Origin of the sequence: Micromonospora sp. CNB394 (assembly GCF_000374985.1) — a bacterium.
GTDB classification, from domain to species: Bacteria; Actinomycetota; Actinomycetes; order Mycobacteriales; family Micromonosporaceae; genus Micromonospora; species Micromonospora marina.
Genome location: NZ_KB895836.1, coordinates 1 through 56,216, shown reverse-complemented (window position 1 = coordinate 56,216; position 56,216 = coordinate 1). Strand labels below are relative to the sequence as shown.

General features: G+C 73.9%; 54 protein-coding genes, 3 tRNA genes and 1 pseudogene (1 of these 58 running past the window's edge). 27 read left to right on the top strand and 31 right to left on the bottom strand.

Annotation, left to right across the window (positions count from 1 at the left end; genetic code table 11):
* The 3 genes in view from C569_RS0115520 to C569_RS0115510 are tightly spaced (at most 16 nt apart) and all read right to left on the bottom strand, a layout consistent with a single transcriptional unit that may run on beyond the window.
* Positions 1-436, bottom strand: the 5' portion of a protein-coding gene (locus tag C569_RS0115520) for an isochorismatase family protein (protein ID WP_018786689.1). 146 nt of this gene lie to the left of the window's left edge; only the first 436 of its 582 coding nucleotides appear in the window; it begins with the start codon at positions 434-436; its stop codon lies off the left edge, out of view.
* 14 nt (positions 437-450) lie between these two features.
* The gene (locus C569_RS0115515) at positions 451-1,737 is read right to left on the bottom strand and encodes a nicotinate phosphoribosyltransferase (protein ID WP_018786688.1); all 1,287 of its coding nucleotides are present in this window, start codon (positions 1,735-1,737) and stop codon (positions 451-453) included.
* Positions 1,738-1,753: 16 nt separating this feature from the next.
* Positions 1,754-4,426, bottom strand: coding sequence for a LuxR C-terminal-related transcriptional regulator (locus C569_RS0115510; RefSeq protein ID WP_026268202.1), 2,673 nt, complete (start codon positions 4,424-4,426; stop codon positions 1,754-1,756).
* Positions 4,427-4,648: 222 nt separating this feature from the next.
* Between C569_RS0115510 and C569_RS0115505 the strand changes: the two genes are divergently transcribed.
* The 11 genes from C569_RS0115505 to rdgB all read left to right on the top strand — a co-directional run bounded on the left by C569_RS0115505 (position 4,649) and on the right by rdgB (position 13,793).
* On the top strand, positions 4,649-6,163 hold the full coding sequence (locus C569_RS0115505; protein WP_018786686.1) for a hypothetical protein: 1,515 nt from the start codon (positions 4,649-4,651) through the stop codon (positions 6,161-6,163).
* A 115-nt stretch (positions 6,164-6,278) separates the two neighbouring features.
* On the top strand, positions 6,279-6,569 hold the full coding sequence (gene clpS / locus C569_RS0115500; protein ID WP_018786685.1) for an ATP-dependent Clp protease adapter ClpS: 291 nt from the start codon (positions 6,279-6,281) through the stop codon (positions 6,567-6,569).
* A 61-nt stretch (positions 6,570-6,630) separates the two neighbouring features.
* A complete protein-coding gene (locus C569_RS0115495) occupies positions 6,631-7,128 on the top strand; it encodes a DUF2017 domain-containing protein (protein WP_018786684.1) in 498 nt (165 codons plus the stop codon).
* A 55-nt stretch (positions 7,129-7,183) separates the two neighbouring features.
* Positions 7,184-7,672 carry a Mov34/MPN/PAD-1 family protein gene (locus tag C569_RS0115490; protein WP_018786683.1) on the top strand — a complete coding sequence of 163 codons (489 nt, stop codon included), beginning with the start codon at positions 7,184-7,186 and terminating at the stop codon, positions 7,670-7,672.
* A gap of 67 nt (positions 7,673-7,739) precedes the next feature.
* A complete protein-coding gene (locus tag C569_RS0115485; RefSeq protein ID WP_018786682.1) occupies positions 7,740-8,078 on the top strand; it encodes a MoaD family protein in 339 nt (112 codons plus the stop codon).
* An 11-nt stretch (positions 8,079-8,089) separates the two neighbouring features.
* Positions 8,090-9,055, top strand: a complete 966-nt coding sequence (locus C569_RS0115480) for a PLP-dependent cysteine synthase family protein (protein WP_018786681.1) — start codon at positions 8,090-8,092, stop codon at positions 9,053-9,055.
* A 225-nt stretch (positions 9,056-9,280) separates the two neighbouring features.
* Positions 9,281-10,027 (top strand): MBL fold metallo-hydrolase, encoded by a 747-nt coding sequence (locus C569_RS0115475; RefSeq protein WP_018786680.1) that lies wholly within the window; start codon positions 9,281-9,283, stop codon positions 10,025-10,027.
* A 90-nt stretch (positions 10,028-10,117) separates the two neighbouring features.
* The gene (locus tag C569_RS0115470) at positions 10,118-11,257 is read left to right on the top strand and encodes a glycosyltransferase family 1 protein (protein WP_018786679.1); all 1,140 of its coding nucleotides are present in this window, start codon (positions 10,118-10,120) and stop codon (positions 11,255-11,257) included.
* On the top strand, positions 11,254-12,396 hold the full coding sequence (locus tag C569_RS0115465; RefSeq protein ID WP_018786678.1) for a glycosyltransferase: 1,143 nt from the start codon (positions 11,254-11,256) through the stop codon (positions 12,394-12,396). The genes C569_RS0115470 and C569_RS0115465 overlap by 4 nt, the downstream gene beginning before the upstream one ends.
* A 54-nt stretch (positions 12,397-12,450) precedes the next feature.
* Positions 12,451-13,179, top strand: coding sequence for a ribonuclease PH (rph, locus tag C569_RS0115460; RefSeq protein ID WP_026268199.1), 729 nt, complete (start codon positions 12,451-12,453; stop codon positions 13,177-13,179).
* Entirely contained in the window at positions 13,176-13,793 is a 618-nt protein-coding gene (gene rdgB, locus C569_RS0115455; protein WP_018786676.1) for an RdgB/HAM1 family non-canonical purine NTP pyrophosphatase, read from the top strand. Before rph ends, rdgB begins: the two co-directional genes overlap by 4 nt.
* Before the next feature lie 63 nt (positions 13,794-13,856).
* On the opposite strand, the gene hutH is transcribed toward rdgB, so the two are convergent.
* The 6 genes from hutH to C569_RS0115425 are packed head-to-tail and all read right to left on the bottom strand — an operon-like array spanning position 13,857 to position 21,658.
* On the bottom strand, positions 13,857-15,395 hold the full coding sequence (gene hutH / locus C569_RS0115450) for a histidine ammonia-lyase (RefSeq protein ID WP_018786675.1): 1,539 nt from the start codon (positions 15,393-15,395) through the stop codon (positions 13,857-13,859).
* Positions 15,392-16,558, bottom strand: a complete 1,167-nt coding sequence (gene hutI, locus C569_RS0115445; protein WP_018786674.1) for an imidazolonepropionase — start codon at positions 16,556-16,558, stop codon at positions 15,392-15,394. The genes hutH and hutI overlap by 4 nt, the downstream gene beginning before the upstream one ends.
* Entirely contained in the window at positions 16,558-17,922 is a 1,365-nt protein-coding gene (locus tag C569_RS0115440) for a formimidoylglutamate deiminase (RefSeq protein WP_026268197.1), read from the bottom strand. The genes hutI and C569_RS0115440 overlap by 1 nt, the downstream gene beginning before the upstream one ends.
* The gene (locus C569_RS0115435) at positions 17,919-19,139 is read right to left on the bottom strand and encodes an allantoate amidohydrolase (RefSeq protein WP_026268196.1); all 1,221 of its coding nucleotides are present in this window, start codon (positions 19,137-19,139) and stop codon (positions 17,919-17,921) included. The genes C569_RS0115440 and C569_RS0115435 overlap by 4 nt, the downstream gene beginning before the upstream one ends.
* An 11-nt stretch (positions 19,140-19,150) precedes the next feature.
* The gene (hutU, locus tag C569_RS0115430) at positions 19,151-20,800 is read right to left on the bottom strand and encodes a urocanate hydratase (RefSeq protein ID WP_018786671.1); all 1,650 of its coding nucleotides are present in this window, start codon (positions 20,798-20,800) and stop codon (positions 19,151-19,153) included.
* 12 nt (positions 20,801-20,812) lie between these two features.
* Positions 20,813-21,658 (bottom strand): MurR/RpiR family transcriptional regulator, encoded by an 846-nt coding sequence (locus C569_RS0115425; protein ID WP_018786670.1) that lies wholly within the window; start codon positions 21,656-21,658, stop codon positions 20,813-20,815.
* Between the two features lie 114 nt (positions 21,659-21,772).
* Between C569_RS0115425 and C569_RS0115420 the strand changes: the two genes are divergently transcribed.
* Positions 21,773-22,990: a hypothetical protein gene (locus tag C569_RS0115420; protein WP_026268195.1), complete on the top strand. Its 1,218-nt coding sequence runs from the start codon at positions 21,773-21,775 to the stop codon at positions 22,988-22,990.
* 4 nt (positions 22,991-22,994) lie between these two features.
* Here C569_RS0115420 and C569_RS0115415 read toward each other — a convergent pair whose 3' ends face one another.
* From C569_RS0115415 to C569_RS0115385, 7 genes are read right to left on the bottom strand one after another with little or no spacing between them, the layout of a single operon-like run.
* Complete coding sequence (locus tag C569_RS0115415; protein WP_018786669.1) at positions 22,995-24,680, bottom strand: glycosyltransferase family 39 protein; 1,686 nt, start codon at positions 24,678-24,680, stop codon at positions 22,995-22,997.
* Positions 24,681-24,734: 54 nt separating this feature from the next.
* Complete coding sequence (locus C569_RS0115410) at positions 24,735-25,565, bottom strand: glycosyltransferase family 2 protein (protein WP_018786668.1); 831 nt, start codon at positions 25,563-25,565, stop codon at positions 24,735-24,737.
* On the bottom strand, positions 25,565-26,482 hold the full coding sequence (locus C569_RS0115405; protein WP_018786667.1) for a glycosyltransferase family 2 protein: 918 nt from the start codon (positions 26,480-26,482) through the stop codon (positions 25,565-25,567). Before C569_RS0115405 ends, C569_RS0115410 begins: the two co-directional genes overlap by 1 nt.
* Positions 26,479-27,813: a hypothetical protein gene (locus tag C569_RS0115400; RefSeq protein ID WP_018786666.1), complete on the bottom strand. Its 1,335-nt coding sequence runs from the start codon at positions 27,811-27,813 to the stop codon at positions 26,479-26,481. The genes C569_RS0115405 and C569_RS0115400 overlap by 4 nt, the downstream gene beginning before the upstream one ends.
* Complete coding sequence (locus C569_RS0115395; protein WP_026268193.1) at positions 27,800-28,891, bottom strand: glycosyltransferase family 4 protein; 1,092 nt, start codon at positions 28,889-28,891, stop codon at positions 27,800-27,802. Before C569_RS0115395 ends, C569_RS0115400 begins: the two co-directional genes overlap by 14 nt.
* On the bottom strand, positions 28,888-29,739 hold the full coding sequence (locus C569_RS0115390) for a glycosyltransferase (RefSeq protein ID WP_018786664.1): 852 nt from the start codon (positions 29,737-29,739) through the stop codon (positions 28,888-28,890). Before C569_RS0115390 ends, C569_RS0115395 begins: the two co-directional genes overlap by 4 nt.
* A gap of 2 nt (positions 29,740-29,741) precedes the next feature.
* On the bottom strand, positions 29,742-30,938 hold the full coding sequence (locus C569_RS0115385) for a hypothetical protein (protein ID WP_231394800.1): 1,197 nt from the start codon (positions 30,936-30,938) through the stop codon (positions 29,742-29,744).
* A 174-nt stretch (positions 30,939-31,112) separates the two neighbouring features.
* Here C569_RS0115385 and C569_RS0115380 point away from each other — a divergent pair, with 174 nt between their 5' ends.
* Complete coding sequence (locus tag C569_RS0115380) at positions 31,113-31,913, top strand: YveK family protein (protein ID WP_018786662.1); 801 nt, start codon at positions 31,113-31,115, stop codon at positions 31,911-31,913.
* Here the strand turns inward: C569_RS0115380 and rfbC are convergent.
* Positions 31,859-32,467, bottom strand: a complete 609-nt coding sequence (rfbC, locus tag C569_RS0115375; protein WP_018786661.1) for a dTDP-4-dehydrorhamnose 3,5-epimerase — start codon at positions 32,465-32,467, stop codon at positions 31,859-31,861. The genes C569_RS0115380 and rfbC overlap by 55 nt on opposite strands.
* A complete protein-coding gene (gene rfbA, locus C569_RS0115370) occupies positions 32,464-33,351 on the bottom strand; it encodes a glucose-1-phosphate thymidylyltransferase RfbA (RefSeq protein WP_018786660.1) in 888 nt (295 codons plus the stop codon). Before rfbA ends, rfbC begins: the two co-directional genes overlap by 4 nt.
* 86 nt (positions 33,352-33,437) lie before the next feature.
* Between rfbA and rfbB the strand changes: the two genes are divergently transcribed.
* Both rfbB and rfbD read left to right on the top strand, forming a co-directional pair.
* Positions 33,438-34,439, top strand: a complete 1,002-nt coding sequence (gene rfbB / locus C569_RS0115365; protein WP_026268192.1) for a dTDP-glucose 4,6-dehydratase — start codon at positions 33,438-33,440, stop codon at positions 34,437-34,439.
* Entirely contained in the window at positions 34,436-35,314 is an 879-nt protein-coding gene (gene rfbD / locus C569_RS0115360) for a dTDP-4-dehydrorhamnose reductase (protein WP_018786658.1), read from the top strand. The genes rfbB and rfbD overlap by 4 nt, the downstream gene beginning before the upstream one ends.
* Here the strand turns inward: rfbD and C569_RS0115355 are convergent.
* Together C569_RS0115355 and C569_RS0115350 are read right to left on the bottom strand one after the other, a co-directional pair.
* Positions 35,283-36,737, bottom strand: coding sequence for a sugar transferase (locus C569_RS0115355; RefSeq protein WP_018786657.1), 1,455 nt, complete (start codon positions 36,735-36,737; stop codon positions 35,283-35,285). The genes rfbD and C569_RS0115355 overlap by 32 nt on opposite strands.
* 109 nt (positions 36,738-36,846) lie before the next feature.
* Positions 36,847-37,911: an LCP family protein gene (locus tag C569_RS0115350; RefSeq protein ID WP_036345940.1), complete on the bottom strand. Its 1,065-nt coding sequence runs from the start codon at positions 37,909-37,911 to the stop codon at positions 36,847-36,849.
* Positions 37,912-37,940: 29 nt separating this feature from the next.
* On the opposite strand from C569_RS0115350, the gene C569_RS30350 reads away from it, so the two are divergent.
* Together C569_RS30350 and C569_RS0115340 are read left to right on the top strand one after the other, a co-directional pair.
* The gene (locus C569_RS30350; RefSeq protein ID WP_018786655.1) at positions 37,941-38,252 is read left to right on the top strand and encodes a hypothetical protein; all 312 of its coding nucleotides are present in this window, start codon (positions 37,941-37,943) and stop codon (positions 38,250-38,252) included.
* Positions 38,253-38,306: 54 nt separating this feature from the next.
* Complete coding sequence (locus C569_RS0115340) at positions 38,307-39,386, top strand: expansin EXLX1 family cellulose-binding protein (protein WP_018786654.1); 1,080 nt, start codon at positions 38,307-38,309, stop codon at positions 39,384-39,386.
* Positions 39,387-39,513: 127 nt separating this feature from the next.
* On the opposite strand, the gene C569_RS0115335 is transcribed toward C569_RS0115340, so the two are convergent.
* The 3 genes from C569_RS0115335 to bcp form a co-directional block, all read right to left on the bottom strand.
* A complete protein-coding gene (locus C569_RS0115335) occupies positions 39,514-40,041 on the bottom strand; it encodes a GNAT family N-acetyltransferase (protein WP_018786653.1) in 528 nt (175 codons plus the stop codon).
* Positions 40,042-40,105: 64 nt separating this feature from the next.
* A tRNA-Leu gene (locus C569_RS0115330) sits at positions 40,106-40,191 on the bottom strand.
* 65 nt (positions 40,192-40,256) lie between these two features.
* The gene (bcp, locus tag C569_RS0115325; protein WP_026268189.1) at positions 40,257-40,727 is read right to left on the bottom strand and encodes a thioredoxin-dependent thiol peroxidase; all 471 of its coding nucleotides are present in this window, start codon (positions 40,725-40,727) and stop codon (positions 40,257-40,259) included.
* A 122-nt stretch (positions 40,728-40,849) separates the two neighbouring features.
* Here bcp and C569_RS0115320 point away from each other — a divergent pair, with 122 nt between their 5' ends.
* Genes C569_RS0115320 through C569_RS0115305 form a run of 4 tightly spaced genes read left to right on the top strand, consistent with a single transcriptional unit; the run spans position 40,850 to position 43,540 of the window.
* On the top strand, positions 40,850-41,569 hold the full coding sequence (locus tag C569_RS0115320) for an energy-coupling factor ABC transporter permease (protein ID WP_018786651.1): 720 nt from the start codon (positions 40,850-40,852) through the stop codon (positions 41,567-41,569).
* A complete protein-coding gene (locus C569_RS0115315; RefSeq protein ID WP_018786650.1) occupies positions 41,566-41,994 on the top strand; it encodes a PDGLE domain-containing protein in 429 nt (142 codons plus the stop codon). The genes C569_RS0115320 and C569_RS0115315 overlap by 4 nt, the downstream gene beginning before the upstream one ends.
* A gap of 2 nt (positions 41,995-41,996) precedes the next feature.
* Entirely contained in the window at positions 41,997-42,767 is a 771-nt protein-coding gene (gene cbiQ / locus C569_RS0115310; RefSeq protein ID WP_018786649.1) for a cobalt ECF transporter T component CbiQ, read from the top strand.
* Complete coding sequence (locus C569_RS0115305; RefSeq protein WP_018786648.1) at positions 42,764-43,540, top strand: energy-coupling factor ABC transporter ATP-binding protein; 777 nt, start codon at positions 42,764-42,766, stop codon at positions 43,538-43,540. Before cbiQ ends, C569_RS0115305 begins: the two co-directional genes overlap by 4 nt.
* 117 nt (positions 43,541-43,657) lie before the next feature.
* Here the strand turns inward: C569_RS0115305 and C569_RS0115300 are convergent, their stop codons facing one another.
* Genes C569_RS0115300 through C569_RS0115285 form a run of 4 tightly spaced genes read right to left on the bottom strand, consistent with a single transcriptional unit; the run spans position 43,658 to position 46,582 of the window.
* On the bottom strand, positions 43,658-44,746 hold the full coding sequence (locus tag C569_RS0115300) for a hypothetical protein (protein WP_018786647.1): 1,089 nt from the start codon (positions 44,744-44,746) through the stop codon (positions 43,658-43,660).
* Positions 44,743-45,459, bottom strand: coding sequence for a thioredoxin domain-containing protein (locus C569_RS0115295; RefSeq protein ID WP_018786646.1), 717 nt, complete (start codon positions 45,457-45,459; stop codon positions 44,743-44,745). Before C569_RS0115295 ends, C569_RS0115300 begins: the two co-directional genes overlap by 4 nt.
* Complete coding sequence (locus C569_RS0115290) at positions 45,452-45,976, bottom strand: MauE/DoxX family redox-associated membrane protein (protein ID WP_018786645.1); 525 nt, start codon at positions 45,974-45,976, stop codon at positions 45,452-45,454. The genes C569_RS0115295 and C569_RS0115290 overlap by 8 nt, the downstream gene beginning before the upstream one ends.
* A gap of 30 nt (positions 45,977-46,006) precedes the next feature.
* Entirely contained in the window at positions 46,007-46,582 is a 576-nt protein-coding gene (locus C569_RS0115285) for a sigma-70 family RNA polymerase sigma factor (protein ID WP_018786644.1), read from the bottom strand.
* 222 nt (positions 46,583-46,804) lie between these two features.
* On the opposite strand from C569_RS0115285, the gene C569_RS0115280 reads away from it, so the two are divergent.
* The 3 genes from C569_RS0115280 to C569_RS0115270 all read left to right on the top strand — a co-directional run bounded on the left by C569_RS0115280 (position 46,805) and on the right by C569_RS0115270 (position 50,207).
* On the top strand, positions 46,805-48,472 hold the full coding sequence (locus C569_RS0115280) for a copper resistance CopC/CopD family protein (protein ID WP_036345958.1): 1,668 nt from the start codon (positions 46,805-46,807) through the stop codon (positions 48,470-48,472).
* Between the two features lie 16 nt (positions 48,473-48,488).
* Positions 48,489-49,217 (top strand): YcnI family protein, encoded by a 729-nt coding sequence (locus C569_RS0115275; protein WP_018786642.1) that lies wholly within the window; start codon positions 48,489-48,491, stop codon positions 49,215-49,217.
* 141 nt (positions 49,218-49,358) lie between these two features.
* Complete coding sequence (locus C569_RS0115270; RefSeq protein ID WP_018786641.1) at positions 49,359-50,207, top strand: hypothetical protein; 849 nt, start codon at positions 49,359-49,361, stop codon at positions 50,205-50,207.
* 102 nt (positions 50,208-50,309) lie between these two features.
* Here C569_RS0115270 and C569_RS0115265 read toward each other — a convergent pair whose 3' ends face one another.
* On the bottom strand, positions 50,310-51,605 hold the full coding sequence (locus C569_RS0115265; protein WP_026268188.1) for a glycosyltransferase family 87 protein: 1,296 nt from the start codon (positions 51,603-51,605) through the stop codon (positions 50,310-50,312).
* 74 nt (positions 51,606-51,679) lie between these two features.
* Here C569_RS0115265 and orn point away from each other — a divergent pair, with 74 nt between their 5' ends.
* Both orn and C569_RS0115255 read left to right on the top strand, forming a co-directional pair.
* Positions 51,680-52,270 (top strand): oligoribonuclease, encoded by a 591-nt coding sequence (orn, locus tag C569_RS0115260; RefSeq protein WP_026268187.1) that lies wholly within the window; start codon positions 51,680-51,682, stop codon positions 52,268-52,270.
* 89 nt (positions 52,271-52,359) lie between these two features.
* Positions 52,360-52,435 (top strand) — tRNA-His (locus C569_RS0115255).
* 46 nt (positions 52,436-52,481) lie between these two features.
* Here the strand turns inward: C569_RS0115255 and C569_RS0115250 are convergent.
* Together C569_RS0115250 and C569_RS0115245 are read right to left on the bottom strand one after the other, a co-directional pair.
* The gene (locus tag C569_RS0115250; RefSeq protein ID WP_018786638.1) at positions 52,482-53,774 is read right to left on the bottom strand and encodes an Ig-like domain-containing protein; all 1,293 of its coding nucleotides are present in this window, start codon (positions 53,772-53,774) and stop codon (positions 52,482-52,484) included.
* Between the two features lie 160 nt (positions 53,775-53,934).
* Positions 53,935-55,206 (bottom strand): Ig-like domain-containing protein, encoded by a 1,272-nt coding sequence (locus C569_RS0115245; RefSeq protein ID WP_018786637.1) that lies wholly within the window; start codon positions 55,204-55,206, stop codon positions 53,935-53,937.
* A gap of 185 nt (positions 55,207-55,391) precedes the next feature.
* Between C569_RS0115245 and C569_RS0115240 the strand changes: the two genes are divergently transcribed.
* Positions 55,392-55,467 (top strand) — tRNA-Lys (locus C569_RS0115240).
* A 437-nt stretch (positions 55,468-55,904) separates the two neighbouring features.
* Here C569_RS0115240 and C569_RS33750 read toward each other — a convergent pair.
* Positions 55,905-56,216: pseudogene (locus tag C569_RS33750) on the bottom strand (IS701 family transposase); the annotation flags it as partial.

Genomic DNA, 56,216 nt, shown 5'->3' with positions numbered 1-56,216 from the left:
GGGCGGTCGCGCGCACGCAGTGGTCGGTGGCAATGCCGACGACGTCGACCCGGTCCACGTCGTGCCGACGCAGCCAGTCGGCCAGGCACTCGCCGTCGGGGCCGTGCCCCTCGAAACCGGAGTACGCGGCCGCGTGCTCGCCCTTGTGGAAGATCACCTCCACCCGGTCGGTCACCAGCTCGGGGTGGAACTCGGAACCGGAGGTGCCGACCACGCAGTGCCGGGGCCAGGAGTCGACGTAGTCGGGCGGGTCGCCGAAGTGCGCGCCCGGGTCGACGTGGTAGTCCTTCGTCGCGACCACGTGGTCCCACCGGCCCGGCTCGGCGGCGAGCAGCCGGGAGATACCGGCGGCCACGCCGGCTCCACCACCGACCGCGAGGGAACCGCCCTCGCAGAAGTCGTTCTGCACGTCCACGATGATCAGGGCGTTCGCCATCTGAACGTTCCTCCTCAACTCGCGGGTACGACGGTAACCGGTACGGCGGGATCCCCGGCGGAGAGCTTGAGCCCCTCCCACGGGATCGAGATCAGGCACTGGCGCAGGTGGTCGCGGGACTCCTCCAGCGCGGGCAGCGTCTCCGGTTCGCCCGACACCACGTACGAGTGCTGGAGCAGCCGGTCGTTGGGCTGCCGGTCCGGCACGCCCTGCGGCACGATGACCTCCTCGGTGGCGGTGCCGGTCGGCTTGTGCCGGCGGACCGCGACCTTCCGGCCGCCGATGGTGGCCTTGTGCTCGGAGCGCTTGACCACCGGCCGCCCCTCCACCTCGACCAGCTTGTAGACCAGGCCGGCGGTGGGCGCGCCGGAGCCGGTCACCACGGCGGTGCCGGCACCGTACATGTCCACCGGTTCGGCGGCGAGCGCCGCGATGGCGTACTCGTCGAGGTCGCCGGAGACGATGATCTTCGTCTCGGTGGCGCCGAGCGAGTCGAGCAGCTCGCGGGACTGCTGGGCGATCACCGCGAGGTCGCCGGAGTCGATCCGGACCGCCCGCAGCTCCGGCCCGGCCACCGCGATGGCGTTGCGGATGCCCTGGGCGATGTCGTACGTGTCGACGAGCAGCGTGGTGTCCTTGCCCAGCGTGGCGACCTGGGAGGCGAACGCGGCCCGCTCGTCGTCGTGCAGCAGCGTGAAGGCGTGCGCGGCGGTGCCCGCGGTGGGGATGCCGTACCGCTGCCCGGCGGCCAGGTTGGAGGTGAACCGGAACCCGGCCAGGTACGCGGCCCGTGCCGCGGCGACGGCGGCCTCCTCGTGCGCCCGGCGGGAGCCCATCTCGATCAGCGCCCGGCCCCGCGCCGCGGTGACCATCCGAGCCGCCGCGGCGGCGACCGCACAGTCGTGGTTGAGCACCGACAGCACCAGCGTCTCCAGCACCACGCACTCGGCGAACGTGCCCGAGACGGTGAGGATCGGGGAGCCGGGGAAGAACAGCTCGCCCTCGGCGTAGCCGTCGATGTCGCCGGTGAACCGGTAGTCGGCCAGCCACTGGGCGGCCCGTTCGTCCACCACTCCGGTACGGCGCAGGAAGTCGATCTCCGCCGGGTCGAACCGGAAGCCCCGGATCATCTCGATCAGCCGGCCGGTCCCGGCGACCACGCCGTACCGGCGGCCGGTCGGCAGTCGCCGGCTGAACACCTCGAAGACGCAGCGTCGGTCGGCCGTGCCGTCACGCAGGGCCGCGCCGACCATGGTCAGCTCGTAGTGGTCGGTCAGCAGCGCGGGGCGAAGGGTGCTCACCGCCCCAGCCTAGAGTTCAGCCCGGGTCCGCGCCGTCGTGCCCCGGCATCGACCGCAGAGCGGCCCGCAACTCGGCGCGCCCGGCGACGCCGAGTTTGCTGTAGACGCGCTGGAGGTGGTTCTCCACCGTGCGCGTGGACAGGAACAGCCGCTCGGCGATGGCGCGGCTGGTCACGCCGTCGGCGGCGAGGCGGGCGATCTCCCACTCGCGCTCGCTGAGCGTCGGGCGCAGCAGCCGCAGCGCCGGGGTGGAAATCTCGTCGCAGCGGCGCAGCAGACCCGCGAGGCGTTCCCGGATCGGCCCGGTGGCGCCCGCGCGGAGGTGTCGCGTCCGGTGCAGGGCCAGCGCTGTCGCCTCGGCCGCGTACACGATCAGCTCCCGGTCGGCGAAACCGTCGGCGACCGCGAGCAGCGCGTCCGGCGAGCCGTCGACGGCGGCCCGGCCGAACCGGGCGACGAGCGGCGGCAACACACCGTCGATCTGCTCGGAGAGTTCGGCCAGGCGTTGCGCAACGGTGCGGCGGCCACCGTCGGTGCAGGTCGGGCCGACCGGCGCGGCGGCCTGGTCGAGCCGAACCAGGTCGAGCAGGACGAGCAGTTCGTGCCCGGCCAGGCCGTCCTCGCGCAGGCGGTCGGCGAGCGCGCACAGGTGCTTGACGGCCGCCGGCAGGTCGCCCGTCGCGGCCTGGACCGCGCCCCGGGCCTGCTCCAGCCACGGATAGAGCACTGCCATCCCGGGTGCGTGCGTCCGGTCCGCCTCGGCCATCGCCTCGGCCGCGTGCGTCGCGTCGCCGCGCAGCGCGGCGGCCTGGGCGCGCTCGGCGTGCGCGAGGCCCGCGTACACCCGGCTGGTGGCGAGCACCGCGCACGCCTCCAGGCTGGTCCGCAGCGCGTCGTCGCCGCGCCCGCGCAGCCGCGCCGCGTACGCCTGGAGGATGGCCAGGTAGCCGGTGCCGAGCCGGAAGTCACCGGCCCCGGCCAGGTCGGCGAACTCGTCGGCGACTATCGCGTCGATGCCGGGCAGGTCACCGGAGAGGGCCAGCCGGGTGCCCCGGGCCAGTTCCATCGCGAGCTGGAGGTAGGGCATGTCGGCCCGCCAGCACGCCGCCTCGGCCTGTACCCGGGCGACCGCGGTGGCGCTGAGCTGGTATTGCCCCTGCGCCGCCTGGAGGTGGGCGAGCGTGCAGCGGGCCAGCTCCCGGGCGGCCATCGGGGCGGCGGGCCGGTCCAGCACCTCCTGGGCCAGCCGTACCGCGACGTCGACGTCGAGCCGGTGCAGCCGCATGATGGCCTCGAACGCGCGTACGCGTGCCCGGTCGGCGGGGTCGCTCAGCTCCCCGCCGCGCGCGGCGATGTCCTCCACCGTGGACTCGCGGTTGAGCCCCCAGTAGCTGACCATGCCCCGGACCGTCAGCCACCGGCTGCGCCGCCGGTCGTCGCGGATCTCACCGGCGACCTGGTCGAGCACGCCGAGTGCCTCGTCCGGCCGGTCGCCGAACATCAGGATGGTGGCGAGCAGTTCCGCCGCATCGGTGCCGCCACCGGCTTCCAGCGCGGCCCGGGCCAGCCGGGTGGCCAGCGGCACGTCGTACCGGCCGAACGCCTGCATCGCCGCGTCCAGCAACAGGGCCACGTCCTGCGCCGTACCCGAGTCGAGCCGCCACACCGCGACGCGCAGCAGGTCGTCCCGGCGGCGCTTGCCCACCTGCTCCAGCAGCCCGGCGAGCGTGGCCTGGAGCCGGCGGGTGCGGCTGACCGGGCAGTGCCGGCGCATCACCTCGCCGTAGAGCGGGTGCGCCAGGCGGACGTTGAGCCGCCGGTCGTCGTGGACCAGCGTGATGAGCCCGCGTTCCTCGGCCGTCTCCACGTCCGCCGGGTCGACCGCGCGTTCGAGCAGTTGCAGGCCCAGCGGCTCGCCGAAGGCGGCCAGCTCGACGACCGCCCGTACGCCGGGGGTGAGCTGGCCGATCCGGGCGTCGATCAGGTCGGTGAGGCTGGGTGCCAGCTCCAGCCGGCCGGTCCAGGTCCAGATGCCGTACCTGCGGTCCAGCTCGTCGCCGGCGGCCAGCACCAGCTCCCGCAGCAGCAGCGGGTTGCCGGCGGAGAGCTGGAACAGCCGGTCCGAGGAGCAGGCGTCGACCGGACCGCCCAGGATGGCCGCGAGCAGCCCGGTGGTCTCGCTGCGGCACAGCGGGCTCAGCTCGGCCAGGTCGGCCAGGTCGTCGGTCCAGAGTGCGCGGATCGGCAGCGGGATCTGCTCGCCGTTGCGCAGCGTCCCGAGGACGTACGCGTTCGCCGAGCGGGCGACCAGATGCACGAGCGCCGCCGACGGCGGGTCGAGCAGATGGGCGTCGTCGACGGCCAGCACGATGGGCCGCCCGGCGGCCTGCTCCTGGAGCACGTCCACGGCCCAGCGCAGGATCCCGGCGGGGGAGAGGCCCTGCGGTTGGGTGGCGGGCAGCACCTGGACCAGCCCGCCGAACGGCAACGCGGCGGTGGTGGCGCTGGCCGCGATGGACCAGATCGCGTACCGCTCGGGGGAGAGCGCGGCCACCCCCTCGCGCAGCAGCCGGCTCTTGCCGACCCCGGCGTCACCGCTGAAGAGCAACCCGCGACCCTCCGGGCTACCGACCGCCGACCACAGACGGTTGAGTTCGACAGTACGGCCGACGAACTCCCACCTACTCATCGACGCAGCATATCGAGCGTGTTCCGTGCGCGTGCGTACCGTCACGCAGTGAAGTTGAGTAATCTGTTCATTACTCGTGAGTACCGGTGTTGTCGGCTGTCGGATGGCCGACACCCGTACTCTTCCGGCAGCCCTGCAACCAGGGAGAATCCGCGACCGCCACCCTGGTCGCCCGATCGGGAGGCCCACCTGATGACGCCAGGTTCGCTCCCTTCGGTCCACGTGCCCGACCCGCGCCGGCAGGCCGGGCCCGCCGGATGCGTCCCGCTACCGGCCCGGCTCGGGATGACCGCGCCCGGGCCGGACGAGCCGATGGCGGTGGTCGTCGCCGGTCCGGCCGGCGCGAACCGGCGCGAGCTGATCGCCGGCCTGCTCGGGGTCGAGGCCGCGACGCTCGCCGTGCCGCCGGGAAGCAATCTGCTGGTCCAGCACGCCGCCACCGCCACCCGCGCCGCGTACGTCCCGGGCTACCGCCAGCCGCACGCCTACGGCGCCGACCCGCTCGCCGCCGGCCCGGCGCTGGCCCGGCCGCCGCGCCGGGTCGAGCTGAGCCTGCCCGATCCGCTGCTGCGGCACTTCGCGGTGGTCGACACGCCTGATACCGGCACGCTCGGCGTCGCCGGCGGCCGGGTGCTGCGCGACGCCGTCGGCCGGGCCGGCGCGTTGCTCTTCGTGATCTCCGCCGACCAGGCGTTCAGCGCGGCCGAGCTGCACCTGCTCGCCGAGGTGGCGCGTACCCGGGTCGAGGTGTTCTTCGCCGTCACGCCCGGCGTGACCGCCCCGGCCGCGCCGGGCGACGGAACACGGGCCCAGGACCGGGCGGCGTCCGGTACCGATCCCGGGCCCACCCGCCGGCTCGACCCGGTGTCGGTCTCCATCGAGGCGCACCGCGCGGCGCTGCTGGCCGCGGTGCCGGCGCTCACCCCGGCCCGGTGGTTCCCGGCCCGCCACGCCGAGCTGCCGCAGCTGCGCCGCGCGCTGGTCGGCTGGGCCGCCGACGAGGCGCTGCGTCGCGGCAGCGCGTGCCCGCCGGTGCCGGCCGGCGCGCACGGCCGGATACCGGTGCTCGCCGGCGTCGAGCCGGGTGAGCTGGCCGACCGGATCGACCGCCAGGCCCGCGCCTGCGCCCGCCGGATCCGCCAGCACCTCGCCCTGGAACTGGCAAACATCCACCTGCGGGTGGTGCAGGAGATCGTCTTCGGGGTCGGCTGCGCCGGCCTGCCGCAACTGCTCGACCGGGAGATGGAGGCGCTGTCGCTGCTCGCCACCGCCCAGTGCGACGAGGCCGTGCGGGGCCTGGTCGACGAGGCTGCCGCCCGGGTGTTCGGCGCGCCGCTGGCCGAGGGCGTACGCCGGCGGATCACCCACGCGGTGCGCTGGGGCCTGGCCGACCACCCGGACGCGCCCGAGCTGGACCGGGTGCTCCTGGTGACCAGCACGGCCGGGGTCGCCGGGCTGACCGGGGCGGGCGCCCTGGACGCGCTGGCCGGCCTGCCCGGCGCGCAGCGGAACGAGGTGCTCCCGCCGGTCGGCGTCGCCCTCAACGGGGGCTGCTGGCAGCACTGGCGGGCGCCCGGCAACAACGATCCGAACGCCGCCCGCTCCTGGGCCCAGCGCGCGCTGCGCGAGGTCGAACTCGAACTGTCCCGCGAGGTGTCCCGCCGCTTCGAGGTGATCCGTCTCTCGCTGGGCGCGGTGCTCGCCGATGCGCTCGACCACGGCATCCTGCTTGCCTGACCACGGGGTCGGCAGACGGCGACCCGGGCTCGCGTACGCGGCCCGGGCGGGTGACGACGACCCGCGCGCCGTTCCGGTTCATCGGTTCCCCGGATCCGGTGGCACGATGGGGGGCATGGCGGCTCCACAGGTTGCGCCGGTCGAGACGCCGGACACCGAAGAGGTGCCGGTCTCCGACCGGCCGTGGGTGACCATCGTCTGGGACGATCCGGTCAACCTGATGACGTATGTGACCTGGGTGTTCCAGAAGCTCTTCGGGTACAGCCGGGAGAAGGCGGAGCGGCTCATGCTGGACGTGCACCACAAGGGCAAGGCCGTGGTCTCCAGCGGTGCCCGGGAGCGGATGGAGCACGACGCGGCGCAACTGCACGCGTACGGCCTCTGGGCGACGGTGGACCGATCGTGAGCGCGAGGAGTGAGCCGGTGTCGCGAGCCCCGCAGTCGCGAGCAAGGGTGGCGCTGTGAGCATGTTCCGCCGCCGGGGCGACCACTACGTGGCCACGTTCGCGGTCGACGAGGTCCGGGTGCTGCGCAAGGTCGCGGGCGAGGTGGTCGGGCTGCTGACCGACGGCTTCGACCACGGCGATCCGGTGGTCGGGCGGCTCTTCCCGGACGTCTACCCGGACGACGACGCCGGCACCGCCGAGTTCCGCCGCTACACCGAGGGTGATCTGAAGACCGGCAAGATCGACCAGGCGGGTGCCGTGCTCGCCGCGCTGCCCGACGGGGACTCCGGTGGCGAGGTGCGGCTGGACGCGGAGGCGGCCGAGGCGTGGCTCCGGGCGCTGAACGACGCCCGGCTGGCGATGGGCGTACGCCTGGAGATCAAGGACGGCACCGACCTGGGCGAGGAACTCGACGACGCGGTGGCCGCGGACCCGGGTTCGTCCCGGGTGTTCCAACTGTCGGTCTACGCCTATCTCGGATATCTGCAGGAGTCCCTGCTCAACGCGCTGATCGACTGAGTGGTGACGGTTGCCACCTCGCCGCCCGGGAGGGCCAGGCGCTAGGCTTGGCGACGTGCTGAGCATCGACCGGTCGATCATCGACGCGATCGTCGCCCACGCGCGCCGGGACCACCCGGACGAGGCGTGCGGCGTGGTCGCCGGTCCCGTCGGCAGCGACACCCCGGCCCGGCACATCCCGATGGACAACGCCGCCCGTTCCATGACGTTCTACGAGTTCGACTCGATGGAGCAGCTGCGGGTGTGGCGTGAGATGGACGACCGCGACGAGGAACCGGTCGTCATCTACCACTCGCACACCGCGACGGAGGCCTACCCGTCGCGTACGGACGTCTCCTTCGCCGGCGAGCCGGGCGCGCACTACCTGCTCGTCTCGACCCGCGAGCCCGACACCGAGGAGATCCGCTCCTTCCGGATCGTCGACGGCGTGGTCACCGAGGAACCGGTGGAGATCGTGGATGCCGCCGTGGACCCGAACGCCGTCCAGTCCTACATGTTCGGGCAGAGCCCGGCGACGGTCGACTACGAGTGTTCCGGCCGCTGACCTTCAGCGCCGGCACCTTCCTTTTCCCGTCACCTGGCACGATCCCGAACGAGGAGCACGAGACACCATGGCCATCGAGGTTCGCATCCCCACCATCCTGCGCAGCTACACCGGCGGCGCGAAGGTCGTCGAGGGCAGCGGCGACACGCTCGCCGACCTGCTCACCGACCTGGACTCCCGGCACGGCGGCCTGAAGGGCCGGCTGGTCACCGAAGCGGGTGCGCTGCACCGGTTCGTCAACGTCTACGTCAACGACGAGGACGTCCGCTTCCTCGGCGCGCTCGACGCCAAGCTGAACGACGGCGACAGCGTGACCATCCTGCCGGCCGTGGCCGGTGGCGCGTTCGGCTTCGCGGCCGCCGCGGCGATCGCCTCGCACGCGGTCTCCACGCGCGCCGCCCGCTGAGGGGGCCCGCGATGGCGCGGTACGACAGCCTCCTCGACGCCTGCGGCGGCACCCCGCTGGTCGGGTTGCCCCGGCTCTCGCCGACGGTCCCGGCCGGGGCGCCGCCGGTGCGGCTCTGGGCCAAGCTGGAGGACCGGAACCCGACCGGCAGCATCAAGGACCGCGCGGCCCTGTTCATGGTCCGCGCGGCCGAGGAGGCCGGCCGGCTGCGTCCGGGTGACACGATCCTGGAGCCGACCAGCGGCAACACCGGCATCTCGCTGGCCATGGTGGCGAAGCTGCGCGGCTACCGGCTGGTCTGCGTGATGCCGGAGAACGTCTCCACCGAGCGGGTGCAACTGCTCCGGATGTACGGTGCGGAGATCATCTTCTCGCCGGCCGCGGGTGGCTCGAACCAGGCGGTCGTGACCGCGAAGCAGATCTCCGCCGAACACCCGGACTGGGTGATGCTCTACCAGTACGGCAACGAGGCGAACGCCCGGGCGCACTACGAGACGACCGGGCCGGAACTACTCCAGGACCTGCCGGGCATCACGCACTTCGTGGCCGGGCTGGGCACCACCGGCACGCTCATGGGCACCGGGCGCTATCTGCGGCAGAAGGTCGAGGGCATCCAGATCGTGGCGGCCGAGCCGCGTTACGGCGAGCTGGTCTACGGTCTGCGCAACATCGACGAGGGTTACGTGCCCGAGCTGTACGACGCCGGGGTGCTGTCCCGCCGCTTCTCCGTCGGCACCCGGGACGCGGTGCTGCGGACCCGGCAGCTCGTCGAGGTGGAGGGCGTCTTCGCCGGGTTCTCCACCGGCGCCATCCTGCACGCCGCGCTCGCGGTGGCGCACGAGGCGGTCCGGGACGGCCGGCGCGCGGACGTGGCGTTCGTGGTCTGCGACGGCGGCTGGAAATACCTGTCGACCGGCGCGTACGGCGGCACCCTCGCCGACGCGGAGGAGGCTCTGGACGGTCAGCTCTGGGCCTGACGGACCGATGGCCGGTCCGGTCGGTGGCGTGCCCGCCGGCCGGACCGCCGGTCTCGTCCGGAGCGGACGTGTATGGGTGTCACGTTGATGACAACTTCCGGCAGATGATTCTTGCCCGACCGGGGCGACGCGTAGGCTGCGCAGCGTGGCGAGCGCGTCGGTAGTGATCATCGGCGGCGCCGCCGCCGGCGCATCGACTACTCACGGTGAGATCGAGGCCACCGGATGAGACTGACCGTCCTCGGCTGCGCGGGCAGCTTCCCGGGGCCCGAATCCCCCTGCTCGGCCTATCTGATGGAAGCCGAGGGCTTCCGCCTTCTGATCGACTTCGGCGTGGGCTCGCTCTCCACGCTCCAGCGCTACGTCGGGCTGCACGCCCCCGACGCCGTCCTCCTCACCCACCTGCACTGCGACCACATGTTCGACGCCGTGTCCTACGTAGTGGTACGCCGGTACGCGCCGGACGGCCCGTATCCGCCCCTGCCGATGTACGCCCCGTCCGGCGCGCCGGACCGGCTGGCCGCCGCGTACGGGCAGGAGGAGGGCTCGGTGGAGGACGTCTACCAGTTCTACGGCCTGCAGCCGGGCACGTTCCCGATCGGTCCGTTCACAGTCACCGTCGACCGGATGAACCACCCGGTCGAGACGTACGGGGTGCGGCTGGAGCACGGCGGCCGGGTGTTCTGCTACTCCGCCGACACCGCACCCTGCGAGGCGCTGCTGCGCCTGGCCCAGGACGCCGACGTGTTCCTCTGCGAGGCGAGCTACATGGACGGCGTGGAGAACCCGCCGGACCTGCACCTGACCGGCCGGGAGGCGGGCGAGGCGGCCACCAAGGCGGGAGTGGGTCGGCTCCTGCTCACCCACCTCGTACCGGCCTGGGGCAGCGAGTCGCAGACGGTGGAGGCGGCGGCCGGGGCGTACACCGGGCCGCTGGAAGTGGTCCGGGCGGGCGCCAGCTACGACATCTGACCGGCGCCCGGGCCGCGCGTTGTCGCAGTGTTTGCCGGCCGGTCAGCGTGCCGTCGCCTGCCGCATCCGTGCCGCCCGCACCCTCGGGCCATGCGGATCGCCATCGTCACCGAGTCGTTTCCGCCGGACGTCAACGGCGTGGCGCACTCGGTCGTCCGGGCCGCCGAGCACCTGGTCGCCCGGGGTCACGAGCCCCTCGTCGTCGCGCCCGCCCCGGCCGGGGGCCGCCGCCGCCGGGTCGACCACCACGCCTATCCGGTGGTGCGCCTGCCGAGCGTGCCCCTGCCCCGCTATCAGGGCTTCCGGCTCGCCGTGCCGAGCGTCGGGCTGACCGGCGCGCTGCTCGGGCACCGGCCCGACGTGGTCCACCTGGCCAGTCCCTTCGTGCTGGGCGCGGCCGGCGCGTCGGTGGCGGCCCGCCACGGCCTGCCCGCCGTCGCGGTCTACCAGACCGATGTGGCGGCCTACGCCCGGGCGTACCGGGTGGGATGGGGCGAGGCCGCCGCGTGGCGGCGGATCCGCGAGATCCACAACTCCGCGCAGCGCACCCTCGCGCCGTCCACCCGCGCCGCGTCGGACCTGATCAATCACGGGGTACGCCGGATCTGGCTGTGGCGGCGCGGCGTGGACGCCGTCCGGTTCCACCCGGCGCGGCGCAGCGAACAGCTCCGCGCGACGCTCGCAACCGGCGGCGAACTGCTTGTCGGGTACGTCGGCCGGCTCGCCCCGGAGAAGCGGGTGGACCTGTTGGCGCCGGTCACCGACCTGCCCGGCGTGCGGGTGGTGGTGGTCGGCGACGGGCCGGCCCGGCGTCAGCTCGAACGGGCGCTGCCGGCGGCGCGGTTCCTCGGCGTGCGACGCGACGACGCACTGGCCGAGCTGTACGCCAGCCTCGACGTGTTCGTCCACACCGGACCGCACGAAACGTTCGGGCAGACGCTCCAGGAGGCCGCGGCGAGCGGCGTACCGGTGGTGGCGCCGGCCAGCGGTGGTCCGGTGGACCTGGTCGAGTCGGGGGTGACCGGGCTGCTGGTGCCGCCGGACGACGGCGCCGCGCTGGCCGCCGCCGTGGCCGAGCTGGCCGCCGACCCGTCCCGGCGGGCCCGGTACGGCGCGGCGGCCCGCGCGGCGGTGGCCCGGCGGAGCTGGGACGCGGTCGGGGACGAGCTGATCGGGCACTACCAGGCGGTGCTGGCCGGTTCGCCCGCCGCCGGACGGCTCGCGGCGTGACCGGGGCCGCCGCCCGTCCGGTACGGATCGTCCGGCTTGCCAACTTCGTGACGGCGCGGTCCGGCGGGCTGCGGACGGCGCTGCGCCAACTGGGCGCCGGGTATCTGGCCGCCGGTCACGAACCGGTGCTGGTGATCCCCGGTGCGCGCCCGTCGGACACAGTGCGGCCGTGGGGGCGGGAGATCACCCTGCCCGGACCGGAGCTGCCCGGCACCGGCGGCTATCGGGTGCTGTGGGACCGGCGGCGGTTGGCCCGGCTCCTCGGCGACCTGGCCCCGGACCGGATCGAGGTCTCCGATCGCAGCACGCTGCGCTGGACCGGCCGCTGGGCACGGGAGCACGGGGTGCGCTCGACGATGGTCTCGCACGAGAGCCTGACCGGGCTGCTCGGCCAGTGGGGGGTGCCGACCGGGCTGGCCCGGCGGACCGCCGACCGGCTGAACCGCGAGACGGTACGCCGGTTCGACCGGATCGTCTGCACCACCCGCTGGGCCGCGGAGGAGTTCGGCCGGCTGGACGGACCGCCGGTCGAGCGGGTGCCGCTCGGCGTCGACCTGGACACGTTCCACCCCCGTCGCGCCGACCCGGCGCTGCGGGAGCGGTACGCCGACGACTCGGAGGTGCTGCTGGTGCACTGCGCCCGGCTCTCCGTGGAGAAACGCCCCGACCTGGCGCTGACCACGCTGGCCCGGCTGCGCCGCGCCGGCGTACCGGCGGTCCTGGTGCTGGTCGGGGACGGGCCGCTGCGGCCGGCGTTGGCCCGGCGGGCAGCGGGCCTGCCGGTGCACTTCACCGGGTTCCTGCCGGACCGGCTGTCGGTGGCCGCGCTGCTGGCCGGCGCGGACGTGGTGCTCGCACCCGGGCCGGTGGAGACGTTCGGCCTGGCCGGCCTGGAGGCGCTCGCATCCGGCACGCCGGTGGTGGCGAACGCGGCGAGCGCCCTGCCCGAGGTGATCGGGCCGGGCGGGCTCGCCGCGTACGGCACCCCGGCGGCGTTCGCCGTCGCGGTCCGCCGGCTGCTGGACCGGCCGGAGGCAGAGCGTCGCGCGGCCGCGCGGGCCCGCGCCGAGGAGTTCGGCTGGCCGGCCGCCGTCGCGGGTTTCCTCCGCGCGCACGGGGTCGACGCGCCGGCGCGCTGACCGGCCGGTGGCACCCGCGGGCGGTGCGATCACCGCACCGCATAGGGTGCAGGCATGGCGCGACCTGACGGGCGGCAGCCCGACCAACTCCGACCGGTGACCCTGACCCGAGGCTGGAGCACCCACCCGGAGGGATCGGTGCTCGTCGAGTTCGGCGCGACCCGGGTCCTCTGCACGGCGAGCGTCACCGAGGGCGTGCCCCGCTGGCGCAAGGGTTCCGGGCTGGGCTGGGTGACCGCCGAGTATGCGATGCTGCCCCGGGCCACGAACACCCGCTCGGACCGGGAGAGCGTCCGCGGCAAGGTCGGCGGGCGCACGCACGAGATCTCCCGGCTGATCGGCCGCAGCCTGCGCGCCTGCGTCGACCTCAAGGCGCTCGGCGAGAACTCGATCGTGCTGGACTGCGACGTGCTCCAGGCCGACGGGGGCACCCGGACCGCCGCGATCACCGGCGCGTACGTCGCACTGCACGACGCGGTGACCTGGCTGGCCGAGCGCAAGGCGCTGGCCGGCAAGGTGGACAAGGTGATGCACCGCTCGGTGGCGGCGGTGAGCGTCGGCGTGATCGGCGGCGAGCCGATGCTCGACCTCTGCTACGCCGAGGACGTCACCGCCGAGGTCGACATGAACGTGGTCTGCACCGGCACCGGCGACTTCGTCGAGGTGCAGGGCACCGGTGAGGCGGGCGTCTTCGCCCGCGACCAGCTCGACGCGCTGCTCGACCTGGGCGTGGCGGGCTGTCTGGAACTGGCCGACGCGCAGCGGAAGGCGCTCTCGTCATGAACAAGGTCCTCCTTGCCACCCGGAACCGGAAGAAGCTGGTCGAACTCCAGCGGATCCTGGACGGCGCGCTCGGCGCGCACCGGATCGCCCTGCTCGGGCTCGACGACGTCGAGGAGTATCCGGAGCTGCCCGAGACCGGCCTCACGTTCGGCGAGAACGCGCTGATCAAGGCACGGGAGGGCTGCCGGCGTACCGGCCTGCCGACCATCGCCGACGACTCCGGTCTGGCGGTGGACGCACTCAACGGCATGCCTGGCGTGTTCAGCGCCCGCTGGTCCGGCCGGCACGGCGACGATCACGCCAACCTCCAGCTCGTGCTGGACCAGGTCGCCGACGTGCCGGACGAGCACCGGGGCGCCGCGTTCGTCTGCACCGTGGCGCTGGTGCTGCCGGGTGGCAAGGAGCACCTGGTCGACGGCCGCCAGTCCGGCCGGCTGCTGCGCGCGCCGCGCGGCGACGGCGGCTTCGGCTACGACCCGGTCTTCCTGGGCGACGGGCAGGAGCGGACGAACGCGGAGCTGACGCCCGAGGAGAAGGACGCGGTCAGCCACCGTGGCAAGGCGCTGCGGGAGCTGGCCAAGCTGGTCGCAAAGGTGCTCCCGCCCGCCGCCTGACCGCTCTCGACGCCGCGGCCGGACGCCCGGCCGCAGCGTCGGCCCGGTGCCCGGACCGGCCGCTCAGCCGAGCGGGCCGATCTCCCGCTCGATCGCCGCGCGCAGCTCCGGGCCGCGTACCACCTCGCGTGCGGCCTCCATCAGCGGCGCGAGGAACACGTCCGGCCCCGGCTCGCCGATGGCGCCACCGAGCGCGTGCAACGCCGCCCGCCCGGCCGGCGACGGCGTCAGCGGCGCGCGGAGCTGGAGCCCGCGTACGGCCGCCAGCAGCTCCACCGCGAGCAGGCTGGTCAGGTTGTCCAGCACGGTGCGCAGCTTCTTGGTGGCCGCCCAGCCCATCGAGACGTGGTCCTCCTGCATGCCGCTGGTCGGCAGGGAGTCGATCGAGGCGGGCGCGGCGAGCCGGCGGTTCTCCGCCACGATCCCGGCGGCGGTGTACTGGGCGATCATCAGGCCCGAGTTGACCCCGGGGTCCGGCGACAGGAACGCGGGCAGCTCCCGGGAGCGGGTGACGTCCAGCAGGCGGTCCACCCGGCGCTCGGCGATCGCGCCCACCTCGGCCGCGGCGATGGCCAGGTAGTCGGCGGCGAAGCCGAGCGGTGCGCCGTGGAAGTTGCCGGTCGACTCGACCCGCCCGTCCGGCAGCACCACCGGGTTGTCGACCACCGACAGCAGCTCCCGCCCGGCCACCACCTCGACGAAGTCGAGCGTGTCCCGGGCCGCGCCGGCCACCTGCGGGGCGCAGCGCATCGAGTACGCGTCCTGCACCGCGTGTGCCAGGTCGTCGCGGTGCGAGTCCATCACCGCCGAGCCCTGCAACAGCCGGTGGATGTTCGCCGCCGACGCGGCCTGCCCCGGGTGCGGGCGGATGGCGTGCAGCTCCGGCAGGAACGGCCGCTCCGAGCCGAGCATCGCCTCGATTGCGAGCGCCGCCGTCACGTCCGCAATGGCGAACAGGTGCCGGGCGTCGGAGACGGCCAGCAGCAGCATGCCGAGCATGCCGTCGGTGCCGTTGATCAGCGCCAGCCCTTCCTTGGCGGCGAGCGACACCGGCTTCAGCCCGGCCCGGCGCAGCACGTCGACGGCCGGAACGCGGTCACCGGCCGGGCCGAGCACCCAGCCCTCGCCGAGCAGCACCAGCGCGCAGTGCGCCAGCGGCGCCAGGTCGCCTGACGCGCCGAGCGAGCCGTGCTCGGGCACCCACGGGGTGACGTCGTGGTTGAGCAGGTCCACGAGCGCCTCGGCGACCAGCGGGCGGACCCCGGAGCGCCCGAGCGCCAGCGAGCGGACCCGCAGCAGCATCATGGCGCGTACCACCTCGCGCGGCATCGGCGCGCCGACCCCAGCGGCGTGCGAGCGGATCAGCGCGTGCTGCAGCTCGGCCCGGCGTTCCGGGGCGACGAACGTGTTCGCGAGGGCGCCGAAGCCGGTGGAGACGCCGTACACCGGGCGGCCGGCCGCCTCGATGCCGTCCACGATGGACCGGGAGGTGGCCATCGCCTCGGTGGCGGCCGGGTCGAGCACGACCTTCGCGGTGCCGCGGGCCACCGCGAGCACGTCGGCGGCTGTGACGCCGGTGGACAGGATGGTGACGGTGGTCATCGCGGTACTCCGTTGTGCAGGACCTGGCGGATCAGTGGCACTCCCGGCCGGTAGGCCAGGTGCAGGTGGGACGGGGCGTCGAGGATGATCAGGTCGGCCCGCGCCCCGGGGGTCAGCCGGCCCACGTCGGTGCGGCGCAGGGCCGCCGCCCCGCCGGCGGTCGCGGCCCACACCGCCTCCGCCGGGGTCATCCGCATCTCGCGTACGGCGAGCGCGACGCAGAACGGCATCGACGACGTGTACGAGGAGCCGGGGTTGCAGTCGGTGGCGAGCGCGACCGTCACGCCCGCGTCGAGCAGCCGCCGGGCGTCCGGGTACGGCGACCGGGTGGAGAACTCGGCGCCCGGCAGCAGTGTGGCGACCGTCTCCGAACCGGCGAGCGCGCCGACGTCGGCGTCGGTCAGGTGGGTGCAGTGGTCGACGCTCGCCGCGCCCATCTCCACGCCGAGCCGCACGCCCGGCCCGGGACCGAGCTGGTTGGCGTGCAGCCGCACACCCAGACCTGCCGCCTGCCCGCAGGCGAGGATCGCCCGCGCGTGGTCGGCGTCGAACGCGCCCCGCTCGCAGAACACGTCGATCCAGCGGGCGTACGGCGCGGCGGCGGCCAGCATCGGCCCGCACACCATGCCGACGTAGTCGTCCGGGCGGTCAGCGTACTCGGCGGGGACGACGTGCGCGCCGAGGAACGTGGTGTCCTCGGTGAACTCGGCGGCGATCCGCAGCGAGCGGGCCTCGTCGGCGACGGTGAGGCCGTACCCGCTCTTGATCTCGGCGGTGGTGGTGCCCTGCCGCAGCATCTCCGCGCGCAGCCGGCCCACCGTGGCGCGCAGGTCGTCGTCGGAGGCGGCGCGGGTGGCGCCGACGGTGGTCCGGATGCCGCCGCCGGTGTAGGGCTCGCCGGCCATCCGGGCGGCGAACTCGGCGGCCCGGTCACCGGCGAAGACCAGGTGGGCGTGGCTGTCCACGAAGCCGGGCAGCACCGCCGCGCCACCGGCGTCGACGCGTCGGTCGGCGGCCGGTGCGTCGCGGGCCGGCCCGAACCAGGCCACCTGCCCGTCCTCGATCAGCAGGGCGGCGTCGCGCCGGACGCCCAGCGGGTCGCCGTCGCGGCCGTCGTTCGTGACCAGCTCGCCGATGTGGTCGACGAGCAGGCTGCCGCGCATCACGAGTCCTCCTCGGCGGTGACCGCGGCGATCGCGTCCCGCAGCTCGGTGGGCACGTCCACGGTCAGGTGCCGGCCGCCGTCCACGACGGGCCGGCCGTCGACCACGACGCTCGTCACGTCGGCGGCGGTGGCCGCGAAGAACACGCCGACCGGCGGCACCCCGGCGGTGCGGGCGCTGTCCAGCCGTACCGTGACCAGGTCGGCCCGCTGCCCGACGGCGAGCCGGCCGGCGTCGCCCCAGCCCAGCGCGGCGTGCCCGCCGACGGTGGCGGCGCCGACCAGCTCGGCCGGCGTGAAGTGCCCCCGCCTGCGGGTGCGCAGCCGCTCGTCCATCTCCAGCGCACGGGCCTCCTCGAACAGGTCCACCACTGCGTGACTGTCGCTGCCGAGGCTCAGCGGGCTGCCCGCGTCGGCCATCCGGCGCACCGGGCCGACCCCGTCGGCCAGGTCGCGTTCGGTGGTGGGGCAGACGCAGACCCGGGTACGGCTGTCGCCGAGCAGCGCCACGTCGGCGGCCGTCGGGTGGGTGGCGTGCACGGCGGTGGTGTGCGGGCCGAGCACGCCGTGGTCGGCCAGCAGCCGCGTCGGGGTGCACCCGTGCACGGCCCGGCAGGCGTCGTTCTCGGCCGGCTGCTCGGACAGGTGCACGTGCAGCGGCAGCCCGTTGCGGTCGGCCCAGCCCGCCACCGTGGCGAGCTGCTCGGCCGGGACCGCCCGCACCGAGTGGATGGCCGCGCCGAGCCGGACGTGCTCGTCGGCCGGGCGGAACGCGTCCACCCGTTGCGCCCAGCGCAGCGCGTCACCGTCACCGAACCGCCGTTGCGGCCCGGCCAGCGGCGCGCCGTCCACGCCCCCGGCCAGGTAGGCGGTGTCCAGCAGCGTGAGCCGGACCCCGGCGTGCGCGGCGGCCTCCACGAGCGCGGCGGACATGGCGTTCGGGTCGTCGTACGGGGTGCCGCCGGGACCGTGGTGCAGGTAGTGGAACTCGCCCACGCAGGTGATCCCGGACAGCGCCATCTCCGCGTACACGGCGCGGGCCAGCGCCAGGTAGGAGTCCGGGTCGAGCCGGATCGCGACGGCGTACATCAGGCTGCGCCAGGACCAGAAGTCGCCGCGCCCGTCGTGGGTGCGCCCGCGCAGCGCCCGGTGGAACGCGTGCGAGTGGGCGTTCGCGAGGCCGGGCACCGTCAGGCCGGGCAGCCGGATCGCGTCGCCGAGCACCTCGACCCCGGCGGCCGGTGGACCGTCCACGGTCAGCGGGGTGACCGCGGTGAACCGCCCGTCGGTCGCCTCGATCAGCACGTCCCGGGTGGGCTCGGCGCGATCGGGCAGCCAGGCGTACTCGGCCAGCCAGCGGGTCAGCGGCATGCCAGCTCCTCCAGCACCCGGGCCAGGGCGGCCACCCCGGCGGCGCAGTCGGCGTCGGTGGCCGTCTCGGCGGGGGAGTGCGACACCCCGGTCGGGTTGCGCACGAACAGCATCGCGGTGGGCAGGTGCGCCGCCAGCACCCCCGCGTCGTGCCCGGCGCCGGTGGGCAGCACCGGCGCGCCGAGCAGCGCGGCCAGCCGGTCGGCCAGCCCCCTGTCGAACGCGACGAGCGGGGTCGCCGACTCCTGGGTGCAGGTCAGCGCGGTCCCGTCGCGGCCGGCCCGGTCGGCGGCCTTGGTGCGTACCGCCTCGACCAGACCGTACAGCGTCTCCGCCTCGGCCGCCCGTGCGTCCAGCCAGCCGGTGACCCGGGACGGGATCGCGTTCGTGGCGTTCGGCTCGACCGACACCCGGCCCACAGTGGCGTGCGCGTCGCGCAGCCGGGCCTCCTTGTTGGCCGCCAGCACGGTGAACGCGTAGGTGAGCATCGGGTCGCGGCGGTCGGCCATCCGGGTCGTACCCGCGTGGTTGCCCTCGCCGGTGAAGTCGAACCGCCACCGTCCGTGCGGCCAGATCGCCGACGCCACAGCGACCGGCGCGTCCAGGTCGACGAGCGCGCGGCCCTGCTCGACGTGCAGCTCCACGAAGGCCGCGAAGCGGCCGAGCAGCGCCGGATCGGCGCCCGCGGGCCGCTCGCCCAGCGCCTCGGCGAAGGTCGTCCCGGCCTGGTCGCGCAGCCCGGCCGCGCGGTCGACGTCGATCTCGCCGGTGAGCAGCCGCGATCCCAGGCAGGGTACGCCGAACCGCGCGCCCTCCTCCTCCACGAACGCGGCCACCACCACCGGCCGGTCCGCTGTGACGCCCGCGGCCCGCAGCTCGTCCACGGCGAGGAACGCGCTGACGATGCCGAGCGGACCGTCGTACGCGCCGCCGTGCGGCACCGAGTCGAAGTGGCTGCCGGTCAACACGGCGTCCCCGGCCGCCGGGTCGCCCCACCAGGCGAACAGGTTGCCGTTGCCGTCCTGCGCGACCGGCATGCCCCGCCGGTCGGCCTGTTCCCGGAACCAGGCGCGCAGCGTGCGCTCCGGGTCGGTCAGCGCGTAGCGCAGGTAGCCGCCGCTGCCGGCGTCCCGCCCGATCGGGGCGATCTCGTCCCACAGCTCCCGGAACCGGTTAGGAAGGGACCCTTTCAATGCAGAATGCGTTAACAAGGGGCCCTTCCTTACGCTTCGGTCATCGGGACGCGGACGCCGGTACGCTCGGCGACCTCACGCGCGTCGTCGTAGCCGGCGTCGACGTGCCGGATCACGCCCATCGCCGGGTCGTTTGTGAGCACCCGCTCGATCTTCTGCCCGGCGAGGTCGCTGCCGTCGGCCACGCAGACCTGGCCGGCGTGGAGGGACCGGCCGATCCCGACGCCGCCGCCGTGGTGGATGGACACCCAGGACGCGCCGCTGGCGGTGTTGACGAGCGCGTTCAGCAGCGGCCAGTCGGCGATCGCGTCGGAGCCGTCGGCCATCGCCTCGGTCTCCCGGTACGGGCTGGCCACGCTGCCGCAGTCCAGGTGGTCCCGGCCGATCACCACGGGCGCGCTCAGCTCGCCGGAGGCGACCATCTCGTTGAACCGCACCCCGGCGCGGTCGCGCTCGCCGTAGCCGAGCCAGCAGATCCGCGCCGGCAGGCCCTGGAACGCGACCCGCTCGCCGGCCAACCGGATCCACCGGGCGAGGGACTCGTTCTCCGGGAACAGGTCGAGGATCGCCCGGTCGGTGGCCGCGATGTCGCGCGGGTCGCCGGACAGCGCGGCCCAGCGGAACGGGCCCTTGCCCTCGCAGAACAGCGGCCTGATGTACGCGGGCACGAACCCGGGGAAGTCGAACGCCCGCTCGTACCCGCCGAGCTCGGCCTCGCCCCGGATCGAGTTGCCGTAGTCGAAGACCTCGGCGCCCGCGTCCAGGAAGCCGACCATCGCCGCCACGTGCTTCGCCATCGACGCCCGCGCCCGGTCGGTGAACTCGGCCGGCTCGGCCGCCGCGTAGTCCCGCGCGTCGGCGAGGTCAACGCCCTCCGGCAGGTACGACAGCGGGTCGTGCGCGCTGGTCTGGTCGGTCACGATGTCGATCTCGACGCCCCGGCGCAGCAGCTCCGGGAAGGCGGTGGCGGCGTTGCCGACCACGCCGACGCTGAGGGCCCGCCGGTCCCGCTTCGCCGCGAGCACCCGCTCGACCGCGTCGTCCAGCGAGTCGGCGATCTCGTCCAGGTAGCGGTCGTGGGCCCGCCGCTGGAGCCGGGCCCGGTCCACGTCCACGATCAGGCAGACACCACCGTTCATGGTGACCGCGAGCGGCTGCGCCCCGCCCATTCCGCCGCATCCGGCGGTGAGCGTCAACGTCCCGGCGAGCGTGCCCTCGAAGCGCTTGGCGGCGACGGCGGCGAACGTCTCGTACGTGCCCTGGAGGATGCCCTGGGTGCCGATGTAGATCCAGGAACCGGCTGTCATCTGCCCGTACATGGTCAGGCCCAGCGACTCCAGGCGGCGGAACTCCGGCCAGGTGGCCCAGTCGCCGACCAGGTTGGAGTTGGCCAGCAGCACACGCGGCGCCCATTCGTGGGTGCGCATCACCCCGACCGGGCGGCCCGACTGCACGAGCATCGTCTCGTCGTCGCGCAGCTCGGTCAGCGTGCGCACCAGTGCGTGGTACGACGGCCAGTCCCGGGCCGCCTTGCCGGTGCCCCCGTAGACCACCAGGTCCTCGGGGCGCTCGGCCACCTCGGGGTCGAGATTGTTCATCAGCATCCGCAGGGCGGCCTCCTGCGGCCACCCCTTCGCGGTGCGTGCGGTGCCGCGGGCGGCGCGGACGGGCTGGTGCATCTCGTACTCCTCTCAGCCGAGGAACAACTGGCGGCGGGCGGCGGACGACTCGAACGCCTCGAGCCGGTTCTGGGTCTCGGCCGGTGCGGCGTCGCAGATCGCCTGGAGCACCACCATGGCCAGCGTCATCGGTGCGGTGTGCAGGTCGAAGACCAGGTCGGCGCCGACGGCGGCGGGCAGCACCACCTCGGCGTGCTCGGTGGCCGGGCTCACCGGCGAGTCGGTGATGGCCACGACCGTCAGCCCGGCGTTCCGGGCCTCGCGCAGCGCCTCCAGCGTCTCGCGGGGGTAGCGGGGCAGCACGAACGCGAGCATCGCCGTCGCGCCGGACGCGACCGCCTGGTCCAGGCGGTCGACGAGCATGCTGCCGCCGTCGTCGAGCACCCGCACGTCCGGGTGCACCTTCGCGGCGAAGTAGGCGAAGTACGCGGCGAGCGGCGCGGCGGCGCGCAGTCCGAGCACCGGAAGCGGACGGCTGGCCGCCAGCAGCTTCCCCACCTCGGCGACCCGGCCGGCGTCGGCGAGCTGCGCGGCGAGCCGGTCGAGGTTGTCCCGCTCGGCGTGCACCGCCCGTTGCAGTGCGTTGCCGGCGGCCGGTCCGGCCGACCCGGTCACGGTCAGTTCCCGCAGGCGGCGGCGCAGCGCGGGGTAGCCGTCGTGCCCGAGCGCCATGGCGAACCGGGTCACCGACGGCTGGCTGACGCCCGCCAGCTCGGCCACCTCGGCGGCGGACAGGTACGCCGCCGCGCCCGCGTGCCGCACCAGGCAGTGGGCGATGCGTCGCTGGGTCGGGGTGAGCCGTACGCCGTGGAACAGGTCGAGCAGGCGGTCGGGGGCGGCCGCACCGCTTTCATTCACCCCGCGACTCTATGCATGAAATTTTTCAGAACGCAAGGGTGGCCCGACCGCAGAGAGGTCTGATGAGCGTGCTCTCTGTACTATCCGCACGGCGGGTGAGCAGAGGAGTGGGGCATGCAGCCGGAAGGTCCGTACAGGTTCACCGAGGTGCTGGGCGAGTGCCAGGTCGGCAGGGCCTGGGCCGCGCTCGACGGGCAGGACCGTGCGCTGACCGTGGCCGTCCTGGACGGCGCCGCCGCCGGTGACCAGCGCTGGCGCGAGGCGTTCACCAACGCGGCGAACGTGCTGGCCCAGACGCCCGGCGGGCACCGGTACGTGAACTCCGACTTCGCGGCCGGCCAGCCCTGGGTGGCGTACCCCTCCGACGAGGACGGTGCGGCCGAGCGGCTGTTCCGCAGCCTGGGCATGGACTACCAGCGCACCGCCACCGGCGATCTCCTGCCGCCGCCCCCGCCGGTGTCCGCACCGCCGCAGCAGGTCTCGTCGCCGCAGTTGCCGTGGAGCGCGCAGCCGTGGGCGATGACGCCGCAGCAGCCGGTCTCCGGCGCACCCGTCTCGTCCGGCGCGCCCCTGTCACCCGGCATGCCGGTGTCGCCGGGCATGCCGAGATCGCCGGGCATGCCGGTGCCGGCGATCCCGGCGCAGGCCACCGCCCCGGACCCGCTCGTCCCGACCGGCGGCCCCCGGATCGCCCCGGTCGCCCGCCCGCCCAAGAGCCGTACCGGCCTGTGGATCGGTGGCGTGGTCATGGCGGCGGTGCTGGCCGGTGGCGCCGGGCTGCTGGCCGGGCGGTCGCTCGCCGACGGCGGCGAACCGTCCACTCCGGCGGCCAGCGCCTCCCCGGCGCTCTACGAGGCCACCCAGCAGTCGCTGAACAAGGCGAAGTTCGACGCCGCGCTGATGCCGATCGCCGAGCCGTGGCTCGACGCGCTGGGCGGTTGCGCGATCAACACCGAGAAGAGCGGCCCCGGACTCGCCGCGGGCGAGAAGCAGCACGTCTTCTGCCGCTACCTGGGTGTGTCGCTGCACTTCGCCGAGTACGAGTCGGCCGAGAAGAAGGAGGCGGCGCGCGCCTTCCGGCAGCAGATGGGCATCATCGGTCGCGCGCTCGCGCCGGGCATGCGCGAGGCCGGCCCGGCCACCGGCGGTGTCAGCGGGGCGCAGGGCAGCTACGTCGAGTACGCCGGCAACGGCCAGGACGGCCGCCCGGTCTGCGGCATCTGGTGGGGCCGCGACGACAACACCAGCGCGATCTACATGGAGACGCCCTGCGGCGCCGGACTCGGCGGCAACTGGGACGCGCTGCGCGACCTCTGGCAGCGGCACAGCTAGGCGGCTAACGGACAGCCGCGCCGTTCGGCGGCGGCACGAGGCAGACGTCGTTGCCCTTGGTGACGCCCGCGGCCAGGTCGAAGCGGACCACCCGCGCTCCGCTGAACTGCCGCTCGGCGACCGCCACGCCGCTGCCGCCGAGCCGGACGATGACATCCCGGTTCGCCCCGTCGGCCCAGTCGGTGGCCTGGAACAACCAGACCCGGGACCGTCCGGGCAGCAGCGTCGACACGCTCTGCTTCGGGCAGCCGCCGGGACCGGCCGCGACCACGTAGGCGTCCGCCGGTGGGCCGTACCACGCCTGGGCGTTCCACGACACGGTGGTGGCCAGCACCAGGTCACCCGGGCGGCGCCTGTCGTCCAGGTGGCGCAGCGCGTCCCGGTAGTCGACCGCGTTCGCGCCGCCGCCCTGGGCGAAGGCCCGCGCCGGATGCACTGTGGCCACCACTGCGGTGGCCAGCTGCGGAACGGCGAGCGCGAGCAGCAGCACCACCGCGACCACCCACCGGATCCGGGCGGGCAGGCCGGCCCGCAGCGGTGGGGGCGTGACGGCGAGCGCGGCGAGCAGCAGGCACGCGGGCACCGCGTAGAGCGCCAGCCGCCCGTTGAACGGGTAGACCGACACCGCCGCGCCGGCCAGCCCGGCCGCCAGGGGCGTGAGCAGGACCAGCACCGCCGCGGCGGAGAGCCGCCGTAGCCCGGCGGCCGTGCCCAGCACCAGCAGCGGTACGACGACCCAGGCCGACCAGGCCACGAACGGCACCGTGGCGAGACTCCGGTACGTCGCGGCGAGCCATTCCACTGTGGCTGCCAGGTCGGTGAGCGAACGCGCCGGATAGATCGACTTCGCCCGCCAGTACGCGGCGAGCTGCGGATCGGCCAGTCCCGGCGCCAGAAAGAGCACGTACACCACGAGCGCGACCGCGCCCCAGGCGGGCGCCGGGGCGAGGAACCGGCCCAGGTCCCGCCACCCGCCCGCCCACCGCCGGTCCGGGCGGGACAGCAGGTACCCGCCGAGCAGCACGCCGAGCGCGCCGGTGACCGGAATGGACAGGGTGCTCACGAACGCCGTGACCGCCGCGGCCGACCAGAACACCGCCGACCCGGCCCAGGTCGGGCCGGTGCGCACCAGCAGCAGCGCCAGCCCGACCACGAGCGTGACGCCGAACGCCTCGGCGCTGTACTGCTTCAGTTCGTTCGAGTAGCCGATCAGGAACGGTGCGACGGCGACCAGCAGCAGCGCCGCCAGCGCGGCGAGCGGCGGCAGGAGCGCCCGGCCGAGCCACGCCACGAGCGGCAGCAGCGCCAGCCCGAACAGCAGCGGCACCAGCCGCAGCGCCCGCTCACCGTCGCCGAACTGCTCCAACGCGAACCGTTCCAGCCACAGCCAGCCGGGCGGCGCCGACTGGCTGAACGCCAGCGGCTGCAACAGGTCCAGGTAGCCGCGCTCCCGGATGTTGTGCGCCACGTACAGCTCGTCGCTCCAGAAGCTGCGCGCGTACGCCCACTGCCGGAGCCGCAGCACGGCGCCCAGCGCGACCAGCAGGCCCGCGACGGACCAGTACGGGGACCGGCTCAGCCGGTCCCACGCGAGCGCGACGACCGCAGCCGGCGTGCCCGGCCGCGACGGAACCGGCGTCGCCGACGCGGGCGCCGGCGAGGGGGAGAAGGCCGGGCGTGCCACGGACACGGCGAGACGGTATCAAAGCGTCATTCACGTCAGCGGCCCCGCGACCGCGCTCGATCACTCCGCAGCGCGGTCCGAGGTGGACGGCGTCGCCGATCCGACCAGCCCGGTGGCCCGGCGGTGCCGGCGTGCCGGTCGCGGCAGGCCGACCAGGAACTCCGGGAACATGCCGAAGAACGTCCGGGCGCTGCGCAGCTCCAGCGTGTGCGCCCGGGACCAGCGCACCGAGTTCGTCGCGCGGGCCCAGTGGTGGGTCCACCGCACGTCACCGAGCACCGCCACCGGCAGCCCGTGCCGCCAGGCGCGCAGCCCCAGCTCGTGGTCCTCGTAGTAGAGGAAGAAGCGCTCGTTCCACCCGCCCAGCTCGGTCACGTCGGCGGTCCGGCCGGCCACCGCCGCGCCCATCACCCAGGCGACGTGGCGCGTCTGCCCGGGCGCGGCCACCAGCCGGTACGCGGCGTGCAGCCGGGACAGCGGCCACACCCTGCGGTTGCCGAGCTTCGCCGTCGCGTACGGGAAGCCGCGCCCGTTGGCCTGCGGCGTGCCGTCGGTGCCGAGCAGTTGCGGCGCGACCAGCCCGCCGTGCGTGTCCAGGTGCCGGGCCAGCGCGTCCAGGCCGTCCGGGCGCACCTCCAGGTCCGGGTTGGCGAACAGCACGTACCGGCCGGTCGCCTGGCGCAACGCGACGTTGTTGGCGCGGGCGAAGCCGACGTTCTCCGGCAGCCGGATCACCCGCGCGCCCAACTCCTCGGCGACCGCCGCCGAGTCGTCGCCGGAGGCGTTGTCGACCACCAGCCACTCGTACGGCTTCGGGCCGCGCCAGCAGCGGCGCAGCATCTCCGCCGAGTGGTAGGTGACAGTCACCACGGTCCACGGCTGTGCCGTCATCACGCCCTCCGAGCGGTCAGGTAGCCGAGCAGGGACGCGAACCCGAACCGCGGCCCGGTCCAGCGGCGGCGGGCAGCCGGCCCCTCGACCAGCCCCCGTCCGATGCCGCGCAGAAACGGGCGCAGCAGGCCCTGCCGGGTGCGCCGGGCGGCCAGCGCGAGGTGCGCCAGCGCCAGCACCGGCACCGCCACGAGCAGCAGCGGCCAGGTGAACGTGCGGGACGCGACCAGCAGCCGGTTGCGGGCCAGCAGGAACGCCCGGAACCCCTGCAACCGGTCGTCGCCGTCCACGCTGTGCCCGCCGGCGTGCGGCAGCACCACGTCCAGCCCGCGTGTGCGCAGCCCCGAGGCGTAGAGCCGGAACGCCAGGTCGGCGTCCTCGCCCCAGGCGAACAGGTGCTCGTCGAAGCCGCCGAACCGGCGGTACAGCGCGGCCGGGAAGACCGCCGCGCCGCCGGACGGGCCGAGCGGGGCACGGCCCGCGGTGGCCCGCCGGTCGATGAACAGCGACACCGGGTTCAGGTCGATGCCCACGTACTCGCCGCCGTGCATGGCCAACCCGACCGCGACGGGGGTGTCCGGGTCGGCGGCGACGGCGGCGCAGATCCGGGCCAGCGCGTCGTCGGGCAGCCACACGTCCGGGTTCAGCAGCAGCAGGTGACTCGTGGTCACAGTCGCCGCCGCCCGGTTGCAGCCGGCCGCGAAGCCGGGGTTGGAGGCGTCGGGCAGGTACGCGTACCGGTCGGCGGGCAGGTTCGCGGCGACCACCTCGGCACAGGCGTCGGAGGGCCAGTTGTCCGCGAAGACGAACCGGACCGGCAGGTCACCGGCGCTGCGTACCCAGGTCGGCAGCGTCTCGGCGAGCATGCCGGCGGACCGGTAGAGGACGGTGACCACGGTCAGGCCGTCGAAGGTCATGCCGCGCTCCTGCCCAGCCGGTGCAGCACCCAGAGGCCGGGCACCAGGCTCAGCCACGTCGGATAGATCAGCGGATACAGCTCGTAGACGCCGAACAGCGCGAAGTAGACGACGAACGCCCGCGCCAACTGCCCGGCCGGCGCGCGGGAGAACTCGAACCACCGCTCGGTCGCGCCCACCGCCAGCCCGAGCGCGGCCAGGAAGAACACCGCGCCCAGCGGGCCGTAGTCGAGCAGCGGGATGGCCACGAAGGTCGCCGTGTTCATCAGGTACGGCTGGCTGAGCTGGGACGTCATCCCGTACAGGTCCGCCTTGCCGACGATCGGCTCGACCCGGGAGCCGAGGAACGTCAGCGAGTACGTGCCGTACCGGGGCTCCAGGTGCTCCCGCTGCGACCAGACCCGCCCGAACGTCTCGGTGGACGAACTCAGCGACAGGTCCAGCGACCCGGCGCTGCTGGTCAGCGCGTTGCTGCCGTAGCGGGCCCGGAACTCGGTCTCGAACGTGCCGGTGCCCGCCATGGTGCGCTGCCCGCCGAGGAACACCGCCGCGCCGAGCGCCACCGCGCCGATCAGCAGCACCACCGGCGTCCGCGCGGCCAGGAACGACGCGGCCCGCCCCCGGGTACGCCGGACCGACAGCGCCGCGATCAGCGCGGGCGCGATGCCCACCAGCACCGAGTTCTTGCTCGCGCCGAGCGCCGCCCCGACGGTGAAGACAACGGTCAGCGCGTAGTAGACCGGCAGCGCCCGGCCGCGTGCGGACAACGCACGCAGCAGCGAGATCGCCATGCCGAGCGTCCACGCCTCGGACAGCAACCCGATGACCAGGTTCGACTGCTCGCGCAGCACCTGCCGGGCGGCGTCCGGGTTGTCGGCCAGCAGCGGCGGCACCGTCCCCCGGAACCGGATCGCCGCGGTCACCACGGCGACGGCGAGCAGCACGGACAGGTACGTCAGCAGCCGCCGCCCGGACGGCCAGGACAGCGCCGGGCGGGACCGGTCGCCGTCCTCGTCCCGCCTGTCGATCAGCCGCCGCCCGACCGCCCAGGCCAGCAGGAAGACCGTCACGTATCCGGCGAGTACCGGCAGCACGCCGCGACCGGCCCACGAGTCGTACGGGCCTGGTAGCACCCGGACGGCGAGCAGCGCGGCGGTCCAGACGGCGGCGCAGGCGGCGAGCGCCCACATCCGCAGCCGCGCGGCGAGCAGCGTGCCGACCGCCAGCGCGAGCGCGACCGCGAAGCCGGCGTCGAGCGTGGCCAGCAGCAACGCCGCGCCGAGCGCGAACGGGATCCCGACCGACCAGAGGCGGCGCTCAGCGGGCGTCACGGGCGACCGTCCGGTACAGGTCGTGCCAGCGGTCCACGCATCCGTCGAACGAGTGCCGCTGCGCGTACCGCCGGGCCAGGTCGCGTCGCCGCTCGTCCCACGCGGCCGGGTCGGTGGCGGTCCGCACGGCGGCGGCCAGTGCCTGCGGCGTCAGCTCCGCCCGGTACGCGAGCACGCCGTCACCGGCGGCTGTCACCTCGGTCAGGCCGCCCGCGCCGGAGTGCACCACCGGCACACCCAGCGACATCGCCTCCAGCGCGCTGCGCCCGAACGCCTCCACCCGCGACGGCACCAGCAGGCAGTGCAGCCGTTGCAGGAACGGCGCGGCGTCGACCCGGCCGACCAGGTGCAGGTTCGGCCGCTCCTCGACCTCGACCGTGCCCGCGCCGGCGACCAGGAACTCCACGTCCGGCAGCTCCGCGGCGACGCCGGCGAGCAGGTCGGCGCCCTTCTCCCGTTCCAGCCGGCCGAGGAAGCCGACCCGCACCGGGCCGTCCGAGGCGACGCCGCCGTCGGTGACCTCCGGCCAGATGGCCGGCAGCGGGTTCGGGATCACCCGCACGTCGCGGACCCGCCCGCGTACCCGCAGCTCGTGGGCCTCGAAGTCGGAGACCGCCACCGTCGCGTGCGGCCGTAGCCGCCGGAACATCAGATCAGTGCTGATGTTGGCCTGCACCGCGGCCTTCGCGCGCAGCGTCTCGGCCGTGTCGCGGTACTGCCAGAGGCTGTTGTGCAGCGTCACCACGAGCGGCGTGCGGCGGCCCCGCACGCCCAGCCCGGCGCGGGCGTGCATCGCGGCGGAGAGCAGGTGCGCGCTCACCACGTCCGGCCGCAGTTCCTCGACCAGGGCGCGGATGCCGCGCGCGTACCCCAGGTCCACCCGCTTGGCCGCGCCCAGCGGACGCCACGGCACGCCCGCGTCCCGCAACGCCGCCGCGACCTCGTCGTCAGGCGTGGCGGCGACCACGTCGAAGCCGCGGGCCACGAGCGCCGGCAGCATCTCGATCAGGAAGCGCTCCGCGCCGCCGAGCTGCCGCCGCCCCGACCCGCCGGTGGTGCAGACGAACAGCACCCTCATCGGACGCCCATGCCTTCCAGGGCACCGCGGGCGACCGCCCGCCGCGCCGCCCCGCCACCCACCGCCGCCCGGGCGAGCACCCCGAGGGTGTACGCGGAGCAGGCCACAGTGCCCCGCCACCCGGCCAGTTCACGGCTGGCCCGGATGAACTCCCGGGTCTGCCGCCGGGAGATCTCCTCGGCCGCCCACCGGCGCTTCGCGCTCGCGTCGTCCTCGTGCGTGACCACGGCGTCCGGCAGGTACGCCAGGCGCAGCCCGAGCCGGCGCACCGCCCAGCACAGCCGCAGGTCCTCGGAGTAGAAGAACGACGACTCGTCCACGCCGCCGATCCGGTCCAGCGTCTCCCGCCGGATCGCCACGAACGGCCCGGAGAGCCAGTCGCCGCGCTCCGGCGGGGCCACGATCCGCAGCTGCGGGAACACCAGGCTGAGCCCGGTGGCGTGCGCGACGCCGGTGCCCACAGTCAGGAACCGGCCGGCGGCGGTCTGGTCCCGGCCGGTCGCGTCGAGCACCTTCGGGAAGGCCGCGCCCACAGCCGGATCGTCCAGTTCGGCCGCGAGCCGCTCGATCGCGCCCGGCCGTACCAGGATGTCGTTGTTGGACAGGACCACCCGGGACCGGGTGCTGTGCCGGACACCGAGGTTCATGCCCTTGGCGTAGCCGAGGTTCGTCTCCGAGCGCACGTACCGGGCGCCGGTCTCGGCGCACATGGCCCGCAGTCTGTCGCTGATCCCGGCGGCGCTGCCGTTGTCCACCACGACGGCTTCCACGCCGTCGGGCAGCGAACGGACGCAGCCGTCGGTGCGCTCGAAGTCTTCCCAGGTCAACACGACGATTGAGACGTCCACCGCTAGGCCATCCGATTGACGAGGAGGTGCGTGGACCGCTGGAGTCGCTGCCGGGTGCGCAACGCGTAGACGCCGTAGGCGACAGACGACGCGACCGCGGCGCCGAGCGCGCCGGCCCAAGGGATGAGCAGAACGTACAGCACCACCGACACGGACATGGTGACCAGGGCCACGGCGGTGGTGGCCTGCTCGCCCGCGCGCTTGAGCAGCGCCGCGCTCCACGTCTTGCCGGCCGACAGCGCCAGCGTCCCGGGCAGCAGGAGCAGCCCGAAGATCCAGGCGTCGCGGTAGTCGGGCGCCAGCACGCCCAGCGCCGCCAGGCCGATCACGGCCAGCGCGGCGATCGGCAGCGCCGACTTGACGACGTCGCGGCCGTGGTCGCCGATCGCCTCCGGGTCCCGCTCGGCCAGGATCCGCTGCGCCCGCACCACAGCGCCGGACTGCGCGAACTCCAGCGCCGCCACCGCCAGCGCGAACACACCGAGCGCGCCCGCTCCGGCGAAGCGGGCCACCAGGACCTGGCTCAGCCGGTACGTCAGCATCTGCGCGCACACCCCGACGTGCAGCCGGCCCACCGCCAGCAGGTCGGCGCGGTACTCCGGACGCCCCGCCGTCGCCGCCGGCACCGGCCCGAACCGCCGTGCCCAGCCCAGCACCGCCACCCCGAGCACAGTGGCGGTGGCGATCTGCACGCCCAGCCAGAGCACGCTCCACAGGCCACCGTCGAGCCGGTGGCTCAGCCACAGCAGCCCGTACCCGGCCACCAGCACCCCGCCGCCGAGCGCCCGCATGGTGTAGACGAACCAGAACCGCTTCAGGCGCAGGCCGAGCGAGGCGGCCGTGTTGAAGACGGTGAGCGCGCAGCCCGCCCCGATGCCCACGAGGTGGCTGCCCAGCCCGGCCAGCGTGGTCAGCAGCGCGGCGGCCAGCGCGGTCAGGCCGAGCGAGGCGGTGAGGATACCGGCGATCCACAGCCGACCCCGCGACATGATCCAGCCGGCCGGCCGGGACAGCAGGAACGTGTCCGCGGACAGGCCGCCGAGTGCCGCCCCCACGGTGGCGCTCACCATGTTCGCCGCGAGTTCGCCGCGTTCGGCAGCGGGCAGCGTCACCGACACCAGCGCGGCGAGCCCGGTCAGGCCCAGGGCGACCAGATGGAGACGCTCGGGGGAGACGATCCGCCGGACCCGGCCTAACACCCGGCGCCCAGGCGACGGCGCCGGCCGCGAGCCGGCCACGCGGAATCCACTCGTCTTCCCCCAAGATGCGCGGATGTGTGCGGGCCCTGTTCTACCCGACATGGGCGGCACCGCGCAATGGACCCGGCGGGCGGGTACGCCCGCGGCACCCCGCCGCCGGTAGGGTGACGCGTCGTGGACCTCGCCCACTTCCGCGACACGATCGGCAGGCGGTGGCCGATCGTGCTGGCGTCGACGCTGCTGTGCGGCGCGTTCACCGGGGTCCTCGCCGAACGCCGGCCGCCGGTCTACCGGGCCGAGACCCAGATGGTCGTCACGTTCGCCGCCGAGAAGTCGGCGGCACCCCAGCCCCGCCCGCCGGCCGACGAGGCGGGCAGGCTGATGCAGCGGCGGGTGAAGACGTACGCCACGATGATGAACACTCCCCGGCTGACCCGCCCGGTGATCGACTCGCTCGGACTGCCGTACACCACCGACGACCTGGCCGGCCGCGTCGTCGCGTCGTCCACGGTGGACACCATGGCGATCGACGTGGCGGTCACCGACCGGTCCGCCGCCACCGCCGCGGCGATCGCCGCCGCGCTCGCCGCCGAACTGCAACGGATCGCCGGACGCGACCTGCCGCCCGCCGGGCTGGGGCTCAAGGCCCACGTCGCGGTGGTCCGGGCCGCCGCGCCGCCGCCGCGTCCCGAGCCGGTGCGGTGGCAGTGGTACGCCGTCGGCGGCGCGCTCGGCGGCCTCGCCGTCGGGGCCGGCATCGCCCTGGTGCTCGGCTACCGCCGGGCCGGCACTCCGGTGAGCGCTGACGTGCGGACGCTCTGGGCCACAGTGGCCCGCCGCCGTCCGCCTGCTCCGGACACGGCGGCCTCGGCCACGGCGGCCTCGGGCGCAGCGGCCGGTGGCCCGGCCGGGGTGCCGGGTCAGAGTGACGGCCGCGTGGCCGACGCCTCCGTGAAGGAGCGGCAGGCGTCGTAGCCGGGCAGCAGCCCCGCCGCGCGCGCCTGCGCCAGGAGCGGTGCCGCCGCGTCCCGCTCGGACAGCAGCGGCGTCGCCGCCGGCCAGTCGATCCCGAGGTCCGGGTCGAGCGGATGCACGGTGTGCTCGGCCGCCGGGTTGTACGTGGCGGAGCAGAGGTAGCTGAGCGTCGCGTCGTCGGTCAGCGCGCAGAACCCGTGCCCCAGGCCCTCAGCCAGGTAGACGGCCCGCCGGTCGGTGTCGTCGAGGCGTACCGCCTCCCACCGGCCGTACGTCGGCGAGCCCGCCCGCACGTCCACCACCACGTCCAGCACCGCCCCGCGTACGCAGGTGACGTACTTGGCCTGGCCGGGCGGTACGTCGGCGAAGTGGATGCCGCGCACCACGTCCCGCGCGGAGACGGACAGGTTGGCCTGCGCGAGCCGCAGCGGATGCCCGACCGCCTCGGCGAGCCGGTCGAAGCGGTACCACTCCAGGAACAGACCCCGCGGGTCGCCGTGCTGACGCGGGGTCACCTCCCAGGCGCCCTCGATGCTCAGCGGACGGATCTTCACGCCGCGCTCCCCGAGCCGGACCGCTCGGCCAGCAGGCCCAGCAGGTATTCGCCGTAACCGCTGCGGGCCAGCGGGTGGGCCAGCATCCGCAGCCGCTCGTCGTCGATCAGCCCGGACCGCCAGGCGACCTCCTCGACGCAGCCGATCTTCATGCCCTGGCGTTCCTCGATCACCCGGACGAACTCGGCGGCCTGCATCATCGACGTGAACGTGCCGGTGTCCAGCCACGCGGTGCCCCGGTCGAGCAGCGTCACCGTCAGGTCGCCCCACGCCCGGTACGTCTCGTTGATAGCGGTGATCTCCAGCTCGCCCCGGGCGCTCGGGGTCAGCTTGCGGGCGATGTCGACCACCCGGTTGTCGTAGAAGTAGAGGCCCGGCACCGCGTACCGGGAGCGGGGGCGGGCCGGCTTCTCCTCGATCGACAGCACCCGGCCGGCGTCGTCGAACTCGACCACGCCGTAGTCCTGCGGGTTGGCGACCGGGTATGCGAAGACCCGCCCGCCGTCCGGCTCGCCGTGCTGGGCGAGCTGCCGGCCGAGCCCGACGCCGTGGAAGATGTTGTCGCCGAGGATCAGCGCCACCGACTCGTCGCCGATGAAGTCGGCGCCGAGCAGGAACGCCTGCGCGATGCCCTCCGGGCGGGGCTGCTCGGTGTACGCCAGGCGCAGCCCCCACTGGCTGCCGTCGCCCAGCAGCCGCTCGAACTGGGCGCGGTCGTCCGGCGTGGTCACCACCAGGATCTCCCGTACCCCGGCCATCACCAGAGTGGAGAGCGGATAGTAGACCATCGGCTTGTCGAACACCGGCATGAGCTGCTTGGAGACGGCCCGGGTGATCGGCCAGAGCCGGGATCCGGTGCCACCGGCGAGAAGGATTCCACGCACCCGCGGAGACTACCCGCGGCGCCGCCGCCCCCGTGGCCCGTCGACGTCCCGCCCGGCCTGCCGGTACGGCGTAGACTCCACGATCCGTGAGGATGCTCGTCACCGGCGGCGCCGGCTTCATCGGGTCGGAGTACGTGCGGATGCTGCTGGGCGCGCCCGGCGGCGACGCGGCCGGGGTGCCGGTCGAGGGCCCCGCCGCGCTCACCGTGCTGGACAAGCTGACCTACTCCGGCAACGTGGCGAACCTCGCGCCGGTGCGCGACGATCCCCGGCTGCGCCTCGTCCGCGGCGACATCTGCGACCCGGTGCTGGTCGGCGACGTGGTGCCCGGGCACGACGTGATCGTCCACTTCGCCGCCGAGTCGCACGTGGACCGTTCGATCACCGGCGCCGCCCCGTTCGTCACCACGAACGTGCTCGGCACCCAGACGCTGCTGGACGCCGCGCTGCGGCACGGCGTGCGCCGGTTCGTGCACGTCTCCACCGACGAGGTGTACGGCTCGATCGACTCCGGCTCGTGGACGGAGAGCTGGCCGCTGGCGCCGAACTCGCCGTACTCGGCCTCGAAGGCCGGGTCGGACCTGCTGGCGTTGTCCTACCACCGCACCCACGGCCTGGACGTCGTGGTGACCCGCTGCTCCAACAACTACGGGCCGTACCAGTTCCCGGAGAAGGTCGTGCCGCTGTTCGTGACCAACCTGCTCGACGGCGGCACCGTGCCGCTCTACGGCGACGGCGGCAACGTCCGGGACTGGCTGCACGTGCACGACCACTGCCGGGGCGTGGCGATGGTGCAGGAGAAGGGGCGGGCCGGCGAGGTCTACCACATCGGCGGCGGCACAGAGCTGACCAACCGGCAGCTCACCGAGCGGCTCCTGGCGGCGTGCGGGGCCGGCTGGGACCGGGTCGTGCCGGTCACCGACCGCAAGGGCCACGACCGCCGCTACTCGCTGGACATCAGCAAGATCAGCAGCGAGCTGGGGTACGCGCCGAGCATCGACCTCGACCGGGGCCTGGCCGACACGGTCCGCTGGTACCGGGACAACCGGGCCTGGTGGGAGCCGCTGAAGAGGGCCGGCCACCGATGACCCGGGTGCTCGTCACCGGCGCGGGCGGGATGCTCGGGCGGGACCTGCTCGCCGTGCTGCGGACCCGGCCGGACCTGACGGTCACCGCCGCCGCCCGCGCCGACCTCGACCTCACCGACGCGCACGCGGTCCGGGGCGCGGTCGGCGGGCACGACGTGGTGCTCAACGCCGCCGCGTGGACCGACGTGGACGGCGCCGAGACACGCGAGCGGGACGCCACAGCGGTCAACGGCGACGCGGTCGCCGCGCTGGCCCACGCCTGCGCCGGGTCCGGTGCGCGGCTCGTGCACGTCTCCACCGACTACGTGTTCGCAGGCGACGCCGCCGAGCCGTACCCGGAGGACGCCCCGACCGGCCCGGTCAACGCGTACGGGCGCGGCAAGCTCGCCGGGGAGCAGGCGGTGGCCCGGCTGCTGCCCGAGACCGGGTACGTGGTGCGTACCGCCTGGCTGTACGCCACCCACGGACGCAACTTCGTCACCACGATGCTGCGGCTGGCAGCCGAACGCGACCGGCTCGACGTGGTGGACGACCAGCGCGGGCAACCGACCTGGTCGTACCGGCTCGCGGAGCGTCTCGTGGCGCTCGCCGACGCGGCGCTCGCAGGCGACGCGGCTCCCGGGACGTACCACGGCACCGCCGCCGGCGAGACGACCTGGTACGGCCTGGCCCGCGCCGTCTTCGCCCTGCGTGGTCTCGACCCGGACCGGGTCCGGCCGACCACGAGCGACCGCTTCCCGCGCCCGGCGCCGCGCCCGCACTACAGCGTGCTGGCGCACGGCCGGTGGGCGGCGACGAAGCTGCCGCCGCCGGGCCACTGGCACGCGGACCTGACCGAGGCGCTCAGCGGCCCCCGCCCCGGAAGACCTCGGTGACGGTACGCAGCACGATCTTGATGTCGAGCCAGAGCGACCAGTTCTCGACGTAGTAGTTGTCGAACCGCGCCCGGTCCGAGATCGGCGTGTCCCCGCGCAGGCCGCTGACCTGCGCCAGCCCGGTGAGCCCGACCGGCACCCGGTGACGCATCGCGTACCTCGGGTATTCCATCGAGAACTTCTCCACGAAGTACGGCCGCTCCGGCCGGGGCCCCACCACGCTCATCTCACCGCGCAGGATGTTCCACAGCTGCGGCAGCTCGTCCAGCGACGCGCGCCGCATGAACCGGCCGATCGGGCCGACCCGCTCGTCGTGCGCGATGGACCAGGTGGTCTGCGACTCGTGCTCGTCGGCCGGACGCATGGACCGGAACTTGACGACGTGGAACGGCTTGCCGTACCGGCCGATGCGCTCCTGGCGGAAGAACACGTCCCGGCCGCCGTCGAGGAAAGTGGCGACGGCGCAGAGCAGCAGCAGCGGGCTCAGCAGCACCAGGGCGGTCACCGCGAACACCACGTCGGAGGCGCGCTTGAGCCGCCACCGGGGACCGGTGAGCGTGGTGTCGCCGATCTTGATGATCGGGATGGCGCCGATGTGGTCGGGGTAGCCGCCCTGCGACCGTGACCCCCACAGGCGCGGCACCGCCCACAGGTCGCAGCGGGAACTGGCCGGGCGCAGCAGCGACTCCATCAGGTCGGCCTCGGAGCAGTCCGGGTCCGCGATGACCAGGACCTCGCACTCCAGCATCTCGGCGAGCTTCTCCAGGTCGTCGATGGTGCCGATGAGCGGCGCAGCGCCGAGGCGCGGCCGCGACGGGGCGTCGACAGCGCCGACGAACCGCAGCCCGTACTGCGGGTAGCGGCGCAGCAGCCGGGCCAGTTCGGCGCCGATCGGCCCGCCGCCGATGACTATCGCGTTGTGCTCGACCCACCGGCGCCTGCGGGCCAGCAGGATGAGCCGGCTGTTCAGCGCCCGCCCGACGATCACCAGGGCGGCGGAGAGCGCGACGCCGCGCACGAAGCCGCTGACGTGCGGCACCGAGTCGTGCCGCAGCGCCGCGATGATCGCCCCCACCGCGCCGGAGGCCAGCAGCCGGCCGCCGAGGGTCGGCAGCTCGTCCAGGATGCTGATGTGCCGGCGCGGCCGGTAGAGCCCGCCCGCGGCGAACAGCCCCACGGTGAGCGCGGCGTTGAACAACGTGCCACGCCAGTAGTCCTGGGTCAGCAGCAGCGGCGCGAGCAGCGCCGCGACGTCGATGGGCGCGGTCACCATCCAGGCCCGCAACCGCCGGGTACGCGTCGACGCGCGCGATCCCGCGTACGGCAGTACCGTCGTCGTGTCCAGACCGCCGTCCATCGGCGCGTTCATGGACACACCGGACGGTGGCGCGGACGGATGCTCGAACGCCGGCAGGCGTGGCATGGTCGATCCTTCCCCGTTACGCCCCCGGCCCGGATGCGGAGACCGGCGGCGATCGCAGGATACGAGCGGCCCCGCCCCGCCGCCAGCACCGGCATGACAGATCGACGTCCTACTTTCCGCTGGCGGCGAGGATCTCGGGGACCGAGTCGCGGCGCACCGCGTCGAACAGCGTCTTCGACCGGGCCGGATCGGGAAGCACGACGCTCTCGGTGCCGACCCGGCCGGTGCCCTTCACCGGGCAGGTGAAGAACGTCAGGTTGTCGCCGCGCAGGCCACGCATCTCCATGGCCAGGTCCACCAGCGACAGCGACTCGTCGACAGCCACCGAGTCGGACGTGGCACGGACGAACGAGTTGAGCTTGGCCGGGTTGGCCAGCACCCCACCCGAGGCGGCCTTGTCGAGGATGGCCTTGATCACCTGCTGCTGGTGCCGGATCCGCGCGAAGTCGCCGTCGGGGAAGGCGTGCCGCTCCCGCGCGTAGTCCAGCGCGGCGGCCCCGTCCATGATCTGCCGGCCCTTCTCGAAGGTCCGGGTGCCGATCAGCGAGTACTTCGTGGTGAAGCCCTTCTCCACCTCGATCTCGACACCGCCGAGCGCGTCGATGATCTCCTTGAAGCCGGCGAAGTCGACCATCGCCACGTTGTCCACCCGTACGCCGCTGAACTTCTCCACCGTCTGCACCATCAGCGGCACGCCGCCCCAGGCGTACGCGGCATTGATCTTCGCGTCGCGACCGCCGCGGCCCTCCTTCGACTTGGGGACGGCCGTCCAGGTGTCGCGGGGGATCGAGATGAGCTGGGCGCTCGACCGGTCCTTCGGCAGGTGGGCCAGGATGATCGTGTCGCTGCGCGAGCCGCCGGTGCTCTCCGGATCGCGGGAGTCGCTGCCCAGGATCATGATGTTCATGGCACCCTTGGCCTCGACCTGCGGCCGCGACTCCTCCGGCAGCCCCTCGAAGGCGTCGACCCGCTCGATGGACTTGTCGACCGAGCGGTAGTAGAGGCCACCGGCCAGGGCGCCGCCGCCGGTGAGCAGCACGACCACGAGCAGCACGACCAGGGCGATCCGCCGGCCCCGGCGGGGCCGCGGCCGATTCTCCGCCACGGGCCCCGGCTCCACATCGGAGCCCTGCGCGTGCGGGCCGGAATCGGTGAGCTGGTGGCGATCTGACATGCCGCGATGCTACTGATTCGCCTCGTATCGTGTGGACCCCGCGCCCGGACGGTGACGCCCCGGCGGCGCGGGACCGCCGCGGTGAGGTGGCCGGGCCCGCGCCTCGCCGCCGGGTGGCCGCCGGATCGATGATGCGCGGCGAACTCGGCTCCTGCTGGGCCCCGCCACGGCGGCGGCGCTCGACGAGACCCGTGACCGGTCCGCTGGGCCGGCGACGCCGGCTGCCGGTCGAGACCGGGGTCTGGCGCGTCCGCCTGGAGGTCTCGCTGCGGCAGCGCCCCGACCTGGCCGGCGGGCTGGCCGGTGTCGTCTCCACCGCCCGCGCGCTGCGCCCGGTTTAGCTTTCGCTTAGCTCGCTTGTCCGGCGGCAGGCCGGTCCGGCAGCATCGACCGGCGTGACCGACGGCACCGCACCGATCCCGCCGACCTCCGGCGACGCGCCCGGCCCCGCCACCCCGGACGGTCGTCGCCAGGTGGCCACGCGCAGTCGCCGCCTGGCCGCCGCCGGCCTGGTCACCGTCGCCGCCGCGGTCGCGGTGACCCTCGCGGTACGCGGCGGCGCGGCCCCGGCCTGCGCCGCCCCGCCTCCGCGCGCTGCCGTGGCCGCGCTCCCGTCCGTGGCCGCCGCGCTCCCGCCCGGTGCCGCGATGCCGGTGGCCGCCGCTCTGCCGCCCGGTGCCGCCCTGCCGGCGGCTGCCGCTCCGCCCGTCGGCGGCGCGACGCGCAGCGGCAAGGCGACCTTCTACGACTCCGAGGGCGCCGGCGGCAACTGCTCCCGGCCGGCCGCGCCCGCCGACCGGATGTACGTCGCGCTCGGCCCGGACGAGTACGCCTCCGGCGCCTCCTGTGGCGGCTTCCTCGACGTCACCGGCCCGCGCGGCACCGTCCGGGTGCTGGTGATGGACCAGTGCCCGGAGTGCGCGCCCGGCCACCTCGACCTCTCCGCCGAGGCGTTCGCCCGGATCGCCGACCCGGTGCAGGGAGTGGTGAAGGTCAGCTACCGGGCGGTGGTGAACCCGAAGTTGCCCGGCCCGCTCACCTTCCGGATGAAGGAGGGCTCGTCGCAGTGGTGGTTCGCCGTCCTGGTCGGTGACCACGGCAACCCGCTGCGCTCGGTCGAGGTGCGGAGCGACGGCTCGTGGCGTACGGCCCAGCGGCAGGACTACAACTACTGGTTGATCGGGTCCGGGGCTGGTCCCGGCCCGTACGAGATCCGGGTCACCGACGTGTACGGCCACCGCGCGACCGCGACCGGCATCCGGATGCTCCCCGGCCAGGTGCAGCGCAGCAAGACCCGCATGTACGGCGCCGACCCCGCCACCGCCGGATCCACCCCGAAGAAGCCGACCCCCACACCCCGGACCCCCGCCCCCAGCCCTTCCACCCGCACAACGTCGCCGGCCCCCGCCGCCGCCCCGGTGGACCCCGTCGTGCAGGCAGCCGCCGCTCCTCCCACCCCGCCACCCTGCTCCTGACCCCGCCCACCACCGGCGCCCCGGCTCGCCGATCTTGCACTTGCGGCCCTCGATCTGCCCTGGATGCAGCTTTTGTGGGGGCGGAAAGTGCAAGATCGGCGGGGCAGGCCAGGACGGGGTGGGTGGGTCAGGGGGAGGTGGGGAGGTCCAGCCACATGAGGATCTCGTCGCGGGTGTCGGTGGGGGACAGGCGCAGTGCGGCGGGGAGACGGCCGATCTCGCGGTAGCCGAGCCGCTTGTAGAAGCAGTCCAGCCCCAGGCCGTCGCGGACCGTCACGTGCAGCGCCGCCAGCCCGAGGCCGCTGGCGATCCGTTCGGCCTCGCGCATCAGCGCCGCGCCGTGGCCGCGTCCCTGTGTGTCGGGGTGCACCATGACGCGCTTGAGCACCCGCCAGTGCGTCTTGAGGTGGAACCGGTTGTCGGCGATGACTAACACCGCGACCAGCTTCTCACCCTCGTAGCCGGCGAGCAGCCGGTCCGGCCCGTCCGCCACCTCGTCGAGCGTCGAGGTGGCGACCGGGCGTACCTCGTCGGCGGTCACCGGGGCGACGAAGCCGACGGCACCACCGGCGTTCGTCACGTCCACCCAGAGCGCGGCGATCTGTTCGCGCAGTTCGGGGGTCAGGTCGGGGTCGAGTACGAAGCGCAGGTCCACGACGCCATCCTGCGCGTGACGACGCGGCCCGGACCCGCGTTCGTGATGCGGGTGACACAGTTGATGGTGCGGGAGGGGGGTTTCGAACCCCCACGTCCTCTCGGACACAGGCTCCTAAGGCCTGCGCGTCTGCCGTTCCGCCACTCCCGCCGACCCGCTGAGTCTAGAGCGTCACGCCGCAGCCGTGTGTACTCCGGGCCGCGACCGGAGCGACCTCAGTCGAGGCCGAGGTCCCGGCGCAGCTTGGCGACGTGACCGGTGGCCCGCACGTTGTAGAACGCCTGCTCGATCTTGCCGTCCTCGTCCACCACGAACGTCGAGCGGATCACGCCGGTGACCGTGCGCCCGTACATCTGCTTCTCGCCGAACGCGCCGTACGCGGTCAGCACCGCCTTGTCCTCGTCGGAGACCAGCGGGAACGTGATGGCGTCCCGGTCGCGGAACTTGGCGAGCTTGGCCGGTTTGTCCGGCGAGATGCCCACCACCTCGTAGCCGGCGGCCTGGAGCGAGGCGAGGGAGTCCCGGAAGTCACACGCCTGCTTGGTGCAGCCGGGCGTCATGGCGGCCGGGTACGCGTACAGGATGACCTTGCGGCCGCGCAGGCCGGTCAGGGACAGCGTGCCGCCGTCGTCGGTGGGGAGGGTGAACTCGGGTGCGGGGTCGCCGGGCTTGAGGCGGTCGGTCATGGCGGTGACGATACCGCCGGGCCGGCACGGCGGCGGCACGGCGACGCGCGGGCGCGGTGACGGCCATCATTTGCAGTTGCAAGATATTGGCAACAGTGCCTCCCTGGAAATACGCTGAGCGCGTGGACACCCTGGCGATGCACATCTCCAACGGGATCATCGACGGTCCGGTCGCCGCGATCTTCGCGGCCTTCGCGCTGGCCGCGCTCGCCTTCTGCGTACGTCGGGGCCGGGCCGACCTCGACGACCGGCTCGCCCCGATGGCCGGTTTGGTGGCGGCGTTCATCTTCGCCGTGCAGATGCTCAACTTCCCGATCTTCACCGCCGGAGTCAGCGGTCACCTGCTCGGCGGCGCGCTGGCCGCGATGCTCGTCGGCCCCTGGGTGGGCGCGCTCTGCGTCGCCGTGGTGCTGATCGTGCAGGCGCTGGTCTTCGGTGACGGCGGGGTTGCCATGCTCGGCCTCAACATCACCAACATGGCGTTGCTCGGCACCGCCGCCGCGTACCTGCTGATCGCGCTCCTGCTGCGCGTGCTGCCGCGCAGCCCGTCCGGGCTGGCGGTGACCGCGTTCGTCTCCGCGCTGGTCAGCGTGGTGGTCGCGGCCCAGGGCTTCGTCCTGCAGTACTGGCTGGGCGGCACCACCGACCTCGGCGGCAACCTCACCGGCCTGGCCGGCACCATGGCCTTCGCCCACCTGCTGATCGGCGTCGGCGAGGGCCTGATCACCGCGACCACAGTGGTCACGGTCGCCAAGGTCCGGCCCGACCTGGTGTACGCGCTGCGTGCCCTCAAGCCGGCCACGCCGGCTCCCGCCGTCCCGGTCGCCGGAGGTGCCCGATGAGCAAGCGTCACTGGCCGTTCCTGCTCGGCGGCCTGCTGGTGGCCCTGCTGCTGGCCGGCGTGGTCAGCAACTACGCCTCCTCGCACCCGGACGGGCTCGACTCGTCGCTGCTCAAGGGCTGCACGGTGAACGCCGACGACGAGATCACCGGCGGTAGCTGCCCGGCCCAGCAGGCCAAGGACCACGAGCTGGCGGACAGCCCGCTCGCCGACTACGGCGTGCGCGGGATCGGCAACGACTTCGTCTCCACCGGCCTGTCCGGCGTACTCGGTGTGCTGCTCACCTTCGCGGCCAGCGGCGGCCTGTTCTGGCTGGCCCGCCGTCGCGGGCCGGCGACGCCCGCCGCGCCGGTCACGCCGGCCACGCCCACCGCTACCGCCGACCGGGCGGACGAGGCCGCAACCCCGTCCGGCGGCACCCGCTGACCATGGGCGCCGGGCACGCGCACGTCCTCTACCGCGAGTCCGGCTCGCCGGTGCACCGCCTCCCGCCGGAGGTGAAGATCGCCGCGATGGTGCTGTTCACCGTCGCGGTGGTGGCCACGCCACGGGAGGCGTACTGGGCCTTCGGCGGGTATGCGCTCCTGGTCGCCGTGGTGGCCGCGCTCGCCCGGGTCGGCCCGCGCTGGCTGCTCAGCCGGGCCCTGATCGAGCTGCCGTTCGTGCTGTTCGCGTTCGCCCTGCCGTTCCTGGGCGCGGGGGAGCGGGTCGAGGTGGCCGGGCTCGCCCTGTCCGTCGACGGGCTGCACGGCGCCTTCAACATCCTCGCCAAGGGCACCCTCGGCGTACTCGCGTCGCTTCTGCTGGCGGCGACCACGACGACGCGTGACCTGCTGCTCGGCCTGGACCGGCTGCGCTGCCCGCAGATCCTCACCCAGATCGCCACGTTCATGCTGCGCTACCTGGAGGTGCTCGTCGGCGAGGCCCGCCGGATGCGGGTGGCGCGGGTGTCCCGCGGCGACGACCCGCGGTTCCTGTGGCAGTTGCGCGGCTTCGCCGCCGGGGTCGGCGCGCTGTTCCTGCGCGCCTTCGAGCGCGGCGAGCGGGTCTACCTGGCGATGCTCTCCCGCGGCTACACCGGCCGGATGCCGGCGGCGTGGCAGGGGGCCGGCGCGGCCACCGCCGGCCAGTGGGTGGCCGCCGCGACGGTGCCGGCGATCGCGGCCACCATCGCCGCCGTCGCGCTCGTCCTGCAATGATCGGGTACGTGCAGCAGCCGCCCTCCCTCGACGTCGACGGCGTCCGGTACGCGTACCCGGACGGTCACGTCGCCCTGCACGGGGTGGACCTGACCGTGCCGCGCGGCGAGCGGGTGGCGCTGCTCGGGCCCAACGGCGCCGGCAAGACCACGCTCGTGCTGCACCTCAACGGCATCCTCACCCCGACCGAGGGCACGGTGAGCGTCGGCGGCCTGACGGTCGGCCGCGACCGGGACACGCTGGCCGAGGTACGCCGCCGCGTCGGCATCGTCTTCCAGGACCCGGACGACCAGCTGTTCCTGCCCACAGTCGCCGAGGACGTCGCGTTCGGCCCGGCCAATCTGGGCCTGCGCGGGGCCGAGCTGGCCGCCCGGGTCGACGAGGCGCTCGCGGCGGTCGGGATGAGCGAGCACCGGGACCGGGCGCCGCACCACCTGTCGTTCGGGCAGCGGCGCCGGGTGGCGGTGGCGACGGTGCTGGCCATGCGCCCGGAGATCCTGGTGCTGGACGAGCCGTCGTCGAACCTCGACCCGGCCGCCCGGCGGGAGCTGGCGGAGATCCTGCGCGCCCTGCCGGTGACGCTGCTCATGGTCACGCACGACCTGCCGTACGCGGCCGAGCTGTGCCCCCGCTCGGTGATCCTGGACGGTGGCCGGATCGTCGCCGACGCCCCCACCGCGGACCTCCTGTCCGACGAGGCGCTGCTGACCGCCCACCGCCTGGAGCTTCCCTACGGCTTCGCCCCCGCCCGACCCGGCCCCCGCCCGACCTGACCCGGTCCGGGGGCGAGTGCGGCGGGGGTGGGTTCAGAGCAGTGTGAATCTTGGTACGAAAGGGCCGGGGGCCGGGGGCCGGGGGGCTTCACTCATCGATCGCCGGGGCGGGGCGGGTCAGGGCGTGGGGTTCGGGTGGAGGGTGGGGCGGGCCGCTCGTGCGGCGGCGCGCAGGCGCAGCAGGCCCGCCGCCACCGCGCCGGCGCCCGTCGCCAGGCCCACCACCACGAGCACCCGGACCAGCACGGCCGGGCCGGCGGCCGGGGGGATCGAGCGGGACAGCGCGGCGAGGTTCGTCACTCCGGCGAACAGCGTGAGGCAGGCGCCGGCCAGCGCGAGCACGAAGTCGGCGGCCGGGCGGCGGGCCAGCGCGTACCCACCGGCGGCGAGTGCGCCGAGCCCGGTGAGCAGCGTCCAGACCTGACCGGTGACCAGCTCGGCGAGCGTTCCGCCGACGCCGGGGGCGCCGGTGTCCAGCGCGCGGGCGACCGTCAGCGCCACCGTCGCGGCGCCGCCCGCGGCGAGCAGCGCGCCGACCGCGCGCAGTGCCCGCACCCCGGCGGCGGTGCCGCCCGGCGCCAGCCCGGCCGCGCCGATCAGCAGGAAGCCCAGCGTGGCGGCCACCCACCAGGGGTACGGGTCGGGTGGCGGCACCCAGTCCAGCGTGCCGCGTACGGCTCCGGTGGTGTCACCGGCGCGCAGCGGCACGGTCCAGTCGCGTACCCGGTGTTCCCGGTCCGGGGCGGCGGCGACGGCGAGCGGCGGGGCGTCCTCCCGCCACAGCGTGCGCTGGTCGTGCCAGCGGGCGGTGGGCCCGTCGTCGATCCGCCGCCAGTCGGGCGCGGCGGCCGGGTTCGCCTCGGCGGGCAGCCGCGTCTCCCCGGCCAGCGTCCGGTTCAGGTACGTGGCGGGGGAGTGGAGGTTCTCGTACACGCCGGCCGGGCCGACGCGCAGGTACGGCTCGCCGGAGTAGCCGAGCACCGTCACCTCGGCGCCGGTGTCGTTCGTCAGCTCCAGCCGCGCGCCGGCCTCCACCATGCGCGCGGTCAGCCCGGGGCGGTCCGGGTCGACGTCGCTGATGGTGGCTCGGTAGTCGGTGCCGTCGGGCGCGTCCGCGCCGTGTGCGGCGGCCGGCGCGGCGAGCGTGAGCAGCGCGGTGGCCGCGCCGGCGAGCACCAGCGCGACCCGGCGCAGGGGTGTCGTCACCTGCCGGCCGCCTCCACCGCCGACTTGATCCCCTCGGGGCTGCGGTCCTGGAGCTCACTGCCGTTGACCTTGATGGTCGGGGTGCCGGTCACGCCGGCCTTGCTCGCCTCGTCGGTGACGTGCTCGGTCCACGGCCGGTACGTGCCGTCGGAGACGCAGGAGGCGAACTCGTCGCGGTTCAGCCCGACGCCCGCGCCGATGTCGACGAGCTCGTCGTTGCTGAGCCCGGCGCCGCCCTCCGGCGGCTGCCTGTCGAAGAGCTGCTCGGTGAACTCGCGGAACTTGCCGCCCTCCGCGGCGCAGCCGGAGGCGGCCGACGCCCGGGTCGAGTATTCCGTGGTGGAGAAGCGGTTCAGGAACGCCACCGGGTGGAACACCAGCTTCGCCTTGCCCTCGTCGACGAGCTGGTCGAGCGTGTCGCCGTTGACCTGCTGGAACTGCTTGCAGGCGGGGCAGAGGTAGTCCTCGTACAGGTCGATGGTGACCGGGCCGGTGCCCAGCACGATGCCGGTGCCGGCGTCGTTGGCCCCGGGCGGGGCGGTGAACTCGTCGGACTTCTGGCTGGAGTACACGGCCCAGCCGATGCCACCGGCGATGACGAGCACCAGCACCGCGGCGATCGAGGTCCAGAGCGTGCGCTTGCGCCGCTTCTCCCGGGCGATCTGCTCGCGTACGACCCGGGCCGCGTCCTTGCGCCCCTTGCGACTACTCATCGTCGTCCTCCACGGTGTCGTCGCCCGCCAGCCACCCGTCCACGGAGAACGGGGTGCGGGGCCAGATCAGCAGGAACCCGGCGAGTACCAGGAACCCGAGGTCCCGGAGGATCTCCGGGAGGTAGCTGGGCGTCTGGCCGGCGGCGAGCTGCCCGCCGCTGCCGAAACACCCGCAGTCGATGGCCAGGCCGCGCGCCCAGGCCGAGGCGATGCCCGCGACGAAGACCACGAGCAGCGCCGCCGACACACCGGCGCTGATCCGGGTGGCGAGCCCGACGAGCAGCAGGACGCCCAGGGCCAGCTCGACGAACGGCAGCGCCGCGCCGATCACTGTGGCCACGTCGTACGGCATCACCTGGTAGGCGTTTACGGCCCGGCCGGAGGCGGCCAGGTCGCCGACCTTGGTGCCGCCGGCGATCAGCCACACGGCTGCGAGTCCGAGGCGGGCCGCGACGCCGAGCCAGGGCCGCAGGGTCTGCCAGCGGCCGGCCCGGGAGGGGGAGGGGGTCACAGTCATTCGTCGTCCGAGCGCCACGAAAGGTTCCCGCTATCCGGCCAGCGTGTCGCCGACAGCGTCGACCAGTTCGTCGCGGGCGCGGGCCACCCGGGAGCGGATCGTGCCCACCGGCACCCCCTCCACGTCGGCGGCCTCGGCGTACGACAGGCCGAGCAGTTGGGTGAGCACGAACGCGGAGCGCCGTTCGGCCGGCAGCCGGCGGACCAGGTCGGTGGCACCGAGTTGCCCGGCCGGGTCCGGGTACGGGCGGTCGGTGGCGGCCTGGGCGGCGAGCCGCGCGTCGAGCCGGCGGCGGCGCACCACGGTGCGCAGGTGGTCGGCGCAGGCCCGGCGGGCGATCCCGAGCAGCCAGGTACGCACGCTGGAACGCCCCTCGAAGCCGGGCAGCGCCCGGAACGCCCGCAGGTACGTCTCCTGGGTCAGGTCGTCTGCGGTGTCCGGGTCGACGAGCGCGGCGGCGAAGCGCCACACCTCGGCCTGGGTGGCCCGGACGAAGGCGGCCTGCGCGTCGCGGTCCCCGTCGCGGGCGGCCAGCGCCCAGCCGGTGGCAGCGTCGAGCGCCGACTCGGGGCGGTCGGCGGCGGTGTCGCGCGGGCCGGGGATCACGTCACCCGAGGTTACGCGGCGTACCTGGACAGGACAGGGTCCTTCGACCCATTCCGTGGTCCCGCACACTCCGGGAACTTCTCCCGCCCGCTCTCCGACTACCCTCCTATGACCTCCGAGCAGGGCCGGCGTGGTGCGCGCCGCGGTGTCGGGTGGGCGCTCGGTCACGCCCGCCGGGCACCGGCTCGCCGGACCCGCCCCGGTTCGGGAACCATGGCGGTCATGACTGCTGCCGTACCCCGCCCGTCCCGGGTCGTCGCCGCCCGCTCCGGGGCCGTTGCCGGGCTGCTGCTCCTGCTGGTCGCCCTGCTGCTCGTCCCGGCCACCCCGGCCGCCGCCCACGCGGTGCTGGTGAGCAGCAGCCCGGCCGCCTCCGCCGTGGTGCCCGAGGCGCCCGCCCAGGTGGTGATCACGTTCAGCGAGGGCGTCCGGAAGGTGCCCGGGAAGGTTCGGGTGATCGCCCCCGACGGCTCACGCGCCGACCGGGGCGAGCCGACGTTCCAGGGCGCCGAGGTCACCATCCCGGTGGATCCCGCCGCCGGGCGCGGCACCTACCTGGTGAGCTACCGGGTGATCTCGGCCGACAGCCACCCGGTCTCCGGCGCCTTCACCTACTCCGTCGGCGCGCCGTCCGAGCCGCCCACCGACAGCGGCTCGGACAACCGGGCGAACCTGGTCACCGAGAACGCGGTGAAGGTGGCGAAGTTCGCCGGATACACCGGTCTGCTGCTGCTCATCGGCCCGGCGCTGGTGCTGGCCGCGCTCTGGCCGCGCCGGCTGTCCCGCCGGGGACCGGCGCGGCTGGCCTGGACCGGGCTCGGCGTGCTGGCGGCGGCGACGATCGCCGAGGTGTGGCTCCAGGTGCCGTACGTCAACGGGGGCGGCCTGTTCGACGTGACCGGTTCCGGCCTGAGTGACGTGCTGGGCAGCGCCTACGGCACCACCCACCTGGTCCGGCTGGGTCTGCTCGCCGCGGCGGCGTTCCTGCTCCGGCCGCTGTTCGCCGGTCCGATCGGCCGTACCGACGGGATCATCCTGGCGGTCCTCGGCGGCGCGGCGCTGTTCACCTGGCCGCTGGCCGGGCACGCGGCGGCCTCGCCCGCGCCCGCGGTGTCGGTGGTGGTGGACGCGGTGCACCTGGGCGGCATGGCGGTGTGGCTGGGCGGCCTGGTCATGCTCACGGTTTTCCTGCTGCGCCGGGCCGACGAGCGTGAGCTGGACGCGATCCTGCCGATCTGGTCCCGCTGGGCGGCGCTCGCGGTGACCGCGTTGCTGCTGGCCGGCACCGTGCAGGGCCTGATCGAGGTGGCCGGCGTGCAGGCGCTGTTCGGGACCACGTACGGCCGGCTCCTGCTCGCCAAGATCGTGCTGTTCGCACTGGTGATCGGCGTGGCCGCGTACTCCCGGGCGCTGGTGCGGCGGCGGGTCGCCGCCGGCCGGCCGGGTTCGATGCGGCGGGCCGTGGTGGCCGAGCTGGTGATCACGGCGGTGGTGCTGGGCGTGTCGGCGACGCTCGTGCAGACCACTCCGGCGCGGACCGCCGCCGCGGACGTCGCCGGAACCGAACAGGGCTACTTCTCCACTACGCTGAGCAGCCCGATCTACTCGCTGGAGGTCCAGCTGGACCCGGCCGAGACCGGGAACAACTCGATCCACCTGTACGCCTACACCAAGGACAACCGCCCCCAGCCGGTGCAGGAGTGGAAGGTCACCGCCGCGCTCCCGTCGGCCGGGATCGAGCCGATCACCGTCCCGCTGCTGCCGTTGAGCGACAACCACGCCACCGGTGAGGTCAACCTGCCGGCCCGGGGTGACTGGCAGGTGCGCATCACCGTCCGCACGTCCGACATCGACCAGGCCACGGTGACCGCCACCGTGCCGATCAAGTAACGGAAGGTCCCATCTGATGATCCGTCTCCGGCGCCCCGCGACAGTCGCCGCGCTGACCCTCACCGCAGTGGCCACGGCCGTCCTCGGCCTGGCCGGTCCGGCCTCGGCGCACGTCACGATCAACCCGGCCGAGGGTACGCAGGGCGGCTACGGCCGGTTCGCGTTCCGGGTGCCGAACGAGAGCGACACGGCGTCGACAGTCAAGGTCGAGGTGAACCTGCCAGAGAACGCCCCGGTCGGCTCGGTCTCCACCATGCCGGTGGCGGGCTGGACGGTCGCCGTGGAGAAGCGCAAGGTCGACCCGCCGATCGAGGTGCACGGCAGCCAGATCACCGAGGCGGTCTCCAAGCTGACCTTCACCGCCGCGCCGAACGGTGGTGTGAAGCCGGGCGAGTTCCAGGAGTTCCCGGTGTCGATGGGCCCGCTGCCGCAGGCCGACACGATGGTGTTCAAGGTGCTCCAGACGTATTCCGACGGCAACGTCTCCCGGTGGATCGAGGAGCCGACGCCGGGCGCGGAGGAACCGGAGAACCCCGCGCCGGTGCTCGAGCTGGCCGCGGCGGCGCCCGCCTCGCCGGGCGCGAGCGCGCCGGCCGCCACGGCCGACGACGACGATGACGACGACGCCGGGTCCGGCGCGGCCACCGCCCTCGGCGTGGCCGGCCTGGTCGCCGGGCTGGGCGGCCTGGCCCTCGGCGGCCTGGCGTTCGCGCGTACCCGGCGGGAGCCTGCCGCGAAGTCCTGAACGTGAGCGACGCACCGGCCCGGCGGGACGATCCGCCGGGCCGGTCGCCGTCGGCGGACGGGTGCCGCCGATATCCGGCGATCGGCCGACGCGCGTCGGTAAGGTCGGCCGGGTAGTTGGCTACCGAGAGGGACGACGCGAATGCGTTTCGTACGCACGATCGCCGGCGTGGTGCTGCTGGCGTTGGGGATTCCGGCGCTGCTGGCGGGCGGAGGTCTGTGGCTGGCCGCGCGGCAGGCCGGCCCGGACGGCGGCTTCGACGCCCGGTTCGAGCCGGTCCGCACGCCCGCCTCCGTGGTGCTGGTGGCCGACGTGGACGCGTTGCTGCGCGCCGACCTGCCGCTGGCGCGCACCGGTCAGGCCCGGCTGCACCTGACCGCCCGGGACGACGACGGCCCGGTCTTCCTCGGCCTCGCCCCGGCCGACCAGGTGCGAGGGTGGCTGGCCGACGTCCCGCACAGCACCGTGCGCCGCGTGGCGGTCACCCGGGGCCCGCTGCCGGTCGACCTGGACCCGGCCACCGCCGGCGCCGGCACCGCCGCGCCGACGGCTCAGTCCTTCTGGGTACGGGAGGGCGTCGGCTCCCTGGAGTGGAGCCCGTCGGAGCTGTCCGGCCGGTCGCTGAGCCTGGTCGTCATGCGCGTGGACGGCGCGGCGGGGCTCGACCTGCGGATGCGCGCCGAGTTGCGGGCCGGGTGGTTCCCGGGACTGGCGTGGGTGCTGCTGGTCGGCGGGACGTTGCTGGTGCTCCTCGCCGTGGTGGTGCTGCTGCGCCCGCTGCGGCCCCGTGAGGTGGTCTTCGTGGTCGAGCCGGACCAGGTGCCGGTGCTCGCCGGGCGTCTCGGCGTGACCTCGCTGTCCGGGCTGGGCCGCCAGCCGGGCCCGGCGTCGCGACCCGAGCGGCACCTGGTGGCGGTGGGCTCCGGCGCCGGGCGGACCCGCGCGGCGATCGCTGCGCCGCCGGGCCGGTGCCCCGGCGACCAGGACTGACGACGAGAACCCGAACGGCCCTCCGCGCTGCCGACGCGGAGGGCCGTTCTTCACCGGGGGATCGGTGCTACCTGGGAGAAAACTGAGGTAGTTGCTCCTAGATTAGCGCTGATCGCCGTTCGTTGCGAGGTGTGTCCGTTCAGTCCGTTTCATTGGTTCCTCGCCCGCATGCCGACGGATCGGCAGTACGGCCAGCACGAGCAGGCTGAGCAGCACGTACACGTTGCGGACGACGAAATCGACCGGGTCGTCCGTGTGCACGATGGCGGTACCCCAGTCCTGGAACGTCACCAACCCGTACACGATCGGCAGACCCACGACGGCGACCAGCGCGAAGAGGCCGCCGCGACGGCGGGCCCCGGCGGGCGTCGCCGGATCGGCGTCCAACGCGGCGTCGACGAGCACCACCAGCGCGGGGATGAACCAGTACAGGTGGTGGATCCAGGTGATCGGGCTGACCAGGCCACCCACCAGCCCGGTCAGGGTGAGACCCACGAGCGCGTCGCCCGCCCGGGCCGCGCGCGCCGCCCGCCACAGGCCGAACGCGGCCACCGCCAGCGCGAGCAGCAGCCACAGCAGCCGGCCCGGCTCGGCCGGCGCGGTCAGGCGGCTGAGCAGCCCGAACAGCGACTGGTTCCCGGTGTAGTCGGTGCGGCCCACCCGGTCGGTGGCCCACAGCTCGTGGGTCCAGAAGCGCCACGAGTCACCCGGCGCGACCGCCGCCGCCAGCAACGTGGCCGCCGCCGCGGTCACCGCCGCCACGGCCGCCGCCCGCCACTTGCGGGCAACGAGCAGGTAGAGCAAGAAGATGCCGGGGAAGAGCTTCAGCGCCGTGGCCAGGCCCACGCCCACGCCGGCCCAGCGCCGCCCCTGCGGTACGGCGAACAGCAGGTCGGCCAGGATCAGCACCACCAGCAGCATGTTGATCTGCCCGAGCGTGAGCGTCTCCCGGGTGCTCTCCACCGCCAGCACCAGCAGCACGGCGACGGTCAGCCCGAAACCGCGCGGCAGGTGGTGCCGCCGCAGCACCGGCAGCACCAGCCAGCGGGTGGTCAGCACCACGGCGGCGAGGGTCAGCACCGCGAAGACGACGATGGCCACCCCGAGCCGCAGATGCCCGAACGGGGCCAGGAGCAGCGCCGTGAACGGGGGATAGGTGAAGTAGAGCGCGCCCTGCACCCGGTCCGGCTGGACGTAGTCGTAGAGCGGGTGCCCGGCCGCCCACCAGTCCATCGCCGACATGTAGATCTTCTGGTCGTAGTAGTCGTGCCGCAGGTTGCGCAGGTAGGGCGCCGGCAGGATCGCGATCAGCGTCAGCACCGCGACCACCCGCCGCACCGCACGCGGACCCGCGTCGTCGCGGGGGACGGCGGGTGGGTCGACGGGTTCAGCTGGCACGCAGGAAACCCTAGCGGTCCACCTCGGCCACCGTGCCCAGGCGCGGGCGGGTCGGCGGCGCGTAGTCTGTTCCAGTGGCTGATCTTCTCGTCTGGATCGACTGTGAGATGACCGGGCTGGACCTGCGGCGCGACGCGCTGATCGAGGTCGCGGCGCTGGTCACCGACCCCGATCTCAACGTGCTCGGTGACGGCGTCGACGTCGTGATCCACGCCGACGACGAGGCGCTCGACGCCATGCCGGAGATCGTGCGGACCATGCACGCCAAGTCCGGGCTCACCGATGAGGTACGCCGCTCGACGGTGACGCTGGCCGAGGCCGAGGACATGGTGCTCGACTACGTGAGCAGCTACGTGAAGGATCCGCGTACCGCCCCGCTGTGCGGCAACTCGATCGCCACCGACCGGGGCTTCCTGGCCCGCGACATGACCCGGCTCGACGCGCACCTGCACTACCGGATGATCGACGTGTCGTCGATCAAGGAGCTGTGCCGGCGCTGGTACCCGCGGGTGTACTTCGGGCAGCCGCAGAAGGGCCTCGCCCACCGGGCACTCGCGGACATCCGGGAGAGCATCCGCGAGCTGGAGTACTACCGGCGGACCGTGTTCGTGCCGCTGCCGGGACCGGACGTCGAGGCCGCGAAGGCGATCGCCGCCGAGCTCTGACGCCCGCGCCGAACCCGGTGGACGAGGTCGGCCGGGGTGTGGCTATGATTAGTCCGCGCACCGCCCGGGCGACCGGAGCGGCGAGCATGGTGGCTGTAGCTCAGTTGGCAGAGCACCGGGTTGTGGTCCCGGTTGTCGTGGGTTCAATTCCCATCAGTCACCCCAACACGAAGCCCTCTCCTTCGGGAGAGGGCTTCGTCGTGTACGGGGGTCAGGGGGTCGGCTCGACGCTGGGCGTACCAGCGTCCGGGGTGACGTCGGCGGCCGGCGGATCGTACGGCAGGGCACTGCCCTTGACGTACTCGTCCCAGCTCATGTTCCAGTCGGTCCAGCCGTTGCCGTTCTGGAGCTTGCGCTCGGTGCCCTTGACGGTGATCGGGTCACCGATGCGGGTGTTGGCGAACAGCCAGCTGCCTTCCTTCATCGAGACGTTGACGCAGCCGTGCGACACGTTCGTGCGGCCCTGCACGCCCTCGGACCAGGGCGCGGCGTGGATGAACTCGCCGCCCCAGGTGAGCCGCTGGGCGTAGTCGATCTCGGTGCGGTAACCCTCCTCCGGGCCCAGTTCCTCCATGGTGTCGAAGACCGTGTGCCGGAGCTTCTCGATCACCACCATGGTGCCGCTGGAGGAGGGGGTGCTCTTCTTGCCCAGGCTCACCGGGATGGTCTTGACCACCTTGCCGTCGCGGGTGACCGTCATCCGCTTGGTGCTGTTGTCGACGGTCATCACGAGCGCCGGACCGATCTTGATGTCGACGCTGAGGTCGGCGCGGCCGTACCAACCGCCGCCCAGCGGCAGCCCGCCCGCCTGCACCCGGTAGCTGACGGTGCTGCTGGCCTTCCAGAACGTCCTGGGCCGGTAGCGCACCTCGGTCGGGCTCACCCAGTGCCAGATGCCCTCCTGGGCCGGCTTCGAGGTGACTGTCATCCGGCGCTGGATGTCGTCGCGGTAGTCCTCCGGGATGGCCCGGCCGAACTTCACGATCAGCGGCATGCCCACGCCCACGACCTGGTCGTCGCCGAGGAAGCTGGTGATCCGGATCTGCTTGGCCGGCTTGGCCATCGTGGTGAACGTGCTGGTGGCGGTGGCGGCCTTGCCGTCGTCGCCGGTCGCGGTGACGGTCGCCGTGTACGTCTGCCCGTACTCCAGGGCCGAGGACGGCAGCCAGCTCCCGCCGTCCGCCGCGAGCGTGCCGTCGACGACCGTGCCGGCGGCGTCCTTCAGCTCGACCGTGGTGTCCTGCGCCTCCTTCGTGGTGAAGGTGATGGCGGTGGACGCGGGCACGTCCTTGGCGTCGGCGGCGGGCTCGCTGATGGTGGCCGCCGCCTTCGGGGCCTCCTCGCCGCCGTCGCCGCCCTGCCAACTCGACGGCTTGTCGCCGCCACCGCTGGTGCAGGCGGTCAGGGCCATCGCGGCGGCGAGCAGCCCGGCTGCCAGCGCACGGCGGCGGCCGACGCGTCGGACGCTCGCGCCCCGGATCGGTTCGTCCTGGCCAGCTCGCATGACTCCCTCACAAGGTGATGCCGTTCCCCGTCGTCTCAGGTCAGACGCGCCGGAGCGGGTACGCGTTGCCGGACGTGAAACGGAACACCCACGTCATGTAACGATTCCGCTGTCGTCCGGCGCTTCGTCGGAGGTGGCGTGTCCGACCACGTTACGCCCGTCAGAACGGCGCCGGCTGCCCGCCCTTCGGAACCGGCAGCGCGCTGCCGGCGACGAACTGCGACCAGCTCATGCTCCACGCCGTCCAGCCGTTACCAGGGGCCAGGCGGCGCTCGGTGCCCTTCACCGTGATCGGGTCGCCCACGAGCGTCTTGCCGAACAGCCACCGGCCGTCGGCCATCGACACGTTGACGCAGCCGTGCGAGACGTTGCGCCGCCCCTGCACACCCTCGGACCAGGGCGCGGCATGGATGTACTCGCCGCCCCAGGTGATCCGCTGGGCGAAGTCGATCTCGGTGACGTACCGGTTGGCCGGGTCCGGCTCGTCGCGGGTGTCGAAGACGGTGGCCTCCTTCTTCTCCATCACCACCATCGTGCCGCTGGAGGAGGGGGTGCTCTTCTTGCCCAGGCTCACCGGCAGCGTACGGATCACGCTGCCGTCCTCGGAGACCGTCATCTGCTTGGTCGCGTTGTCCACCGTCATCTCGAACGCGCGCCCGATCCTGGCGGTGGCGCTGCGGTCGATGTTGCCGTACCGGCCGTTGCTCAGCGGGATCCCGGCCAGCGCCAGCCGGACCGTGATCGTGGTGCCGGTCTTCCAGTACTCCGGGGCGCGGTAGTACGCCTGGGTGCCGTTACCGACCCAGTGCCACGCGCCGGGCTGCGGCGGGTCGGTCTGCACGAACATCCGCTTCTGCACCGCGGCCCGGTCCTTCTTCGGGATGCCCGGCGAGAACTCGGCGACCACGGGCATGGCCACCCCGTACGTCTTGCCGCTGAACATGTAGAGACCGGAGCCGATCATCGACTTGGGCTTGGCCATCGTGGTGAACGTGCTGGTGCCCTGGTAGGTCTGGCCGTCCCTGCCGGTGCCGGTGACAGTGGCGGTGTACTTGGTGCCGTACTCCAGCGCGGCCGACGGCACCCAGCTGGAGCCGTCGCGCCGCATCCGCCCGGCGACGCCGGCGCCGTCGGCGGTGGCGACTACCACCTTCGACACGGTGCCACCACCGGGGATGCGGGCGCTGATCTCGGTGCTGACCGGCCGGCCGTCCGCGCCGTCGGCCGGGCTCACGGTCAGCGGCGGTGCGGCGGCGCTGTCGCTCGGTGCGACGCTCGGATCGGGGGCGGCGGACGAGACGCCGCCGACCTGCTGCTGGCCGGGCATGAACTCCGGCTTCCTCCCCTCGTCGCCGCGGCATCCGGTCAGTGCCAGCGACGCCGTCAGGACCAGGGCGCCCACCATCGCCCCGGCCCGCGCGAACCTGCCCATGCCCACCCCTGTCCTCGCGTGCCTGGCGGACATCGTGCCGTATCGACGCTCCTGCGCCCGTCCCCGCGCCGTTCGGGTGACCGTTTTGCCGGTTGCGCCGGTTAAGCTCGTCCGAAGGGTGGACCCCGGGATCGGATTGGAGCCCACCTCGGCGGGCGTGCTAATCTTCTTCCCGTTGTCAGCGAGCGCCGCTAGCTCAACTGGCAGAGCAGCGGACTCTTAATCCGCGGGTTCGGGGTTCGAGTCCCTGGCGGCGCACCAACGAGCAAGGCCCTGACCTGGTGTTTGTTACCAGGTCGGGGCTTTTTCGCGTCTACCGGCGGCTGGTGGTGGCTCGGTGGGTGCTCGGGAGCCGGTGGACCGGGTGGCTCTGGTGGGACGCGGCGGGGTGCTCCGGGACGCCAGGCGGTGGCTGCTGCGCGCCGGGTGGTCGGGTGGCCGGGGTTGGGGCTGTCGGTGGTTCTCGGTCGGCTCGTGGTGGTTCCCGCTTTGGCTCGTGGTAGGTCGGAGATGGGCTTGGTGCCGGGGATAGGCCGATCGTGGTGGGGTGCGGTTTGCCGGTTCTGGGCCTTTCGTCATCGGCTCTTCGGCTGATTTGGTGAATAGCGATCATGGAAAACGTCTCACAAACCCGGTTTTGAGGGTGCGGGAGTTCCTACACGGCGCTTCTGCGGCGCTAGTACGGCAGCCGCCATTTGTTAGTTGACCAGGGCGTAGCCGCGGTTGAGGCGGGTGCGTTGGTGGTACCAGCGGGCGCGGGCCTGGTGTCGGCGTCGCCAGGTGAGCCAGTCGAGGGTGTGGTCGGGTGGTTGTGGGTGATGGAGGGCGTCGGCGAGGAGTCGTCCGATCTCGGGCACGGTCAGGGGGATCAGTCCGGGTTCGGCTGGTGGTAGTTGGTCGGGTGTGGTCGGCGGGGGCGCCTGGCTGTCGGTGCGGTGGCGTAACTCGGCGGCGGTGACCGCGCAGACCGCGAGAGCGGTCATGACCAGCGCGGTGTGCCGGGCGATCGC

Coding starts and splice junctions, on each gene's coding strand:
- C569_RS0115395 (WP_026268193.1), bottom strand. CDS start 28,891: ATGAGGGTGCTGTTCGTCTGCACCACCGGCGGGTCGGGGCGGCGGCAG.
- hutI (WP_018786674.1), bottom strand. CDS start 16,558: ATGCGCGGCAGCCTGCTCGTCGACCACATCGGCGAGCTGGTCACGAAC.
- rdgB (WP_018786676.1), top strand. CDS start 13,176: ATGAACAAGGTCCTCCTTGCCACCCGGAACCGGAAGAAGCTGGTCGAA.
- C569_RS0115245 (WP_018786637.1), bottom strand. CDS start 55,206: ATGGGCAGGTTCGCGCGGGCCGGGGCGATGGTGGGCGCCCTGGTCCTG.
- C569_RS0115510 (WP_026268202.1), bottom strand. CDS start 4,426: ATGAGTAGGTGGGAGTTCGTCGGCCGTACTGTCGAACTCAACCGTCTG.
- C569_RS0115250 (WP_018786638.1), bottom strand. CDS start 53,774: ATGCGAGCTGGCCAGGACGAACCGATCCGGGGCGCGAGCGTCCGACGC.
- bcp (WP_026268189.1), bottom strand. CDS start 40,727: ATGACCGACCGCCTCAAGCCCGGCGACCCCGCACCCGAGTTCACCCTC.
- C569_RS0115480 (WP_018786681.1), top strand. CDS start 8,090: ATGGCGCGGTACGACAGCCTCCTCGACGCCTGCGGCGGCACCCCGCTG.
- C569_RS0115355 (WP_018786657.1), bottom strand. CDS start 36,737: ATGCCACGCCTGCCGGCGTTCGAGCATCCGTCCGCGCCACCGTCCGGT.
- C569_RS0115305 (WP_018786648.1), top strand. CDS start 42,764: ATGATCGGGTACGTGCAGCAGCCGCCCTCCCTCGACGTCGACGGCGTC.
- C569_RS0115350 (WP_036345940.1), bottom strand. CDS start 37,911: ATGTCAGATCGCCACCAGCTCACCGATTCCGGCCCGCACGCGCAGGGC.
- cbiQ (WP_018786649.1), top strand. CDS start 41,997: ATGGGCGCCGGGCACGCGCACGTCCTCTACCGCGAGTCCGGCTCGCCG.
- hutH (WP_018786675.1), bottom strand. CDS start 15,395: ATGACCACCGTCACCATCCTGTCCACCGGCGTCACAGCCGCCGACGTG.
- C569_RS0115495 (WP_018786684.1), top strand. CDS start 6,631: ATGTTCCGCCGCCGGGGCGACCACTACGTGGCCACGTTCGCGGTCGAC.
- C569_RS0115275 (WP_018786642.1), top strand. CDS start 48,489: ATGATCCGTCTCCGGCGCCCCGCGACAGTCGCCGCGCTGACCCTCACC.
- C569_RS0115485 (WP_018786682.1), top strand. CDS start 7,740: ATGGCCATCGAGGTTCGCATCCCCACCATCCTGCGCAGCTACACCGGC.
- C569_RS0115475 (WP_018786680.1), top strand. CDS start 9,281: ATGAGACTGACCGTCCTCGGCTGCGCGGGCAGCTTCCCGGGGCCCGAA.
- C569_RS0115410 (WP_018786668.1), bottom strand. CDS start 25,565: ATGACGGCACAGCCGTGGACCGTGGTGACTGTCACCTACCACTCGGCG.
- C569_RS0115270 (WP_018786641.1), top strand. CDS start 49,359: ATGCGTTTCGTACGCACGATCGCCGGCGTGGTGCTGCTGGCGTTGGGG.
- C569_RS0115295 (WP_018786646.1), bottom strand. CDS start 45,459: ATGAGTAGTCGCAAGGGGCGCAAGGACGCGGCCCGGGTCGTACGCGAG.
- clpS (WP_018786685.1), top strand. CDS start 6,279: ATGGCGGCTCCACAGGTTGCGCCGGTCGAGACGCCGGACACCGAAGAG.
- C569_RS0115290 (WP_018786645.1), bottom strand. CDS start 45,976: ATGACTGTGACCCCCTCCCCCTCCCGGGCCGGCCGCTGGCAGACCCTG.
- C569_RS0115470 (WP_018786679.1), top strand. CDS start 10,118: ATGCGGATCGCCATCGTCACCGAGTCGTTTCCGCCGGACGTCAACGGC.
- C569_RS0115420 (WP_026268195.1), top strand. CDS start 21,773: ATGCAGCCGGAAGGTCCGTACAGGTTCACCGAGGTGCTGGGCGAGTGC.
- C569_RS0115280 (WP_036345958.1), top strand. CDS start 46,805: ATGACTGCTGCCGTACCCCGCCCGTCCCGGGTCGTCGCCGCCCGCTCC.
- rph (WP_026268199.1), top strand. CDS start 12,451: ATGGCGCGACCTGACGGGCGGCAGCCCGACCAACTCCGACCGGTGACC.
- hutU (WP_018786671.1), bottom strand. CDS start 20,800: ATGCACCAGCCCGTCCGCGCCGCCCGCGGCACCGCACGCACCGCGAAG.
- C569_RS0115315 (WP_018786650.1), top strand. CDS start 41,566: ATGAGCAAGCGTCACTGGCCGTTCCTGCTCGGCGGCCTGCTGGTGGCC.
- rfbD (WP_018786658.1), top strand. CDS start 34,436: ATGACCCGGGTGCTCGTCACCGGCGCGGGCGGGATGCTCGGGCGGGAC.
- C569_RS0115405 (WP_018786667.1), bottom strand. CDS start 26,482: ATGACCTTCGACGGCCTGACCGTGGTCACCGTCCTCTACCGGTCCGCC.